The organism is Type-A symbiont of Plautia stali (assembly GCF_059731155.1).
The window spans coordinates 1143755-1201425 of record NZ_AP035891.1 but is presented as its reverse complement, the minus strand read 5'-3'; the positions used below and the strand labels follow the sequence as shown (position 1 = coordinate 1201425).

Annotated in this window: 38 protein-coding genes and 25 pseudogenes (2 of these 63 running past the window's edge); 29 read left to right on the top strand and 34 right to left on the bottom strand. The window is 58.2% G+C overall.

Translation table 11 applies throughout. The annotated features are described in order from the left end of the window. Both AC6I8M_RS06470 and AC6I8M_RS06465 read left to right on the top strand, forming a co-directional pair. A protein-coding gene (locus AC6I8M_RS06470; protein ID WP_010618460.1) for a DUF1283 family protein crosses the window boundary here: on the top strand, nucleotides 1-66 show its 3' end. 270 nt of this gene lie to the left of the window's left edge; only the last 66 of its 336 coding nucleotides appear in the window; its start codon lies beyond the left edge, outside the window; its stop codon occupies nucleotides 64-66. A 52-nt stretch (nucleotides 67-118) separates the two neighbouring features. Beyond that, nucleotides 119-415: a DUF1161 domain-containing protein gene (locus AC6I8M_RS06465; protein ID WP_010618459.1), complete on the top strand. Its 297-nt coding sequence runs from the start codon at nucleotides 119-121 to the stop codon at nucleotides 413-415. 31 nt (nucleotides 416-446) lie between these two features. On the opposite strand, the gene AC6I8M_RS06460 is transcribed toward AC6I8M_RS06465, so the two are convergent. Both AC6I8M_RS06460 and AC6I8M_RS06455 read right to left on the bottom strand, forming a co-directional pair. Continuing rightward, a complete protein-coding gene (locus AC6I8M_RS06460; protein ID WP_010618458.1) occupies nucleotides 447-1895 on the bottom strand; it encodes an MDR family MFS transporter in 1449 nt (482 codons plus the stop codon). 120 nt (nucleotides 1896-2015) lie between these two features. Continuing rightward, nucleotides 2016-2207 (bottom strand): hypothetical protein, encoded by a 192-nt coding sequence (locus AC6I8M_RS06455; protein WP_195910872.1) that lies wholly within the window; start codon nucleotides 2205-2207, stop codon nucleotides 2016-2018. 71 nt (nucleotides 2208-2278) lie between these two features. On the opposite strand from AC6I8M_RS06455, the gene AC6I8M_RS06450 reads away from it, so the two are divergent. Both AC6I8M_RS06450 and osmV read left to right on the top strand, forming a co-directional pair. Continuing rightward, entirely contained in the window at nucleotides 2279-2788 is a 510-nt protein-coding gene (locus AC6I8M_RS06450; RefSeq protein WP_010618457.1) for an ABC transporter permease, read from the top strand. Then, nucleotides 2788-3924: pseudogene (gene osmV / locus AC6I8M_RS06445) on the top strand (osmoprotectant ABC transporter ATP-binding protein OsmV). Before AC6I8M_RS06450 ends, osmV begins: the two are co-directional and overlap by 1 nt. A gap of 51 nt (nucleotides 3925-3975) precedes the next feature. On the opposite strand, the pseudogene AC6I8M_RS06440 reads toward osmV, so the two are convergent. From AC6I8M_RS06440 to AC6I8M_RS06415, 6 genes and pseudogenes are all read right to left on the bottom strand, one after another. Next, a pseudogene (locus AC6I8M_RS06440) lies at nucleotides 3976-4655 on the bottom strand (solute carrier family 23 protein); the annotation flags it as partial. Next, nucleotides 4561-5325, bottom strand: coding sequence for a dethiobiotin synthase (gene bioD / locus AC6I8M_RS06435; RefSeq protein ID WP_010618455.1), 765 nt, complete (start codon nucleotides 5323-5325; stop codon nucleotides 4561-4563). The gene bioD and the pseudogene AC6I8M_RS06440, both read right to left, overlap by 95 nt. A gap of 105 nt (nucleotides 5326-5430) precedes the next feature. Continuing rightward, entirely contained in the window at nucleotides 5431-6648 is a 1218-nt protein-coding gene (gene mlc / locus AC6I8M_RS06430) for a sugar metabolism global transcriptional regulator Mlc (protein WP_010618454.1), read from the bottom strand. 135 nt (nucleotides 6649-6783) lie between these two features. Further along, a pseudogene (locus AC6I8M_RS06425) lies at nucleotides 6784-7239 on the bottom strand (LysR family substrate-binding domain-containing protein); the annotation flags it as partial. A 131-nt stretch (nucleotides 7240-7370) separates the two neighbouring features. Beyond that, a pseudogene (locus tag AC6I8M_RS06420) lies at nucleotides 7371-7532 on the bottom strand (ABC transporter substrate-binding protein); the annotation flags it as partial. Nucleotides 7533-7545: 13 nt separating this feature from the next. Beyond that, nucleotides 7546-8712, bottom strand: a complete 1167-nt coding sequence (locus tag AC6I8M_RS06415) for a methionine aminotransferase (protein ID WP_498013797.1) — start codon at nucleotides 8710-8712, stop codon at nucleotides 7546-7548. Between the two features lie 125 nt (nucleotides 8713-8837). Between AC6I8M_RS06415 and AC6I8M_RS06410 the strand changes: the two genes are divergently transcribed. Continuing rightward, nucleotides 8838-9596 carry a LysR family transcriptional regulator gene (locus AC6I8M_RS06410; protein WP_010618450.1) on the top strand — a complete coding sequence of 253 codons (759 nt, stop codon included), beginning with the start codon at nucleotides 8838-8840 and terminating at the stop codon, nucleotides 9594-9596. On the opposite strand, the gene AC6I8M_RS06405 is transcribed toward AC6I8M_RS06410, so the two are convergent. Together AC6I8M_RS06405 and AC6I8M_RS06400 are read right to left on the bottom strand one after the other, a co-directional pair. After that, nucleotides 9554-11167, bottom strand: a complete 1614-nt coding sequence (locus AC6I8M_RS06405) for a methyl-accepting chemotaxis protein (protein ID WP_010618449.1) — start codon at nucleotides 11165-11167, stop codon at nucleotides 9554-9556. The two genes, AC6I8M_RS06410 and AC6I8M_RS06405, sit on opposite strands and share 43 nt — an antisense overlap. A gap of 210 nt (nucleotides 11168-11377) precedes the next feature. Further along, nucleotides 11378-12884, bottom strand: a pseudogene (locus tag AC6I8M_RS06400) (carboxylesterase/lipase family protein). Nucleotides 12885-13075: 191 nt separating this feature from the next. Here AC6I8M_RS06400 and AC6I8M_RS06395 point away from each other — a divergent pair. Next, the gene (locus AC6I8M_RS06395; protein WP_010618447.1) at nucleotides 13076-13510 is read left to right on the top strand and encodes a DoxX family protein; all 435 of its coding nucleotides are present in this window, start codon (nucleotides 13076-13078) and stop codon (nucleotides 13508-13510) included. 157 nt (nucleotides 13511-13667) lie between these two features. On the opposite strand, the pseudogene hglS reads toward AC6I8M_RS06395, so the two are convergent. Together hglS and AC6I8M_RS06385 are read right to left on the bottom strand one after the other, a co-directional pair. After that, nucleotides 13668-14735 (bottom strand): annotated as a pseudogene (gene hglS, locus AC6I8M_RS06390) (2-oxoadipate dioxygenase/decarboxylase HglS); the annotation flags it as partial. An 88-nt stretch (nucleotides 14736-14823) separates the two neighbouring features. Next, nucleotides 14824-16158: an MFS transporter gene (locus AC6I8M_RS06385; protein WP_010618446.1), complete on the bottom strand. Its 1335-nt coding sequence runs from the start codon at nucleotides 16156-16158 to the stop codon at nucleotides 14824-14826. Between the two features lie 323 nt (nucleotides 16159-16481). Between AC6I8M_RS06385 and AC6I8M_RS06380 the strand changes: the two genes are divergently transcribed. Further along, nucleotides 16482-17402, top strand: a complete 921-nt coding sequence (locus tag AC6I8M_RS06380) for a LysR substrate-binding domain-containing protein (RefSeq protein ID WP_010618445.1) — start codon at nucleotides 16482-16484, stop codon at nucleotides 17400-17402. Here the strand turns inward: AC6I8M_RS06380 and smrA are convergent. Then, nucleotides 17399-17965 carry a DNA endonuclease SmrA gene (gene smrA / locus AC6I8M_RS06375; protein WP_010618444.1) on the bottom strand — a complete coding sequence of 189 codons (567 nt, stop codon included), beginning with the start codon at nucleotides 17963-17965 and terminating at the stop codon, nucleotides 17399-17401. The two genes, AC6I8M_RS06380 and smrA, sit on opposite strands and share 4 nt — an antisense overlap. 298 nt (nucleotides 17966-18263) lie before the next feature. Here smrA and fnr point away from each other — a divergent pair. Both fnr and uspE read left to right on the top strand, forming a co-directional pair. Beyond that, a pseudogene (gene fnr, locus AC6I8M_RS06370) lies at nucleotides 18264-18954 on the top strand (fumarate/nitrate reduction transcriptional regulator Fnr). 119 nt (nucleotides 18955-19073) lie between these two features. Beyond that, nucleotides 19074-20021, top strand: a complete 948-nt coding sequence (uspE, locus tag AC6I8M_RS06365) for a universal stress protein UspE (protein WP_010618443.1) — start codon at nucleotides 19074-19076, stop codon at nucleotides 20019-20021. A gap of 84 nt (nucleotides 20022-20105) precedes the next feature. On the opposite strand, the gene pntB is transcribed toward uspE, so the two are convergent. After that, complete coding sequence (gene pntB / locus AC6I8M_RS06360) at nucleotides 20106-21494, bottom strand: Re/Si-specific NAD(P)(+) transhydrogenase subunit beta (protein ID WP_010618442.1); 1389 nt, start codon at nucleotides 21492-21494, stop codon at nucleotides 20106-20108. Between the two features lie 11 nt (nucleotides 21495-21505). Continuing rightward, nucleotides 21506-23038: a Re/Si-specific NAD(P)(+) transhydrogenase subunit alpha gene (pntA, locus tag AC6I8M_RS06355; protein WP_010618441.1), complete on the bottom strand. Its 1533-nt coding sequence runs from the start codon at nucleotides 23036-23038 to the stop codon at nucleotides 21506-21508. Between the two features lie 537 nt (nucleotides 23039-23575). Between pntA and ydgH the strand changes: the two genes are divergently transcribed. Both ydgH and AC6I8M_RS06345 read left to right on the top strand, forming a co-directional pair. Beyond that, nucleotides 23576-24532, top strand: coding sequence for a DUF1471 family protein YdgH (gene ydgH, locus AC6I8M_RS06350; protein ID WP_010618440.1), 957 nt, complete (start codon nucleotides 23576-23578; stop codon nucleotides 24530-24532). A 219-nt stretch (nucleotides 24533-24751) separates the two neighbouring features. Beyond that, nucleotides 24752-26112: pseudogene (locus tag AC6I8M_RS06345) on the top strand (basic amino acid/polyamine antiporter). On the opposite strand, the gene AC6I8M_RS06340 reads toward AC6I8M_RS06345, so the two are convergent. Beyond that, nucleotides 26113-26526 carry a hypothetical protein gene (locus AC6I8M_RS06340; protein WP_010618439.1) on the bottom strand — a complete coding sequence of 138 codons (414 nt, stop codon included), beginning with the start codon at nucleotides 26524-26526 and terminating at the stop codon, nucleotides 26113-26115. It abuts the pseudogene before it with no gap. A 175-nt stretch (nucleotides 26527-26701) separates the two neighbouring features. On the opposite strand from AC6I8M_RS06340, the pseudogene rstA reads away from it, so the two are divergent. The 6 genes and pseudogenes from rstA (at nucleotide 26702) to AC6I8M_RS06310 (ending at nucleotide 31729) form a co-directional block, all read left to right on the top strand. Beyond that, nucleotides 26702-27424 (top strand): annotated as a pseudogene (gene rstA / locus AC6I8M_RS06335) (two-component system response regulator RstA). After that, nucleotides 27424-28734: pseudogene (gene rstB, locus AC6I8M_RS06330) on the top strand (two-component system sensor histidine kinase RstB). The pseudogenes rstA and rstB overlap by 1 nt, the downstream one beginning before the upstream one ends. A 12-nt stretch (nucleotides 28735-28746) precedes the next feature. Further along, complete coding sequence (locus tag AC6I8M_RS06325; RefSeq protein ID WP_010618437.1) at nucleotides 28747-30234, top strand: carboxypeptidase M32; 1488 nt, start codon at nucleotides 28747-28749, stop codon at nucleotides 30232-30234. Between the two features lie 203 nt (nucleotides 30235-30437). Continuing rightward, a pseudogene (gene asr / locus AC6I8M_RS06320) lies at nucleotides 30438-30632 on the top strand (acid resistance repetitive basic protein Asr); the annotation flags it as partial. 93 nt (nucleotides 30633-30725) lie between these two features. Further along, nucleotides 30726-30806: a small membrane protein YdgU gene (gene ydgU, locus AC6I8M_RS06315; protein WP_498013796.1), complete on the top strand. Its 81-nt coding sequence runs from the start codon at nucleotides 30726-30728 to the stop codon at nucleotides 30804-30806. Between the two features lie 116 nt (nucleotides 30807-30922). Then, nucleotides 30923-31729, top strand: coding sequence for a trypsin-like serine peptidase (locus tag AC6I8M_RS06310; protein WP_010618435.1), 807 nt, complete (start codon nucleotides 30923-30925; stop codon nucleotides 31727-31729). 1 nt (nucleotide 31730) lies between these two features. On the opposite strand, the pseudogene hrpA reads toward AC6I8M_RS06310, so the two are convergent. From hrpA to AC6I8M_RS06295, 3 genes and pseudogenes are all read right to left on the bottom strand, one after another. Next, a pseudogene (hrpA, locus tag AC6I8M_RS06305) lies at nucleotides 31731-33748 on the bottom strand (ATP-dependent RNA helicase HrpA). Nucleotides 33749-33877: 129 nt separating this feature from the next. After that, nucleotides 33878-34366, bottom strand: a complete 489-nt coding sequence (locus AC6I8M_RS06300) for an ATP-dependent RNA helicase HrpA (protein WP_010618434.1) — start codon at nucleotides 34364-34366, stop codon at nucleotides 33878-33880. Nucleotides 34367-34429: 63 nt separating this feature from the next. After that, a complete protein-coding gene (locus AC6I8M_RS06295; RefSeq protein WP_498013711.1) occupies nucleotides 34430-35512 on the bottom strand; it encodes a helicase-related protein in 1083 nt (360 codons plus the stop codon). 254 nt (nucleotides 35513-35766) lie between these two features. On the opposite strand from AC6I8M_RS06295, the pseudogene azoR reads away from it, so the two are divergent. Further along, nucleotides 35767-36367, top strand: a pseudogene (gene azoR, locus AC6I8M_RS06290) (FMN-dependent NADH-azoreductase). A gap of 78 nt (nucleotides 36368-36445) precedes the next feature. Here the strand turns inward: azoR and AC6I8M_RS06285 are convergent. The 3 genes and pseudogenes from AC6I8M_RS06285 to AC6I8M_RS06275 all read right to left on the bottom strand — a co-directional run bounded on the left by AC6I8M_RS06285 (nucleotide 36446) and on the right by AC6I8M_RS06275 (nucleotide 39582). Continuing rightward, on the bottom strand, nucleotides 36446-36766 hold the full coding sequence (locus tag AC6I8M_RS06285) for a YdbL family probable chaperone protein (protein WP_010618432.1): 321 nt from the start codon (nucleotides 36764-36766) through the stop codon (nucleotides 36446-36448). 11 nt (nucleotides 36767-36777) lie between these two features. Then, nucleotides 36778-36966: a YnbE family lipoprotein gene (locus tag AC6I8M_RS06280; protein WP_010618431.1), complete on the bottom strand. Its 189-nt coding sequence runs from the start codon at nucleotides 36964-36966 to the stop codon at nucleotides 36778-36780. Then, a pseudogene (locus AC6I8M_RS06275) lies at nucleotides 36963-39582 on the bottom strand (YdbH family protein). Before AC6I8M_RS06275 ends, AC6I8M_RS06280 begins: the two are co-directional and overlap by 4 nt. Before the next feature lie 165 nt (nucleotides 39583-39747). On the opposite strand from AC6I8M_RS06275, the pseudogene AC6I8M_RS06270 reads away from it, so the two are divergent. After that, nucleotides 39748-40741, top strand: a pseudogene (locus AC6I8M_RS06270) (2-hydroxyacid dehydrogenase). A 15-nt stretch (nucleotides 40742-40756) separates the two neighbouring features. Here the strand turns inward: AC6I8M_RS06270 and AC6I8M_RS06265 are convergent. Further along, entirely contained in the window at nucleotides 40757-41029 is a 273-nt protein-coding gene (locus AC6I8M_RS06265; RefSeq protein ID WP_022547870.1) for a putative hemolysin, read from the bottom strand. 185 nt (nucleotides 41030-41214) lie between these two features. Between AC6I8M_RS06265 and AC6I8M_RS06260 the strand changes: the two are divergent. Further along, nucleotides 41215-41866, top strand: a pseudogene (locus AC6I8M_RS06260) (MgtC/SapB family protein). A gap of 78 nt (nucleotides 41867-41944) precedes the next feature. Here the strand turns inward: AC6I8M_RS06260 and AC6I8M_RS06255 are convergent. Both AC6I8M_RS06255 and iraP read right to left on the bottom strand, forming a co-directional pair. Continuing rightward, on the bottom strand, nucleotides 41945-42145 hold the full coding sequence (locus AC6I8M_RS06255) for a DUF2767 family protein (protein ID WP_010618426.1): 201 nt from the start codon (nucleotides 42143-42145) through the stop codon (nucleotides 41945-41947). Between the two features lie 146 nt (nucleotides 42146-42291). Further along, the gene (gene iraP, locus AC6I8M_RS06250) at nucleotides 42292-42657 is read right to left on the bottom strand and encodes an anti-adapter protein IraP (protein ID WP_010618425.1); all 366 of its coding nucleotides are present in this window, start codon (nucleotides 42655-42657) and stop codon (nucleotides 42292-42294) included. A gap of 325 nt (nucleotides 42658-42982) precedes the next feature. On the opposite strand from iraP, the gene ttcA reads away from it, so the two are divergent. Continuing rightward, nucleotides 42983-43918, top strand: coding sequence for a tRNA 2-thiocytidine(32) synthetase TtcA (ttcA, locus tag AC6I8M_RS06245; RefSeq protein WP_010618424.1), 936 nt, complete (start codon nucleotides 42983-42985; stop codon nucleotides 43916-43918). Nucleotides 43919-43971: 53 nt separating this feature from the next. Here ttcA and ynaL read toward each other — a convergent pair whose 3' ends face one another. The 3 genes and pseudogenes from ynaL to AC6I8M_RS06230 form a co-directional block, all read right to left on the bottom strand. After that, on the bottom strand, nucleotides 43972-44106 hold the full coding sequence (gene ynaL, locus AC6I8M_RS06240; protein ID WP_498013795.1) for a proline-rich small protein YnaL: 135 nt from the start codon (nucleotides 44104-44106) through the stop codon (nucleotides 43972-43974). 313 nt (nucleotides 44107-44419) lie between these two features. After that, a pseudogene (gene zntB, locus AC6I8M_RS06235) lies at nucleotides 44420-45380 on the bottom strand (zinc transporter ZntB). Nucleotides 45381-45508: 128 nt separating this feature from the next. Further along, nucleotides 45509-47020, bottom strand: a pseudogene (locus AC6I8M_RS06230) (peptide ABC transporter substrate-binding protein). Between the two features lie 188 nt (nucleotides 47021-47208). Between AC6I8M_RS06230 and mpaA the strand changes: the two are divergent. Beyond that, on the top strand, nucleotides 47209-47922 hold the full coding sequence (gene mpaA, locus AC6I8M_RS06225; protein ID WP_010618422.1) for a murein tripeptide amidase MpaA: 714 nt from the start codon (nucleotides 47209-47211) through the stop codon (nucleotides 47920-47922). Here the strand turns inward: mpaA and ycjG are convergent. Beyond that, a pseudogene (gene ycjG, locus AC6I8M_RS06220) lies at nucleotides 47891-48839 on the bottom strand (L-Ala-D/L-Glu epimerase). The gene mpaA and the pseudogene ycjG sit on opposite strands and share 32 nt — an antisense overlap. Nucleotides 48840-49026: 187 nt before the next feature. On the opposite strand from ycjG, the pseudogene tpx reads away from it, so the two are divergent. Further along, nucleotides 49027-49434, top strand: a pseudogene (gene tpx / locus AC6I8M_RS06215) (thiol peroxidase); the annotation flags it as partial. On the opposite strand, the pseudogene AC6I8M_RS06210 reads toward tpx, so the two are convergent. Next, nucleotides 49419-49733, bottom strand: a pseudogene (locus AC6I8M_RS06210) (sigma 54-interacting transcriptional regulator); the annotation flags it as partial. The pseudogenes tpx and AC6I8M_RS06210 sit on opposite strands and share 16 nt — an antisense overlap. Before the next feature lie 26 nt (nucleotides 49734-49759). Then, nucleotides 49760-50456, bottom strand: a pseudogene (locus AC6I8M_RS06205) (IS5 family transposase). Between the two features lie 67 nt (nucleotides 50457-50523). Between AC6I8M_RS06205 and AC6I8M_RS06200 the strand changes: the two are divergent. From AC6I8M_RS06200 to AC6I8M_RS06175, 6 genes and pseudogenes are all read left to right on the top strand, one after another. After that, the gene (locus AC6I8M_RS06200) at nucleotides 50524-50697 is read left to right on the top strand and encodes a hypothetical protein (RefSeq protein WP_195910870.1); all 174 of its coding nucleotides are present in this window, start codon (nucleotides 50524-50526) and stop codon (nucleotides 50695-50697) included. Nucleotides 50698-50726: 29 nt separating this feature from the next. After that, a pseudogene (locus AC6I8M_RS06195) lies at nucleotides 50727-50846 on the top strand (site-specific integrase); the annotation flags it as partial. 219 nt (nucleotides 50847-51065) lie between these two features. Next, nucleotides 51066-52367 (top strand): annotated as a pseudogene (gene yjjJ / locus AC6I8M_RS06190) (type II toxin-antitoxin system HipA family toxin YjjJ). Nucleotides 52368-52493: 126 nt separating this feature from the next. Beyond that, a complete protein-coding gene (locus AC6I8M_RS06185; RefSeq protein WP_010618832.1) occupies nucleotides 52494-53015 on the top strand; it encodes a TetR/AcrR family transcriptional regulator in 522 nt (173 codons plus the stop codon). Further along, entirely contained in the window at nucleotides 53012-53386 is a 375-nt protein-coding gene (locus tag AC6I8M_RS06180) for a hypothetical protein (RefSeq protein ID WP_022547880.1), read from the top strand. The genes AC6I8M_RS06185 and AC6I8M_RS06180 overlap by 4 nt, the downstream gene beginning before the upstream one ends. Beyond that, entirely contained in the window at nucleotides 53370-54158 is a 789-nt protein-coding gene (locus AC6I8M_RS06175) for a YbfB/YjiJ family MFS transporter (protein ID WP_498013710.1), read from the top strand. Before AC6I8M_RS06180 ends, AC6I8M_RS06175 begins: the two co-directional genes overlap by 17 nt. Before the next feature lie 124 nt (nucleotides 54159-54282). On the opposite strand, the gene AC6I8M_RS06170 is transcribed toward AC6I8M_RS06175, so the two are convergent. The 3 genes and pseudogenes from AC6I8M_RS06170 to AC6I8M_RS06160 all read right to left on the bottom strand — a co-directional run. Next, nucleotides 54283-55989 (bottom strand): TolC family protein, encoded by a 1707-nt coding sequence (locus AC6I8M_RS06170; protein ID WP_498013709.1) that lies wholly within the window; start codon nucleotides 55987-55989, stop codon nucleotides 54283-54285. Between the two features lie 5 nt (nucleotides 55990-55994). After that, nucleotides 55995-57230, bottom strand: a pseudogene (locus tag AC6I8M_RS06165) (beta-barrel domain-containing protein). Beyond that, nucleotides 57227-57671, bottom strand: the final stretch of a protein-coding gene (locus AC6I8M_RS06160; RefSeq protein ID WP_010618828.1) for a type I secretion system permease/ATPase. Its footprint extends 1742 nt past the window's final position; 445 of the gene's 2187 nt are visible here — the last part of the coding sequence; its start codon lies off the right edge, out of view — the gene reads right to left on this strand; its stop codon occupies nucleotides 57227-57229. The pseudogene AC6I8M_RS06165 and the gene AC6I8M_RS06160 overlap by 4 nt, the downstream one beginning before the upstream one ends.

Here is a 57671-nt window from a genome sequence, read left to right as displayed (position 1 = left end):
GCGTACTGGGAACCGAACACCCTGCGCTGCCTCGATCGCCGCACCGGCCGTCCGCTGGCGCCGTAACGCGCGCCAGCTGCTATAGTTTTCACGGGAATGACGCAACAAGGAGTGAGTGATGAAAAAACGTAATGCAGTTGTGTTGCTAATGGCGCTGGCGTTACCGCTGGCGGTGCAGGCGTCCTGCGAAAGCGTGCGCGCCGACATCAGCAAAAAGATCATCAACAATGGCGTGGCGGAATCTGATTTTACGCTGGATATCGTGCCGAACGATCAGGTTGATCAGGCAGGCGGTCAGCTCGTTGGCCACTGTGAAAACGACACGCAGAAAATCGTTTACAAGAAGAACGGTCGCGATACGGACAGCAGCGTGCCGGACAGCGCGGGCAGCTCGCAGGATGCTCCCGCACAGTAATCCCTTCGGGCGGCTCGTCGGCCGCCCTGCTTTATTCCGCCTCCGGCCGCTGACGCGGCATCAGCCACGCAATCCACAACGTCAGCAACGCAATCAGCAATGCCACCACAAAAACCCAGTGCAGTGAACTGGCAATTTGCCCAGTGCAGAAGTGTAACTGCGCCTGACGGCTCTCTGGTGCCATAATTTTCTGCATCGGATCGCTGGCCTGCGGCAGCCGCAGGGACAGATTGAGATTGAGCATCGCGCCCATTATCGCCGTGCCGATGGCCGATTCCAGCATGCGGCTGAACATGATCGAGGCGGTGCAGATGCCGCGAATTTCATAGTGCGCATGATTTTGTACCGACACCAGAAAGGTGGTGCTGGTCATGCCCATACCGGTGCCAATGACAAACGCCGTCAGCCCGGCCTGCATGATGCTGCTGTCGGCGCGCAGCAGCAGTAACAGTGCGCTGCCGGCAATCAGTAAAAACGCGCCGAGCTGCGCGGTAAAGCGATACGAGGTAATCAGCATCAGGCGCCCGCTGAGCGTACTGGCCAGCGGCCAGCCAATCGACATCATCGCCAGCGCGCTGCCCGCCTGCAGCGGCGTGCCGCCAGTAATGCCCTGAATCCACGTTGGCAGAAACGCGCTGATGCCCATCATGGTGGCCCCGATAATCAGGTTCCCGGCATTACCGGCAATAATCAGGCGGCTGCGCCACAGCGCCAGCGGAAACAGCGGCGCATCGGCGCGCTGCTCGTGGTGTTTCAGGCGCCAGCCGGCCAGCAGCGCCAGCGCCAGGAACGGCACCAGCCAGAAACCCAGCGCTTCCGCCTGTAACAGCGCCACCAGCAGTGCGGTGACGCTGATCATCAACCAGCAACTGCCGGTCAGATTCAGCGTTGCGCCCTGATGCTGTTCGCGCGCCGGCAGAAAACGCGCCAGCAGCAGCATTGAGAGCAGGCCAATCGGCACGTTAACCCAGAAAATTACCGACCAGTTAAAGTGCTGTACCAGCCAGGCGCCGCTCAGCGGACCAATGACGGCCGCGACGCCCCATACGCTGGAGAGCCAGCCCTGCACGCTGGCGCGCTCGCGCGGCGAATAAATGTCTGCCACGATGGTGGTGGTCAGCGGCATGATCGCGCCGGCACCCAGTCCCTGAAAGGCACGAAACACAATCAGCCACGTCATGCTATGGGCAAAACCGCACAGCACCGAGCCCAGCAAAAACAGTGTTACGCCGATGAAAAATAATCGTTTGCGGCCCCAGATGTCAGCCAGTCTGCCATACAACGGGACGCTTACCGCCTGCGTCAGCAGATAAATGGAAAACACCCAGCCAAACTGCGCGAAACCGCCAAGATCGGCAATGATGGTTGGCATTGCCGTGGCCACAATAGTGACCTCAATGGCAGCCATAAACATCGCCAGCATGCAGGCAATCAGTATCCAGTGGCGATGTTCCGTTTGTAATTGTGCGCTTTCAGTCATACGTCTCCCTTTTTCTTACAAGGCTAGTCGAAATTTCGCCGACTCAGTTTCCTCCTGCGTGTGCCGCTTTGTGACAACGTCACCTATCTTGATGAAAATTTTTTATTGTCGAGCGACACCTTATTTCATGGGGGTTTCGCTTAGTTTTACCACTTTTTTATCTGCCTGATTTTGCCGTGAAAACTGGCAATGATCATCAAGCGTTGCTATAGCTCTAAAGGCGGTTTCTGGTTTTTCACTGTGAAAAAGCCGGGAAACAGTCATTTTAACTGCAATTTGACAGCGTGCTGGATTTTCGTCTGTGTTTTGCACCGCATAACGCCGGCACGCTGAAAATAACGTCATAAAATCAATCGATTTTTTCAATCAGGGAGACGCACGCTATGCACAATGCATCGCTCGCCCGTCGTGCCGGGCTGGCACTGCTCGCCATCGTGGTGGTGATAGCCCTGCTGGTGTGGGGATTAGGGCTGGATACGCTGCGCGACCGCAAGGTGGATTTACTTTATCTTGTGCAGCAACACCTGTACTCACTGCTGCCGATTGTGCGTAATACCCATACCGCGCTGGAAAACCTGCCGCCCGGGCTGCGCGAAGCCGGTCGCGGTATCGGCATGACCTTCTGGCAGCGCCTGCGCTGGGTGGAAATTCTGATGGCGCTGCCGGTGATTTTTGGCGGCATCCGCACCGCCGTGGTCATGAACGTCGGCGTGATGGCAATTGCGGCGGTGATCGGTGCCGGCGGCCTGGGCCTGCAACTGCTGGACGGCATCAGCGGCAGCGATGTGCGTATGCTGATAGCCGGCGCACTGATGATCTGTTTACTGGCGATTATTCTTGACTGGCTACTGCACCGTCTGCAGTCGGCGCTGACTCCTAAGGGGATTCGATAATGATAAAACTGGAAAACCTGACGAAAACCTTTACGCAAAAAAACGGCACCACGTTCAATGCCGTCGATAACGTCAGCCTGGAAGTGCCTGCCGGGGAGATGTGTGTGCTGCTGCGCCCGTCCGGCTGCGGCAAAACCACCACGCTGAAGATGATTAACCGTCTGATCCCCGCCAGCAGCGGGCGGATTTTAATTAATGGCGAAGACACCAGCGGCCAGGATACCGTCACGCTGCGCCGTAACATCGGCTATGTGATTCAACAGATTGGTCTGTTCCCGAACATGACCATTGAAGAGAACATCACCGTGGTGCCGCGCATGCTGGGCTGGGACAAAAAGCGCTGTCGGGAACGGGCGACGGAGCTGATGAGCATGGTGGCGCTTGACCCGACGAAGTTTCTGCATCGCTATCCGCGTGAGATGTCGGGCGGCCAGCAGCAGCGCATCGGCGTGATCCGCGCGCTGGCGGCGGATCCACCGGTACTGTTGATGGATGAACCGTTCGGTGCCGTCGACCCGATCAACCGCGAGGTAATTCAAAACGAATTCCTTGATATGCAGCGCCAGCTGAAGAAAACGGTGATGCTGGTGAGCCACAATATTGATGAGGCGCTGAAGCTCGGTGACTGCATCGCGGTGTTTGGCTAGGGCAAAATAGTTCAGTGCGCCAGCCCGGACGAACTGCTGGCGCAGCCGGCCAACGAATTTGTCGGCTCGTTCGTCGGTCAGGACCGCACGCTGAAACGTCTGCTGCTGGTGCAGGCTGGCGACGTCACCGATCAGCAGCCGACCATCACCGTGCAGCGCAGTACCCCGCTGCAGGAGGCGTTCGCGACCATGGACGACAACGACATGCGTTCGGTCACGGTGGTAGACGAAGATGGCAAACCGCTGGGCTTTGTCAAACGTCGTGAAGCGCGCGGCGCCACCGGCCGCTGCGAGGAGATGCTGCACACCTTTAAGGTCACCGGCAAAGCGGAGGAGAACCTGCGCGTGGTGCTGTCGAAGCTGTATGAACACAACACGGTATGGATGCCGATTGTCGATGAGGAAGGTCGCTACAGCGGCGAAATTTCGCAGGATTACATCGCGGATTACCTCAGCTCCGGCCGCACGCGCCGTCGTCTCAACCCGTAACTTCGACCGAACCGCGCCACGGAAGGCGCGATTCTGAAGGTAAATTGTGCGTCAGTTGCTCTCTTCGACCGCGCCGACCGCCGCAACCGTTTTAGCTTCATTCGGCAGCACCACGTTTAGCAGCATGGCGAGAATCCCCCCGGTGGTGACCGCATGACCAAACAGATTGCTGACCAGCGGCGGGAACTGTTTCAGCACGTCCGGAACAGCCTCCACCCCGAGGCCGATGCCAAACGACACCGCCACAATCAGCATCTCACGCCGCCCCAGCGGTGCCTGCGTCATGACGCGAATACCGGCGGCGGAATCTGCTGTAGCAGGTTGCCGACCAGCGGGAAGACGCCCAGCAGCACTAGCATCAGTCCAATCACCATTCCTACGTAGCGACTGGCGACGCCGGTCATCTGAATCACCCCGTTGTTCTGCGCAAATGTAGTATTGGGAAACGCCGAGAACAGCGCCGCCAGCAGGCAGCTGAGGCCATCGGCCAGAATCTCGCCCTGCAGCCTGCGCTGAAACCCGTCGCCTTCCAGCGGCTGGCGTGAAATCAGACAGTTGGCGGTCAGGTCGCCCACCGCCTCAATCACGTAAATCACCGAGACCAGCGCGATCGGCACAAACAGTGTCCAGCTAAAATCAAAGCCAAAATGCAGCAGCGAAGGCAGCACCAGCCAGTGCGTCTCCGCCATCGGCTTCAGCGGCAGAAGCGGGCTTTGCACTCTCACTGTGCAGCGCGTCACCCCCGAGTAGCGTAATATCCAGATAACCGCTCAAATCACGCTGTTCAGCGCGCGGCAGATAAGGCAGTTCACCCAACAACGGCGCGTTCAGTTTATCGCGCAGAACATCAATGATTTCAGCATAGTGCGCCAGACCGGGATTAATGCGATTGGCGACCCAGCCCGCCAGCGTCAGGCCATCGGCGGCTATCGCTTCAGCGGTCAGTAAAGCGTGGCTAATGCAACCCTCTTTAATGCCCACCACCAGCACGACCGGCAGTTGCGCCTGCTGCACCCACTGCGACAGCGGACGTAAGTCGTTCATCAGGTTACGCCAGCCGCCAGTGCCTTCCACCACCACGCGTGCGGCGCGATCCTGTAAGCCAGCCAGCCCGCGACTGAGTAACGGATAATCAATGCGCTGCGCCGGGCTGGTGCTGATTTCATCCTCATCCAGCGTCACGGGATTAACGTCGCTGTAGCTCAGCGTCAGGCCGGATGCCTGCTGCAGCAGTACGGCATCTTTATTACGGAGCCCTTCCGGCGTGTGTTGCGCGCTTTTGGCAACCGGCTTGTAGCCAGCCGCACACAGATTCACTTTGGCAAAGCACTGTAACAGTGCGCGGGAAACCATGGTCTTACCCATCGCGGTGTCGGTACCGGTGACAAAAATCGTTTTCACCTTTCTCCTCCTTCATTAAAGCGATGTGTAACCTGCAAAGGAGGCAGTTTAAGGATTTGTCCTAGGCGAGAGCTTGCGTTAGCGCAAACTTAAGGCGGGCTGGCGTTAGTCCTGCAACAGTTTTATCAGTAAATGGCCGCTATAGAGCGCGTCTTTGATCAGCGCCGCGCCGCCCAGCGTGCCGGGATCGTTGAAGGCAGCGGGCGTCAGCTGGATAGCCTGACTGTACGCCGGCAGGGCCTGCTGGCGAATGGTGCGGCTGACCGCCGGGAACAGCACGTCCGCCGCTTGGTTAAGCGGTGAACCGATAAGAATTTGTTGAGGATTAAAGATGTTGACCATCATCGCCAGCATGCGCCCGATATGATGACCGACGCCGGCAATGACGTCACGCGCCAGCCGGTCGCCCTGCTGCGCAGCTGCACACAGGGAGGCCAGCGTCAGCGGCTGCTGGTGCAGCTGGCTGTCCGGCTGCGACGACAAACGCTGTGCCGCCAGCTGCAGCAGGCTGCCCGTGCTGGCCACCGTTTCCAGACAGCCATGGTTGCCGCAGTAACACTGCTGGCCGTAAGGATCGATCTGCGTATGACCGATCTCCACCAGCGCGCGTCCGCTTTTGTGCAGCAGCTGGCCACCGCTGATCACCCTGGCGCCCACCGTTTCGTCAATGACAATCTGAATCACGTCCTGCGCACCCCGTGAGGCACCAAACAGCGCCTCAGCCAGCGTCCATGCTGAGATATCGTGCTGGACGAATACCGGCAGCCCGGTGCGCTGCGCCAGGGTTTCGCCCAGCGGCATATCCTGTACGTCATAGCCCGGCATACGGTGCACCACGCCGGAGGCGGCGTTGATCAGTCCCGGCAGGGTAATGGCGATAGCGGTGAGACGCTCAAGTTTTTGCTGATGGCGAATAAAAAAGGCGTTGATCAGCTCCTGCAGCGTCTGCAGTAGCTGCGTGTCGGCGCTGGCGGGCAGCGGCAGGCGATCTTCTTGTAGCGCGCGGCTGCTGAGATCGCGCAGCGTCAGGGTGATGAAACCCGGCTGAAGGCGAACGGCCAGATAGTGCCAGGCCAGGGTATCGAGGATCAGCCCTATTGCCGGCCGTCCGCGACTGCCCGACTCCTGAAACTCGGTCTCCTGCACCAGATGCGCATCCAGCATTTCGCGCACAATTTTGGTGATGCTGGCCGGAGCCAGCTGGGCACGTTTCGACAGCTCAATCCGCGAAATCGGACCGTAATGGTCAATCAGACGATACACTGCACCGGCATTGGTCTGTTTTATTTGGTCAATATGGCCAGGCTGACTGTCCAGATTCACGCCCTGCTCCCGGATATTTTCGCGCTTCTAAATAAACAGCAGCGATGGTGATGCAGATTGGCGCGCAGCGTCAAACATTTGATTAGAAATGTGATTTATCGCACACAAAGGACTCAGTTTTCTGTGCCCGTGGGGTCACTCCTCGGCATTGTGCAGCAGCAGCGCCATCATATTGCTCATCTGCGCACTCGGCTGGCGCAACGCTGACCACACCAGCCACACCTCAGAAATGGCATCACTTTCCTGTAGCGGAATCCAGGCAACTTCCGCCAGTCGCGCGCGGGCAAACGAGGCGGGTAGAATCGACACGCCAAGGCCGGTTGCCACTAGGCCGAGAATCGTCATGGCTTCACTCACCTCTTGGGTAATGTAAGGTTTGATTTGGTAGCGATGCAGCAGCGCCAGAATTTCACCGTACAGGGCCGTGCCGCCCTGCGCATCAAAGAAAACAAACGGTTCGCTGGCTAACGCTTGGATGCTAATCGACGTCGTCTGTGCCAGCGGATGCGCGTGGTGCACCACCGCGCACAGCGGTTCACGCAGCAACAGGCGGTGCTGAAGATCTTCCGGCAGCGGCGTATTGCGCATAAGGCTTTGTAGAGAATGCGGGAATCTTTTTAATACTGCACCAGCTCAAACGGCCCGGTGCCAATCGGCTGCATGTCCACTTTTTCTGGCGTACCGGCTTTGAGCATGTGGTCGGCATATTCCGCCGAGTGAATCGAGGCGAGTTCGATGTCAAAACCCTCCAGCTCGCCCTGCGCGTTGCGGCTTTCAAACGGCGGATATTGCGACTCTAGGCCGTAGCGCAGGCTCTCCTGCGCCAGCGCCTGCACGGAGGTGATCATGCCCAGTGCGATAAACAGTACGTTCAGTTTTTTCATTATTTTCCCCTAATTACCCTTTAACCCGGCACAGCGCCTGCACGCCGGCTTCGAGCGTTGCATCGTCTTTAGCAAAAGAAAGGCGGATTAATTTATTGTCAGTGCCATCCATATAAAACGCCGACAGCGGAATGGTGGCCACACCGTGATCGACGATGAGACGTTTTACCATTTCACTGTCGCTTTCGTCACTGAAATGTCCGTAGCTGGCCAACATAAAGAACGAACCGGCGCTCGGTAGCAGCCTGAACGGTGAATCCTGCAGCAGCGTCTGCAGCTGGTCGCGCTTCGCCTGATAAAATGACGACAGCTGCAGATAATTTTGCGGGTTCTGCAGATACTGCGCGAAGCCAACCTGCATCGGCGTATCGGCGGCGTACATCATGAACTGATGCACCTTGACGATCTCCGCCATCAGCGCAGCAGGCGCCAGCGCATAGCCGACGCGCCAGCCGGTGACGTGGAAGGTTTTGCCGAAGGAGGACACCACCACGCTACGCTGTGCCAGTTCCGCGTGCGTGGCCATGCCGCAGTGCGTCTGCCCGTCAAACACGATGTGTTCGTAGACTTCATCAGACAACACCACGATGTCGGTATTACGCGTCAGGGCCGCCAGCTGGTCGAGATCGGCGGCATTCAGCACCTGTCCGCTCGGGTTATGTGGCGTATTGATGATAATCATGCGCGTACGCGGCGTGATCGCGGCACGCAGTTCGTTCCAGTTAATCGCAAAATCCGGCACCTGCAGCTTGAGGCCGATCGGTGTCGCGCCCTGTAACCGCACCACCGGCGCGTAGCTGTCAAAGGCCGGCTCAAAGAAGATCACTTCATCACCCGGATGCACCAGCGCCGAAATCGCCATGTAGATGCCCTGACTGGCACTGCCGGTAATCAATACTTCGCTAGCGGCATCGTACTGCTGGCCATACAGGCGGTGCACTTTCTCCGCCAGCGCTTCACGCAGCGCTGGTAAACCGGTCATCGCGGCGTACTGATTATGGCCGTCGCGCATCGCCTGGCTGACCAGCGCCACCAGCTGCGGGTCACACGGGAAATTGGGCGCGCCCTGGGAGAGATTGACGGCCTGGTGCTGCGCGGACAGCTGGCCGATAACGCTAAAAATGGTGGTGCCGACGTCCGGCTGTTTGGAAGAGAGCTTCACGCTGCTGTTCAGGGCCATCATTGCTCCACAGGTTGCATAACCACGTATCGGAAGTAGATTTCTATTCAACGGCGCGATGCTTGAGTCGACAAGCGAATTGTTGTCATAATAGCCATGATAAAAAATCATAGCTTGAGGCCGTTATGTCCCGCTCTGCTCTGCCACTCAACGCCATTCATGCCTTTCTGGTCACCGCCCGTCATCTCAACCTGACGCGCGCCGCCAGCGAACTGTGCATCACTCAGGGCGCGGTGAGCCGCAAAATTGCGGCGCTGGAGAGCTGGCTGGGGTTTGCCCTGTTTGAACGCCACGCGCGCGGTCTGCATCTCACCGATCAGGGCGCGGCGCTGCTGCCGGAGCTGCAGCAGGGGTTCAATCTGCTGGTAAATGCCACTGAGAAAGCCAGCCGCAGCAACGCCTCGATTCGGCTGAAAGACCCGACCTGCGCCATGCGCTGGCTGGTGCCGCGTCTGGTGGCGCTGGAGCAGCAGCGGCCAGACATTCATGTGGCGCTAACCACCACGCTCGATCACGCGTCGCAGCTGGAAAACTTCGATGCGGCGATTGTGTTCGGCACGCCGCCTGCCGGTGCCATTCCGCTGTTTGCCGAGCGCCTTACTCCGGTGCTGGCCAGCAGCGTACCGGCTCCGCGCCATGTCAGCGAACTGGCAAAATTTACCTTCCTGCATCCGACCGGCGATACGCGCGACTGGCAGCTGTGGCTGTCCGCCCAAGCGGAGCAGCTGCCCATGGCGCGCAATCAGCACTTCGCCACCATGGATTTGGCGATCAGCGCGGCGATTCAGAGATTTGGCGTGACGGTGGCGGATATTACGCTGGTGGCGTGGTTGTGTCAGCCTCAGAATGAAACCCACTCTTCACTGCTGGCAGGTTTACCCTGAGCGCCTGCGGCGGCAGATAACACCGGCCGACGCAGCGCAGGCGCGGCAGCGAATGCCACGGCCTGCGCGCGCGGCGCGCTGGCCGAAGCCGACACCTGCTCCACCAGCGACGCGTTCTGCTGGGTAACGCTGTCCATTTCGGTGACGGCGGTGCCGACCTGCGAAATCCCTTTGCTTTGCTCTTCCGACGCGGCAGCGATGTGCTTCATGATCTCATTCACATCCTGCACCGACTTCAGAATGTCATGCATGGTGCTGCCGGCGCTGCTGACCAACTCCGAGCCCTTTTCTACGCGTGACACTGAATCTTCAATCAGCGTGGCGATCTCTTTTGCGGCGCCGGCGCTGCGTTGCGCTAGGTTGCGCACTTCGCTGGCCACCACGGCAAAGCCGCGCCCCTGCTCACCGGCACACGCCGCTTCGACTGCCGCGTTGAGCACCAGGATGTTGGTCTGGAAGGCGATGCCGTTGATCACGCTGGTGATTTCGGCAATCTTTTTCGAACTGCCGGAAATGCCCTGCATGGTGGTCACCACTTCGCCAACCAGACGGCCGCCCTGTTGCGCGGTGCCGGTGGCGGTCTCCGCCAGCGCGCTGGCCTGACGTGCGTTGTCGGCGTTAAATTTCACCGTGGCGGTCAGTTGTTCCATGCTGGCCGCGGTCTGTTCCAGCGCGGCCGCCTGCTCTTCGGTGCGCGATGAAAGATCGTTATTGCCGGCTGAAATTTCTGCCGCGCCGCGGTAGATGTTCTCCGTGCCGCTGCGGATGGCGCTGACCGCTTCACGCAGGCTGTCCTGCATCGCCCGCAGCAGTGGCACCAGTTTGCCAACGCAGTTACGACCAAATTCTTCCACCGGTTGGCTGAGATCGCCCTGCGCAATCACCGTAAAATGGTTACGGATGCGATCCAGCGGTTTCACCAGCATCGTCACCAGGTAACGGTCAGTGAACAGCAGAATCAATAAGCCGAATACCACCGCCGACACAATAATCACTTTGGTCATGCTGGTAAGCGTGTCCACGGTCACGCGGGTCTCATCCAGCTTGCTGCTGGCGGCCTGATTAAACGCTTCTGCGCTGGCACCAAACGCCCGGCTCAGCGGCGGCGTGACATTGTTGGCCTGCGCGCGCCATGCATCCAGTGAAGCCTGCTGCGCCAGCGCCACCTGTGGCGCGATACCCTCATCCAGCAGTTTCTGCCAGCTGCTGATCACATTGTTCACCGTCTCGCTGTCCATCGGACCCGGCGCCATGGCTTTGAACTGGGTTAACTGTTGTTTCATGTTATCCAGTGCCTGCTGCACCGGCGCGAACGCTTCCGCGGTCGGCGCGTTACCGGCGGTGCGGCCTTCCATTACCCGCGACAGACGCGTAACCACGCGGAAATATTGATCGTTGCCTTTGCTGAGCGCCGTCATCTGGTTTACCAGCTGACGATCAATCTCGTTACCCTCGCCGAGCGCATTCAGCGAGTGGACGCTGAACAGCGCTACGCCACACCATAACAGGCAGAAAAGCCCGAGAATGGTCAGCATAACGGCGCGAATCGTGAAGTTTTTTAACATACCCATACATAATCCCTTGGTGTGAACGCTGGCAGCCCGGATAAAACAGGGCTTAGGGTATTTATCGGCAGCGAACCGGGAAAAGATAAATGTTTTGTAAGCTAATTAATTGCAGGATGGGGTGCCGCGCGGAGCGGCTGAGCGGTCGTAAAATCAGGCAGATAGCGGCCAATTTGTCTTAAAAAAACATTGATTTTTACATGATTAGCAGGCTTATTAAAGTTTAACGTGGCTGCGCATCATCAGGCGAAACAGACGCAGACGGCCGCGCATAAATCGCGCCTTCAGCACCGATTCCGCTTTACCGTCGTGACCAAAAGCGAGAGTCAAATCTTCACCCGACCGCCACACCGGCCAGTCAGGTTCCCCGTCGAGCCGCAGCCGATGGCTGAACTCACTGGCATCACGCGCAAAGGCCACCCACCTGGCATGGCAACGAAATTCCTTATGTCTTCAATACCGTCGCGACGCTGCCGCCGCCGGGTGACTGGCATTACAGCGCCAGCGATATCGCCTTTGCCGGTCGCGTCAGTGCCAGGTGCCGTGCTGGTAGAGATGACGTGCGTTTCCTGACACATAATCAAACCAGTAACGCCACGCAGGCATGCCGATGCTGTGCTGCGACTTTGCCACCAGCAGCGGCATCACGGTAAACGCCATGTCGCGCGCCACCGCGCGTCCCAGCAGGCTGTCATCATGGATATCGTACAGCCACTTCAGCAGGCGATAACTCAGGCGACTTTTGCTGCGCAGCTGTTGCAACACGCTACGGGCATCCACGCCAAAGTAGTCCAGCACGCTGGCTTCGTCGATGTTGCTGCCAATCATCAACGGCACGCGATGCTGTTTACCCGCCATAAAGGTGTCGAGCATGGGTCTGGGTAGCACCGCATCGCCGCTGATGGCCACCGGCCCCAGCGCCAGCGGTCGATCCAGTGGCCAGAAACCGTCGGCCGGCAGTGCGCGCAGCTGCTCCGCACTGGCATCCGCTGCCAGATTAAAATGCGCTGCCACCTGCAGGCCTGTTTGCTGTGCCTGCTTGTGCGGCACGTCCGGCAGGCTGTAGGCACTTTGCACGATGCCCTTATTGAAACAGCCCTTCGGCTAGCGGCGAGCAGCACAGCGACAATACGCTGCACGCGCCGGACGATTCGCCAAATAGCGTAACGTTATGGCGATCGCCGCCAAACGCCGGGATGTTGCGCTGAATCCACTGCAGCGCGGCAATCTGATCGAGCAGCGCAAAATTATTGACCACCTTACCTGGCGGATACTGAGCGTCGAGCGCCGGATGCGCGAAAAAGCCGAAATGGCCAAGGCGGTAATTGAGTGTCACCACTACCACGCCCTGCGCCGCCAGCGCTTTGCCGCGATAGGGATCAAGGCTGCCGGCGCCAATGCTGAAGCCGCCTCCGTGCAGCCATACCATCACCGGTAACGGTGTACCGGGTTCGACATTAGGCGTCCAGACATTCAGATAGAGACAATCTTCGCTGAAGCGGCCCGGATCGCCGCAGCCAGCCGCCACGCAGTAGTCACGATTTTGCCAGCTGGCATCGCGCAGCGTTTGCCACGGTACCACCGGCTGCGGCGGACGCCAGCGCAGTGCGCCAACCGGCGGCGCTGCATAAGGTATTCCTTTAAAGGTAAACAGTTCATCATCCATCAGGCCTCTGAGTTCACCTTCTGCCGTCATGAGCCTCAGACGTCGTTCATTTTTCATTGCGGGTTCCTAGTAAAGCCTGATTCCATTATTTGCAGGCCTCAGTGGAATATCTATGTTCTGCAAGCATTTGAAGATTAAGCCGAATAAGCGACCGATTCATTGAACAACTTCATCAAATTTTTTGGTTAACTGCAGCGGCGCATTCTGTTTTATGGTTGCAAGTTAACCTGGCGTGACGGAGAGACGCGATGTTTGCTGGCATTAATCAGCTGTTCACCCGGATGAGCGATCACCCGGATTTCGGTAAATTGCTGTTACGCTTAACCTTCGGCGGGCTGTTGCTGTTTCATGGCGAGTTTAAGGCGATTCATGGCGTCGGCTGGATCGCCCATCTGCTCAGCGTCAAAGGCATGCCAGGTTTCATCGCTTACGGTGCTTACATCGGGGAAATTGTGGCACCCATTATGGTCATCGTTGGCCTGCTGACGCGCCCGGCGGCCTTTATCATTGCCGTTAACATGGTAGTCGCAACGCTGCTGGTGAAAATGGGCGCACTCTGGCATCGCACCGATGTCGGCGCCTGGTCGCTGGAAACGGAAGCGCTTTACCTGCTGAGCGCGCTGGCCACCCTGTTTCTGGGTGCCGGAAAATATACGCTGGTGCGCGACGCACGCCTGCAATAATCATTAGAAAGAAAAACAGCCGGCCTGTAAAAGTGATCCTGTCACTTTTCAGGCCGCTTTTTTACGCCCTATTCCTGCACGCCGCAGCGCGCCAGACTGCGCTGTTGCGTCTGCTGATACAGCGCCATCTCATTTCCCCGGCGCGCGGCGGCTGATGCTCGCCCTGCGGCGTCAGACGGTAGCGGAACCACGCCAGCTCCTGCTCGCGCAGCGTCTGTTCATCATCGGGAAAATCACGAAACACCGCGCTGAGGTGCTGCTGATGCTGCTGGTTGTCGCTGCCGGTACCGGCCTGCGCCAGCAGCCGGTCGTACAGCGCGCGGCCTTTAGGCGTGAGCGCCGCGCTGCTCGATTTCACCGAAGCGCGCGGTATGGGTGCCAGGCGTACCATCATTAAAATGCACCGCTTCTTCCAGCGCTTTGAAGCTGGTCTGGCGCAGCAGAATCGGCACCGCGCGCGGCGGCGGCCCCTCAATCAGCGTTTTCGGTTCGATGCCGCGCGAAGGCATTAGCGCCTGCACGCGCTCGATGTCCAGCGTGCGTGGCGTCAGGTGATTGATGTGGCAACCGCGGAAGCACACTACGTCGGCAATCAGGCGATGCTGCTGGCTCAGCGCGCGGTAGGTGGCGCTGTTCACCGTGGTGTACGCATGCCAGCGAAAGGTTTCCAGCGCCTCCTGAACAAAGCGGGCGGCATCGGCGGCATTAAGTCCACCCTGCTGCTGATGTTGTGCGATCAGTGCCCGGCAGCCAGGCGTGAAGATGTCGCGCGCCGCCAGGATAGCCGCGGCTTTGTCGCGCAGTGCGGCATCGTCGATCAGATCCAGCCGCAGCAGCGAGGTGAAAACGCGGAAGGGATTGCGCCGCAGCGCGCTGTCGCTGACCGGGCGAAAGGCGGTGGAGTGCACCGGCACGCCCGCCTGTGACAGATCGTAATAGCCCACCGGCTCGATCCCCATCACGGCAAACATCTGCCGCAGCGTGTTGAGCTCTGCGGCAGTGCCGACGCGAATGGCACCGTGACGCTCCACGCCGAGCCGGCTCAGCTCATCGGCGGCAGCAAGACGGTTTTTCAGCGCCGGCTGCGCTTCTAAGGTGCGTTCGTTAACGGCGGTAACCAGCTCTGCGTCAGGGTGCCATACTGCGGCACCTCCTGCTGGTACATGGCCGACATGGCCTGAGAGAATAGCGTGCGGATGGCATCGCGGGTGAGAAAGTTATCCATGGTCATCACCTTGGGCTAAAGGGTTGCTGCTACTGTAGATCAACCCTTTAGCGGCGGGTAACATTTTCGCGGAACTGTGATCGCCTTGTCACTCGGTGGCGCGCGGCTGGTCACCAAAGCGGCATTTCAGTACCAGCATCAGCGTGGTCAGCGCCGCCGGCAACGCCAGTAGCAGAAAGATCTGGCTAAACGACCAGCCGAGGGACAGCAGCTCAGCGCCGACGAAGGCACTGATGATCGCCCCGATGCGGCCGACGCCGTGCATCCAGCTGGAGCCGGTAGCGCGGGCATGGGTGGGATAGTAACTGGCCGAGAGTGCATTCATGCCGGTGTTAGCGCCGTTAAAACAGAAGCCGCTGCAGAAAGCGATGGCGCTCATCAATCCGACCTGCGCCGGGGAAAACCCGAGCGCCACGATGGCGATGCCGCCGCAAAAGTAAATGATGGCCAGCGCCAGATTGGCGTTGATACGGTTCATCAGCCAGCCGGCAAACAGTGAGCCGACGGTGCCACCCGCCTGATACATGGCGGTGACGATGGCCGTTTCCGTGACTGACATGCCCAGCGTGTTGATCAGCGATGGCAGCCAGCTGCCAATCAGATAGACCAGAAACAGCCCCATAAAGTAGCCGCCCCACAGCATCAGGCTGCCAAACAGGTAGCGAGGTGAGACGACGGTTGCCACTGCACCGTGACGCGCGGCCAGCGGTTCACTGCTTTGAAAATGGCTGTCAGGCCGGACGCTACCCGGCAGCATGCGCGCCAGAATAGCGTGAATGCGCGCTGCGGGCGCGCGCTGGCTGATGAGGAAGCGCACCGACTCTGGCAGGCCGCGCAGCAGAAACGGCAGCACCAGCAGCGGCAGTACGCCGCACATCAGCATCACGGAATGCCAGTCATAGCGCGGCAGCAGCCACGAGGCGGCAAAACCGCCGGAGGCCGCGCCAAAGGTAAAGCCGCAGAACACCACGGTGATAATAAACGAGCGGCGCCGCTCGGGCGCGTATTCGGCCACCAGCGTGCCGACGTTGGGCATCGCCGCTCCCAGCCCCAGACCGGTAAGGAAGCGGAACAGCATCATCTGTTCGATGTTTTGCGCCATGGCGGTCGCCAGCGTCCAGAGGCCAAAAAACAGCACGCTGAGCAGGATCATCACGCGCCGGCCGTAGCGATCGGCCAGCGGTCCAGCCACCATGGCACCCAGCGCCAGCCCAATCAGCGCCGCGCTGATCACCATTCCCAACTGGTGATTGGTAACGCCCCAGCTGGCTTTCAGCATCGGCGCGATAAAGCCCATTAGCGCGATATCCATGCCATCCAGCGCCACCAAGACAAAGCACAGCGCAATTAAACGCTTCTGCCTGCTGCTTAACGCGCTCTGGTTGATGAGCTGGTGGACGTCAATGGCTTCAGCGCTGGTCACGGTACCACTCCTGCAGAATTATCACGAATAGGTCATCTGTTTTGGTAAAAAAACGGCGCTTATGATAGCGCATCGTTAACAATAACGGGCAGGATTTTTAAGTGAAATTGAGAATTATTCAACATTTTCCCCACTAAACCATTGATAACGCTGAGTGCAGAAACGCGCCCGGACGTCCGGTTATTTATAAATAATAACCAATACAGCAACTTACCAAATCTTCTCACGCTGACCGTTTTTGTTAATATAATTCTGCAGGTAAGTTAACAGAATCTCTGTCAGCCACTTGCCGCTGACCGGTCTGACTCATTACGCTGGCGTTTATGGACAAAAATCATCTCTTTAATCAGCGCATTCGTCTGCGCCATTTACACACCTTTGTTGCAGTCGCGCAACAGGGCACGCTGGGCCGCGCGGCGGAAACCCTGAATCTCAGTCAGCCGGCGCTGTCTAAAACGCTGAATGAGCTGGAGGAACTGGCGGGCGCCCGCCTGTTTGAGCGCGGTCGCCTCGGTGCCCAGCTGACGACGCTGGGTGAACAGTTCCTGACCCACGCGGTGAAAGTACTGGATGCGCTTAACCACGCCGGACAAAGTTTCAACTCGCCGGTTTCCGGACGCCCGATCGTGATCCGCCTTGGCGCCCTCACCACCGCCGCCATGGGGATGCTGCCGCAGATTCTGGATCGCTTCCATGAACAGCAGCCGAACACCACGGTACAGGTGGCCACACTGCACAATAATGTGCTGCTGGCTGGCCTGCGCGCCGGGGAGTTTGATATTGGTATTGGCCGTATGGCGGACAGCGAAATGATGACCGGCCTGACTTACGAATTGCTGTTTCTCGAATCGCTCAAGCTGGTGGTGCGACCGGAGCACCCGCTCTTAAGTGACAACGTCACACTCTCCCGCGCTATGCAGTGGCCGGTGGTGATTTCGCCTGAAGGCACCGCGCCGCGGCGCATTGCCCAGCACATGCTGGATGAACAATGGTGCTCGCTGCCGGGCAACTGTGTCGAAACCTCTTCCACCTCGCTGGCCCGCCAGCTGGCGCTACGTTATGACTACGTGTGGTTTGTGCCATCCGGCGCGGTGAAGGAAGATTTAAGTCACAATGCGCTGAGCGCGCTGCCAATCGCATCGCCCGGCCCCGGCGAACCGGTGGGCATTATTACCCGCAGCGGCCATTCTCTCTCACTAAGCGCAGAAGTGTTGATGGCCACCATCCGCAAATTTCACAGTTAACGGCTACGTTTGGCGTGGCGTTCGCGATTGTCGAGGCGCGCGCGATCGGTTTTACGCAGCCCGACATAAACTGCGCCGCTGCCACCGTGTTGCGGTTGCGCACTGCAGAAGGTCTGAACGTCGTCAAATTGCCGCAGCCAGCGCGCTACGTAGCTGCGGACAATATTGGCATGTGCTTCATCATCCCGCCCTTTGCCATGAATAATCAGCAGATTGCGCAGGCCCTGTTTACGCGCTTCCAGCATAAAGCTGAACAGCGATTGCCGGCAGGTCTCCACCGGCTGGCGTAACAGATTAAGACTGGCGTCCAGCGTATATTTGCCCAGCCGCAGCTTATCGAGCACGCCCTGCTGAATGCCATCGGCTTTATATTCCAGCGGCGTGTCGCGCGGGATAATCTCAAGGAAGCCGCGCGTCAGGAAGTTTTCCGGTGCGTCGTCACGCGCCTGCTGGCGCGACGCTTTGGTAGACGGCGCGCGCAGCCACTGGGTGTTGGCGCAATCTTTTAACGGGGTTACATCACCCATGGCATCGCGGAAAAGGTCTTCATCATCAAGGTTCATGGTGTTTTCCTCACGCATGGTGGTAAATCGGGCGCAACACGCCACCCGAAAGCAAAATAGTAGCAAAGGTTATCGGGTATCACATCCGTCACTTTCTGCGCGGGATCAGGTTGTGTCCTGATGTAAATATGGAAAGAAAACGTTCCAGATCAAAAACCGGCTGGTGATCTGCAGACATCAAAGCCGCGAATACCCAGCATTTGTGCGGTTTTGATCATTATTACTGCTCGGATGAGTTCACATGACAGAGAAAAATGTTAAAATTGACGACAGTCAATAATCATCGAGCGTACCTATAATGATCACGGAAAAACGCAGCATTCGACGTATTCAGTCTGGCGGTTGTGCCATCCACTATCAGGATTGCAGTATCAGCCAGTTGTGTATTCCCTTCACGCTGAACGAACATGAACTGGATCAGCTGGACAATATTATTGAACGCAAAAAGCCGATTCAGAAAGGCCAAAAGTTACACCATTACCGAACAGGGTGATGAACAGATCACCGGTTTCCATCTGGCGGGCGATCTGGTGGGCTTTGACGCCATCGTCAGCGCACATCATCCGAGCTTCGCTTAGGCACTGGAAACGGCCATGGTGTGTGAAATCCCGTTTGAAACCCTCGACGATCTGTCCGGTAAAATGCCGGCGCTGCGTCAGCAGATGATGCGTCTGATGAGCGGCGAGATCAAAGGCGATCAGGATATGATCCTGCTGTTGTCGAAGAAGAACGTGGAAGAGCGTCTGGCGGCGTTTATCTGGAACCTGTCGCGTCGCTTCGGCCAGCGCGGTTTCTCACAGCGTGAATTCCGCCTGACCATGACGCGCGGCGACATCGGTAACTATCTGGGACTCACCGTCGAAACCATCAGCCGTCTGCTGGGACGTTTCCAGAAAAGCGGCATGCTGGCGGTGAAAGGCAAATATATCACCATCGAAAACCATGCGCTGCTGGCTGAACTGGCCGGCCAGACCGATCAGGCAGCGTAACCGCCTGCCGGGTCGATAAATGTTATTTTATTGATCCGGCAACAACTTTTCCGCTTCTGCCCTGCGCCATCTTAGGCTATCTTTAATCCAACTTCGCTTTGGTTTGAGGATAGTGCCTTATGTCCCAGTATCAGCATATTCTGGTGGCGATTGATGCTCAGCAGGACGACCAGCCGGCGCTGCGGCGTGCGGTGTATCTCAATCAACGTATCGGCGGAAAAATCAAAGCCTTCCTGCCTATCTACGACTTCTCCTATGAAATGACCACCCTGCTGTCGCCCGACGAGCGTGTCAACATGCGCAAAGGGGTGATCAGCCAGCGTACCGAATGGATCCGCGAACAGGCGCAGGCCTATCTGGAAGCCAGCGTGGGTATCGAGATCAAAGTGGTATGGCATAACCGGCCGTACGAAGCCATCATTCAGGAAGTGCTGGCGCATCAGCATGATTTGGTCCTGAAGATGGCGCACCAGCATGATCGTCTGGAAGCGGTGATTTTCACCCCCACCGACTGGCACCTGCTGCGTAAGTGCCCGTGCCCGGTATGGATGGTAAAAGACCAGCCGTGGCCGGAAGGCGGCAAAGCGGTCGTGGCGGTAAACCTCGCCAGCGAGGAACCGCATCATGATGAGCTTAATCAAAAACTGATCCGCGAGACCACGCGGCTGGCCGAAATGGTGAATCACACCGAGGTGCATCTGGTGGGCGCCTATCCTGTCACGCCGATTAACATTGCCATCGAACTGCCGGATTTTGATCCCAGCGTCTATAACGATGCCATTCGCGGCCAGCATCTGGTGGCGATGAAAGCGCTGCGCCAGAAATTCTCCATCGGCGAGGAGTTTACCCACGTGGCGAAGGGCCTGCCGGAAGAAGTCATCCCGGATATCGCTTCGCATCTCGACGCCGGGATTGTGGTGCTGGGCACCATTGGTCGTACCGGTCTGTCAGCCGCGTTTCTCGGCAATACCGCTGAACAGGTGATCGATCACCTGCGCTGTGATTTGCTGGCGATTAAGCCGGATGATTTCAAATCGCCGATTGACCTCGACGATGAGGAAGATTAAGAGGATTAAATAACGCAGGGCGGCCATCCTGCGCCGCCTTGGTTTGAGCTTATCAGGGCGGTGACATCACCGCCCTTTTCTTTTCTACAGCGCGCGCAGAATGCCTTCGACGCTGGCTTTGGCATCGCCAAACAGCATCTGAGTGTTCTCTTTAAAGAACAGCGGGTTCTGCACCCCGGCATAGCCAGTGTTCATTGAGCGTTTGAACACGATGACGTTTTGCGCTTTCCACACTTCCAGCACCGGCATACCGGCAATCGGGCTGCGCGGATCGTCCTGGGCCGCCGGGTTGACGGTGTCATTCGCACCGATAACCAGCACGGTGTCGGTATCGCTGAAATCATCGTTGATCTCATCCATCTCCAGCACCACATCGTACGGCACTTTGGCTTCCGCCAGCAGCACGTTCATGTGCCCCGGCAAACGACCGGCGACCGGGTGGATACCGAAACGCACCTTAATACCGCGCGCGCGCAGCTTCTCGGTGATCTCTGCCACCGGATACTGCGCCTGGGCGACCGCCATACCGTAGCCCGGCGTGATGATCACTGAAGTCGAGTTTTTCAGCAGTTCTGCCGTCTCTTCCGCGCTGATTTCACGGTGTTCACCCGCTTCTTCGCCCGCGTCCGCACCGCTCACGTCAGTGCCGAACCCACCGGCAATCACGCTGATAAAGGAACGGTTCATCGCTTTACACATAATGTACGACAGGATGGCACCGGAAGAGCCCACCAGCGCACCGGTGACGATCAGCAGGTCGTTGCTCAGCATAAAGCCGGCCGCCGCCGCCGCCCAGCCCGAATAGGAGTTGAGCATGGAAACCACCACCGGCATATCTGCACCGCCAATCGACGCCACCAGATGCCAGCCGAACACCAGCGCAATCAACGTCATCAGCAGCAGCGCAACACCCTGCGCAGCGGTGCTGTCGGTACGCACAAACCACAGCATCAGCAGGAATGAGACCACCAGCGCCGCCAGATTCATTTTATGGCGATGCGGCAGCATCAGCGCTTTTGAGGAGATCTTGCCGCGCAGTTTGCCAAATGCCACCACCGAACCGGTGAAGGTCACCGCACCGATAAAGATGCCGAGGAACACTTCGGTCAGATGGATATTTTCCATCACCGCCGACAGTGCTGGCGCGTGGTCAAGGTAGCTGTTAAACCCGACCAGCACCGCCGCCAGACCGACAAAGCTGTGCAAAATCGCCACCAGCTCCGGCATTTCGGTCATTTCGACTTTCTTCGCCAGACGCACGCCAATCGCACCGCCGATCACCATCGCCAGCAGAATCCACGCCACGTGGCCGCTGTGCGGACCAAAAATGGTGGCGAGCAGCGCCAGCGCCATGCCGCTAATACCAAAAATATTTCCCTGCTTTGAGGTCTCATGCTTCGAGAGCCCGGCCAGGCTGAAAATAAACAGAATTGCGGCAACAATGTATGCTGCAGTAACTAATCCGCCAGACATGTTGTTACCCCTTAATTCTTGCGAAACATTTTCAGCATGCGCTGGGTGACGGTGAAACCACCGAAGATATTGATGCTGGCAATCAGGACAGCGATAAACGCCAAGAAGGTGACCCAGCCGCCATGGCCCATCTGCAGCACCGCGCCCACCACAATAATGCCGGAGATGGCGTTGGTGACGGACATTAACGGCGTATGCAGCGCGTGACTGACGTTCCACACCACGTAATACCCGACGACGCAGGCAAGCGCGAACACGGTAAAGTGCGACAGGAATTCCGCTGGCGCGACGTTGGCCAGGCAGCCGAACAGCACTACCGCCAGCGCCAGTAGCAGATATTTGCGCCACGGCGCAGCTGGCTTCTCTGCCGCTTTCACCTGCGGCTGTGCGGCAGGTTTTGCGGCCTGTGGCGCAGCAGAGACCTGAATCGGTGGCGCAGGCCAGGTCACTTCTCCGTCACGAATCACCGTCACGCCGCGCACCACGACATCGTCAAAATCAACCACGATCTCGCCGTTTTTCTCTTTGCACAGCAGCTTCAGCAGGTTCACCAAGTTGGTGCCGTACAGCTGCGAGGACTGCGTTGGCAGCCGGCTCGGCAGGTCGGTGTAGCCGATGATTTTGACGCCGTTGTCGCTCAGTGTGACGCGATCGGCGACGGTCAGATCGCAGTTACCGCCGGTGGCTGCCGCGAGATCAACAATCACGCTGCCCGGCTTCATGCTGGCCACCATCTCTGCGGTGACCAGCTTCGGTGCCGGTTTGCCCGGGATCAGCGCGGTGGTGACGATAATGTCCACTTCCTGCGCCTGCGCCGCGAACAGCGCCATCTCCGCCTTGATAAAGGCCTCGGACATCACTTTGGCGTAACCGTCGCCGCTGCCCGCTTCCTCTTCAAAGTCGAGTTCAAGGAACTCGGCGCTCATACTCTGCACCTGCTCCTTCACTTCCGGACGGGTGTCGAAGGCGCGCACGATGGCGCCGAGGCTGCCCGCCGCGCCAATCGCCGCCAGACCGGCCACGCCAGCCCCGATGACCATCACTTTTGCCGGTGGCACTTTACCGGCGGCGGTGATTTGCCCGGTGAAGAAGCGGCCAAACTCATGGGCTGCTTCGACAATGGCACGGTAACCGGCGATGTTCGCCATGGAGCTGAGCGCATCCAGCGACTGAGCGCGCGAAATACGCGGTACGGAATCCATCGCCATCACGGTGATGTTGCGTGCGGCTAATTTCTCCAGCAGCGCCGGGTTCTGCGCTGGCCAGATAAAGCTCACCAGCGTGCTGCCCGCGCGTGTCAGTGCAATCTCGCTGTCGTCTGGCGCGTTCACCTTCAGCACGATGTCGGACTGCCAGACATCCTGCGAATTACTGATGCTGGCACCGGCGGCGATAAAACTGTCATCATCAAAGCTGGCGCGTAAACCGGCGCCCTGCTCAACGGTGACGCTGAATCCCAGCTTGATGAGCTGCTCAACGGTCTTTGGCGTCGCTGCGACGCGGGACTCATTGGCTAACCGCTCTTTGGGTATCCCAATTAACATACTGTTTCCTTTCCATGATTAAAGGATGAGGTTCTGTAAGGGGCACATGCTTAAAAGCCGAAACGCTGTTTCAGCTTTTTATGAGCGAAATGCACTATGTAACAAAGTCTTTATAACCTACTGAAAATGCCCAGGACGATCTAGCGCCATAACGCACACTTATGACATTCACACAGATATTCAGGTGCCAGCGATGAATACCGCGGGATGCGACCAGGTTTGCGGCAATATGGAAAATAATCTGCTGTGCCTAATCGTGTCATGGCGAATTAACTGTTTTTAAAAACATATATTTAACAATGCGTTAACTATTATGGTACTAAGCGATACCGGTTAAAGCGGTAAGCTGGCCAAAAAAAGCCATAACAGCGAAAGATGACAGGCAGATGAATAAAATGCTGCGATTGTCAATGTTATGCGCATAAATTGGCTGAGACAGGCCGATTATTACATGCAATAATCAGCGGCTAATCTGTTATACATCAAGAGTCCAGCACGTTTTCGTACTCAATTTGCGTAAGGCGAAGGATCATTGTTATGAAGCTGAAGAACACCATTCTGGCGTCGACCCTGTTATCACTGCTGGCAGCCAATGCGTTTGCTGCCAAAGAGTTAACGCCAGAACAAGCGGCCGCGTTAAAACCATTCGAACGAATCAATATTAGCGGCCGTTTTAATGCAATTGGCGATGCAACAGACGCCGTGTCTAAAGCCGCCGACGCCAAAGGCGCGGACTCTTTCTATGTGCAAGGCATCAACGACAGCAACGGTAACGGTGGCAACTGGCGCGTTACCGCCGATCTGTACAAAACCAATGCACCGAAAGTGGAACAAAGCACGCAATACCGGATGTTCAACGGCGTGAAAGAGCTGCCTAAGGCTGAAGCGTATCGCCTTGAGCCGTTTGACACCGTCTCCGTCAGCGGCTTCTTCTCCAACCAGCCGGACGTGAACGAAGCCATCGCCAAAGCGGCGAAAAACAAAGGCGCGGCCTCCTTCTTTATTGTGCGTCAGGTGGATGCCAACAACGGTGGCAACCAGTACGTGACCGCCTACGTGTATAAAGCCGATGCCAAAGCGCGCGTGGTGCACGATACGTCTGACTCCATTCCGGCTGATTCAGAAGCCAGTAAAGCAGCCCTGGCTGCGGGCGGCGCAGCGGCGAAGAAAGTGGCGATCCCAGGCGTTGCTTCCTCGGATACGCCGAGCACCAGCGTGGGTCGTTTCTTTGAAACCCAAAGCTCAACCGGTCAGCGTTATACTGTGACGCAACCGGATGGTCACAGCGTGCAGGAAGTCAATGCTATCACGGCCGCACAGATGCAGCCGTTTGACACCATCTCCTTCTCCGATCACTTCGGCACGCCAACCGAGATCTCAGAAGCCGTGGGCAAACGTGCCATCGCCAAAGGCGCGAAGTATTATCACATTACGCGCCAGTGGCAGAACCAGAGCGGCGGCAACCTGACCGTCACCGCTGACCTGTTTAAATAATCCCCGCGCAGGGCGGCGCCCGTCGCCCTGCCGTTTGCATAATTCGTAGGCAGATCTGCATAGTCTTGCATTGCCTTCGCCGTACGCTCTCCCTAAAATCTGCCGCCTGTTTTCAGGGTATTCCATTTTAAACGGGACTGATTGCCACGTTACACTCTGGCTGAACAACTACTACCCAGCACACTCTGCTGCTCAGGAATGGCGTTTTGGATAAAAATTTTGGATAAAAAATTAGGTCTTAGCGCGCTCACTGCGCTGGTGCTCAGCTCGATGCTCGGCGCGGGCGTCTTTAGCCTGCCACAAAATATGGCGGCGGTTGCCGGTCCGGCGGCGCTGCTGATCGGCTGGCTGATCACCGGCGTCGGTATCCTCTTTCTGTCGCTGGCTATGTTGCTGCTGACGCGTCTGCGCCCGGTACTGGATGGGGCGGCATCTTCACCTACGCACGCGCCGGCTTCGGTGAGCTGACCGGCTTCTGCTCGGCATGGGGTTACTGGCTGTGCGCGGTGATTGCCAACGTCTCGTATCTGGTGATTGTGTTTTCAGCGCTGAGCTTCTTTACCGATACGCCGGATCGCATAGTGTTTGGCGATGGCAACACCTGGCAGGCGATGCTTGGCGCTTCCGTGCTGTTGTGGCTGGTGCACTGGCTGGTGCTGCGCGGCGTACAGACGGCGGCCAGCATCAACCTGCTGGCGAAGCTGGGCAAACTGGTGCCGCTGTTGCTGTTCGTGGTGCTGGCACTGCTGGCATTTAATTACGATCGCTTCCGTTTTGACTTTGACGGCGCGGCGCTCGGCCAGCCGCTGTGGCAGCAGGTTAAACAGACCATGCTGATTACCCTGTGGGTATTTATTGGCGTGGAAGGCGGGGTAGTAGTCTCTGCCCGCGCGCGCCACAAGAAAGATGTCGGGCGCGCCGCGCTGCTGGTGACGCTGCTGTCGCTTGGCGTGGTGCCGCGTGCGGAACTGGCGCAGATGCGCAATCCGTCGATGGCCGGTCTGATGGAACGCCTGCTGGGTCACTGGGGCGATGCGGTGATTGCGGTTGGCCTGATTATCTCGGTATGCGGGGCCTATCTCAGCTGGACCATTATGGCCGCAGAAGTCCCGTTCCTCGCCGCGCATCAGGGCGCGTTTCCGCGCAGCATTGCCCGGCAGAACCGCCATAACGCGCCGGCGGCGTCGCTGTGGCTGACTAACGGCAGCGTGCAGGTGTGCCTGATTCTGATCGCGGTTACCGGCGCGGATTACAATACGCTGCTGACCATCGCCTCAGAAATGATCCTCGTGCCCTACCTGCTGGTCGGTCTGTATCTGGTCAAAGTGGTACGCGGTCAGCACAAACCGCTGGCCCTGTTGACCGGTCTCGGTGCCAGCGCCTATGGACTGTGGCTGCTGTACGCCTTAGGGCCGCTGCATCTGCTGTTGTCGGTGGTGCTTTACGCGTCGGGTCTGCTGCTGTTCCTGTACGCACGACGCGGTGGCCGCGGCGATCAACCGCTGTTTGCGCTGGAGCGCATCGCCATCGTGCTGTTAATTGCCGCCTCACTGCCCGCGCTGTGGCAGCTGACGCGCTAATCAGTGCGGTTGTAAAGGAATGGAAACGCACAGCAGATCGTTCTGCTGTGTCAGATTGAGCGGCTTGCGGTATTCCAGATGGATGGCGTCAAGCTGCTCAGCGGACAGCGGATAAGGCAGCAGAATATCGAAGCGGCTAATGTGCTGCTGTTCGGCCAGGGTAATCAGTCGGGCAATGTTAATTTCGTCGCTGACCTGGGTTGAAATGATTTGTAATGCTAATTCTTTCAGATGGTCGTCGCTGGCCTGTAAACTGTGCCCGGACTTGCGCGTCACCATGCCAAAAATTGGCATCACGCCGTAAATAGCATCGACAAAGCTCCAGCGTTTTTTGCAGGAAGCGGAAAGGAAGTCACTGTAGTTGAAGCAGATGCGGTCACTGTATCCGGCTGAAGCCAGCTCTTTATCAGACACCCTCGCACTCCCCCTGTTTTCAGTACGATTCCGAACCTTGCGCCACAACGCGCCGGTAATAATGGCACATTTCACGGTGTACATACCAGTAAGACAAGGATAATTCGTGCGGTAGCGTAGAGCTCAGGACCAGGAAAAGCTATGCTGCTGACATTCTCAGCCATGACAGAGCATTATGAACAAAATTGTCTATGTGGAAGATGAGCCGGAAGTCGGCGAACTGATTGCGGCTTACCTTGGCCGCCACGATATTGAGGTGCTGGTTGAGACGCGTGGCGATCGCGCGGAAGCGACCATTCTCACCGCCGATCCGGATCTGGTGTTACTGGATATCATGCTGCCGGGCAAAGATGGCATGACGCTGTGCCGCGATTTGCGTGCGCACTGGCAGGGACCGATTGTGCTGCTGACCTCGCTCGACAGCGACATGAACCACATTCTGGCGCTGGAGATGGGCGCCAATGACTATATTCTGAAAACCACGCCGCCGGCGGTGCTGCTGGCGCGCCTGCGGCTGCATCTGCGCCAGGCGCACGTGGCCAAACAGGAAGCCGCACCCGCCGTGCAGAGCTCGCAAAAGGTGCTGCGTTTTGGTTCGCTCACCATTGATGCGCTCAACCGCTAGGTGATCCTGTTCGACGAACCCATTACCCTTTCGACCGCCGATTTTGATCTGCTGTGGGAGCTGGCGAGCCACGCCGGAGAAATTCTCGACCGTGACGCGCTGCTGAAAACCCTGCGCGGCGTGAGCTACGACCGCATGGATCGCAGCATCGACGTAGCCATTTCACGCCTGCGCAAGAAACTGTACGACAGCGCCACCGAGCCGTTCCGCATCAAAACCATCCGTAACAAAGGCTATTTGTTCGCGCCGCAGGCCTGGGATACCCGCTCCTGATGAGAAAGCTCTTCATTCAGTTCTATCTGCTGCTGTTCGTCTGCTTTCTGGTGATGACGCTGCTGGTTGGTCTGGTGTACAAATTCACCGCCGAGCGCGCCGGACGCCAGTCGATGAACGACCTGATGGCCAGCTCGCTGTTTCTGATGCGCAGCGAACTGCGTGACATCCCGCCGCGCGACTGGAACAAAACCATCCGCAACCTCGATCTCGATTTATCCTTCGAGCTGCACATCGAACCGATGAGCAAATATCAGCTGGACGAAGCCAATATGAAGCGGCTGCGCGCCGGTGAGATCGTCGCCCTCGACGATCAGTACACCTTCCTGCAGCACATCCCGCGCAGCCACTATGTGCTGTCGGTCGGACCGATTCTTTACCTGTTTTATCTGCACCAGATGCGCATCCTTGATATCGCCCTGCTGGCGTTTATTGGCATGTCGCTGGCGCTGCCGGTGTTCATCTGGCTGCGGCCGCACTTGCAGGAGATGCAGCGGCTGGAGAAAGCGGCACAGCGCTTTGGTCGCGGCGAGCTTGACGTGCGCACACATTTTGAAAATACCGCCAGCCTGCACAGCCTTGGCGTGGCGTTCAACCAGATGGCGGACAACATCAATACGCTGGTGGCGAGTAAAAAACAGTTGATTGACGGTATCGCGCACGAGCTGCGCACGCCGCTGGTCCGGCTGCGTTATCGGCTGGAGATGAGTGAAAACCTCAGCGCGGCAGAGTCAGCGGCGCTGAACCGTGACGTCGGCCAGCTGGAGAGCCTGATTGAGGAGCTGCTGACCTATGCACGCCTCGACCGGCCGCGCGTTGACCTCAATCTGCAATCTTTCGATCTGGCCCAGTGGCTGCGCGTGCACATCGCTGACGTGCAGCCCATGAATCCGCAGACACACATTACGCTGGATATTCCGCAGCTGGAAAACATTGGCGCGGCAGATACGCGCCTGATGGAGCGGGTGCTGGATAACCTCGTTAATAACGCCCTGCGCTATGCGCAGCAGCGGCTGCGCGTCAGCCTGTGGTTTGACGGCGCCATCGGCAATCTGCAGGTTGAAGATGATGGTCCGGGCATTCCGCCGGATGAACGCCAGCGGGTGTTCGAGCCTTTCGTACGGCTCGATCCCAGCCGCGACCGCGCCACCGGCGGCTGCGGCCTCGGCCTGGCGATTGTGCACTCTATCGCGCAGGCGCTGCAGGGCTAGGTCTCGATTGAGAGCAGTCCGCTGGGCGGAGCCTGCGTGCGCTTCTGCTGGCCGGTTGATCTCCCCCTGCGCGACGTGACGCCGCGCTTACCTTCATAAGGAGCTTGTTACATGACTGCAGCTTATCAGGAACTTAGCCGCACCTTTCAGCGCCTGGCGCGTTTTGGCCATCTGGGCGCGATTGCCGGCGTGGATATGCAAACCACCATGCCGCCGGGCGGCAGCCAGGCGCGTGGAGAAGCGATGGCGGAGCTGAGCGTATTTATGCACGAGCTGCTGACCGACAAGCGCCTCGGCGGGCTGTTTGACGCCGCCGGGCAGGAGTCGCTGAACGATGTGGAGCAGGCCAATCTGGGCGAAATGCAGCGCGCGTGGCGCCAGGCAACGCTGCTGCCGGCCTCGCTGGTGGAAGCCAAATCGCTAGCCGGCTCGCGCTGTGAACACGCGTGGCGCAGTCAGCGTCCGGCCAATGACTTGCAGGGCTTCAGCGCTAACCTGAAAGAAGTGGTGAAGCTGAGCCGCGAAGAAGCACAGCTGCGCGCCGATGCGCTCGGCGTATCACGCTACGATGCGCTGCTGGATGTGTTTGAGCCAGGCATGACCAGCGCGCAGCTCGACAATACCTTTGGCGATCTGAAAAGCTGGCTGCCGGATCTGTTGCAAAAAGCGATAGCCCGGCAGCAGGCAACGCCGATTGCACAGCCGGTCGGCCCCTTCGCCATCGAATCACAAAAGCAGCTCGGCCTGAGCGTGATGGCGACGTTAGGGTTTGATTTTAATCACGGTCGGCTGGACGTGAGCGCGCACCCGTTCTGCGGCGGCGTACCGGAAGATGTGCGTATCACCACGCGCTACAACGAAAACGATTTTCTCAGCGCGCTGATGGGCGTGATCCACGAAACCGGCCATGCGCGCTATGAACAGAATCTGCCACAGCAGTGGCGCGGACAGCCGGTGGCACTGGCGCGCTCGACCGCGATGCATGAATCGCAAAGCCTGTTTATGGAGATGCAACTGGGGCGCAGTCACGCCTTCCTGCAGCATATTCATCCCCAGGTGGTGGCGCTGATGGGCGACCAGCCGGCGCTGGAGCGTAACAACTTTATTCGGCTGACCCAGCGTGTGAAGCCGGGCTTCATTCGCGTCGATGCCGACGAGCTGAGCTATCCGGCCCATGTGATTTTACGTTACGAAATCGAGCGGGCGCTGATTGAAGGCGACATTGAAGTCGAGGATATTCCGGCGCTGTGGGATGAAAAAATGCAGCAGTCGCTGGGTATCGATACGCGCGGCAACTACCGCGACGGCTGTATGCAGGATATTCACTGGACCGACGGCGCCTTCGGCTACTTCCCGACCTACACGCTGGGCGCGATGTACGCCGCTCAGCTGTTCCAGGCGGTAAAACGCGCCATTCCGCAGGTGAACGAATTGATTCAGCAGAGTGAACTGCAACCGGTGTTTGACTGGCTGCAGCAGAACATCTGGCAGCACGGCAGCCGCTTCCCGACGCAGCAGCTGCTGATCAATGCCACCGGCGAAGCGCTCAATCCACACTATTTCCGTCAGCATCTGGAACAGCGTTATCTCTCTGCCTGAACCGTGCGGCGGCCTACCCGGCCGCCGTTTTTTCCGCGGATAGTGGTCCGCAACTATCCCCGCCCTGCCCGGCTTTCCTGCTTTGTACAATCCGTTACACGCCGATACCATTCCCTCACTGAAGGCGCGAATTGTTTTACATATAGTGCATTCACCGGCCCCGCAGTGGGCTACACATGAAAAAATAGTTCGAGGGTTTTGCAATGAAAAAATTATTTGCGCTGGTGATCGCCGCTGCTATGGGTCTGTCTTCTGTAGCCATCGCTGCTGAGACAACAACTGCTGCTCCTGCTGCTGCTGCAACTACCGCTGCACCGGCTAAGCACAAAGCTGTTCACCACAAAAAAGCCGCTGCTCAGAAAGCGCAGGCGGCTAAAAAGCACCACAAAGCGAAAAAAGCTGCTAAATAAGGTTGCCTTGCGCGCTAACACCGCATTAATGATTGAAAACACCCGGTTCTGCCGGGTGTTTATTTACTGGAGTAGCGAAAAATGGCGCGTCGCTATCGCTTCGAAATTATCCTGATTGTCATGATTCTGTGCGGCATTATTGCGGCCAGCTTTTTTATCTAGTCGTTGTAGCGTGCTGATTACTCCAATATTTCTCCCTTTTTTACCGCTCACTGACTATAGTTATCGCTCAAGCGTGATGACCATAACCTCTATTTATTCTCGCCATTGAGAGAACTATGCGCCTGGCTATCCTGTTATTTGTAGGTCTTTTTAGCATTAACCTCACAGCACATGCCGATGATGAAGACGGCCCCAGCCCGGAAGAGATTAAGACCCTGTTCTTCGGCAAAGATCATCGTAAAGCCATTACCGACGTCAGTGCGGCGCCGTGGGATGCCATTGGTCAGTTAGAGACAGAAAGCGGCAATCTGTGCAGTGCCACGTTGATTTCGGCCCATCTGGCGCTGACGGCCGGCCACTGCTTACTGACGCCCCCAGGCAAATTTGACAAGCCGGTCGCGCTGCGCTTTATGGTGGGTGCCAAAGGCTGGCGCTACGAAATTCATGATATCGACGCGCGCGTGGAGCCTTCGCTGGCGCGGCGTCTGCAGGCGGATGGTGAAGGCTGGATCGTGCCGCCAGACGCGGCACCTTACGATTACGGCTTGATGATTCTGCACAATCCGCCGTCCGGTATCGTGCCCATTCCGCTGTTTGACGGTTCGCGCAGCGATTTAACCGCCGCGCTGAAAACCACCGACCGCAAAGTGACACAGGCCGGTTATCCCGCAGACCATCTGGATACGCTTTACTCACACAGCGATTGCCTGATCACCGGCTGGGCGCAGCGTGCCGTGCTGTCGCACCAGTGCGACACCCTGCCGGGCGACAGCGGTTCACCGCTGCTGCTGAAGCGCGACGGCGAGTGGCAGCTGATTGCGGTACAGAGCTCGGCGCCGGCACCGGCCGATCGCTATCGCGCCGATAACCGCGCCATCGCCGTCACATCCTTTAAAGACAAGCTGGAAGCGCTGGCGCAATAAGTCAGCCCAGCTGCTCCATCGCCTGCAGGATACGTTTGTCGGAGATTGGATACGGCGTGCCCAGCTGCTGCGCAAAATAACTGATGCGCAGCTCTTCCAGCATCCAGCGGATCGCCTGTACCTCTTCATCGTCCTGACACTGCGGCGGCAGCTTGTTACGCCAGCTTTGCCACGCCTGCTCCACCGCCTGCACTTTCAGCATCCGCGCTTGATCGCTGTGCGGATCGACCGGCAGCTTCTCAAGCCGACGCTCAATACCGTGCAGATAGCGCAGTGTGTCGCCCAGCCGCTGATAGCCGTTGCCGGTGACAAAACCGCGATACACCAGGCCGCTCAGCTGCGACTTGTTGATGTTGAACACGCTGGCAGAGAATCTGCTCGACCTGGCTGGCGATGGTCACCACCGTGTCGTTGAGTTCGGCGCGTACTTTATCGCGCAGCTGCTCGAAGTTTTCCTGATGCCACGCCGGCCCACCGGCGTCCGCCATCAACTTATCCACGCCGCAGGCGATACAGTCATCAATCAGCTCCAGCACTTTGCCGTAGGGATTGAAATAGAGTCCGAGCTTGGCTTTGTTCGGCAGCTTCTCGTGCAGATACTTGATTGGCGAAGGAATGTTCAGCAGCAATAACCGCCGCTGGCCGCGCCACATCATCTTCTGCTGCTCGTGTTCACTGTCAAACAGGCGAATCGCGACGCTGTCTTTTTCATCCACTAGCGCCGGCCAGGCTTTGACCTGATAATTGCCGCGCTTCTGCTCGTAGCTTTGCGGCAAATCGCCGAAGCTCCACAGATGCAGCCCGCGCTGTTCCAGCCCGTCATCCGCCACGTTGGACAGCGTCTCCTGCACCTTGCCTTTTAGCACCTGCTTCAGCGGATGCAGGTCTTTGCCTTCCTGCAGCTTACGGTTGTGCTCATCCACCACGCGGAACGTCATTTTCAGGTGATCGGGCACCTGATCCCACTGCCAGGCGTCGCGCTCAATGGTGACGCCAGACATGCGGCGGAACTCACGCTTCAGCGCATCCAGCAGCGGCTGCTCCAGCGCCGTCACGCGGCCAAGGAAGGCTTCGGCGTAGTTAGGTGCCGGCACAAAGTTGCGTCGCACCGGCTTGGGCAGCGACTTAATTAGCGCGATGATCAGCTCGCGGCGCACGCCGGGGATCTGCCACTTGAAGCCGGCTTCGTCGACCTGGTTGAGCAGCGGCAGCGGGATGTGCACCGTCACACAATCCGCATCGGCTCCCGGTTCGAACTGGTAGCTGAGCTTCAGTTTCAGGTTGCCCTGATACCAGAAATTCGGGTAATCCAACTGGCTGACCTTCTCTGCGCCGTCTTTGATCAGCATCTGCTTATCAAAGCTCAGCAGGTCCGGATTGTCCTTGCTGGCCTGTTTCCACCAGCTGTCAAAGTGCCGCGCTGATACCACCTCACTGCCAATGCGGCGATCGTAAAACGCAAACAGCTTCTCATCATCGACTAAAATGTCGCGCCGCCGCGATTTGTGCTCCAGATCCTCGATTTCACTGCGCAGTTTCAGGTTGTTGCGGAAGAAGGCGTGACGCGTCTGCCAGTCGCCCTCCATCAGCGCATGACGAATAAACAGCTCCCGGCTGAGCTGCGGATCGATGCGGCGTATTGACCTTACGCGCCTGCACAATCGGCAACCCGTACAGCGTGACTTTCTCGGTGGCCATGACTGCGCCCTGCGCTTTCTCCCAGTGCGGTTCACTGTAGCTGCGCTTCAGCAGATGCTGGGCCAGCGGTTCGATCCACTCCGGGTCGATTCGCGCCGCAACGCGGCCCCACAGGCGGCTGGTCTCCACCAGTTCCGCCACCACGGTCCATTTGGGTGGCTTCTTAAACAGGCCGGAACCGGGGAAAATAGCGAAACGCGCATTGCGGGCGCCGGTAAACTCCTGCTTTTCCGCATCTTTCTGACCGATGTGCGACAGCAAACCGGTGAGCAGCGCGCAGTGCACTTCGCGGTACGGTGCTGGCTCGCTGTTTAGCGGCATGCCCAGTTCCCGCACCACCTGACGCAGCTGGGTGTAGATGTCCTGCCATTCGCGCACGCGCAGGTAATTGAGGTAATCGCTTTTACACTGGTGGCGGAACTGATTGCCGGACAGCGCTTTCTGCTGTTCCTACAGGTAGTTCCACAGATTGACAAAAGCGAGAAAGTCTGACTCTTTGTCGGCAAAACGCCGGTGTTTCTCGTCAGATGCCTGCTGTTTCTCCACCGGACGCTCGCGCGCATCCTGAATCGACAGCGCAGCGGCGATAATCATCACTTCGCGCACGCAGCCAAATTTTTGCGCCTCCAGCACCATGCGCGCCAGCCGCGGATCGACCGGCAGCTGCGCCAGGCTGCGCCCGGACGGCGTCCGTTTGTACGATCCTTCCTCGCTCAGGGGAATCGCCCCGAGCTCCTCCAGCAGGCGCACGCCGTCCTGAATATTGCGCTTATCCGGCGCTTCGACAAACGGGAATGCGGCGATGTCGCCCAGTTCAAGCGCCGTCATCTGCAAAATCACTGACGCTAGGTTAGTACGCAGAATTTCCGGGTCGGTAAACGCCGGGCGGCTGAGGAAATCAGCCTCCGAATAGAGGCGGATACAGATCCCTTCCGACACGCGGCCGCAGCGCCCTTTGCGCTGGTTAGCCGACGCCTGCGAGATCGGCTCGATCGGCAGACGCTACACTTTGGTGCGGTAGCTGTAACGGCTGATGCGCGCGGTGCCCGGATCGATGACATATTTAATGCCCGGCACGGTGAGCGAGGTCTCGGCGACGTTGGTCGCCAGCACAATGCGGCGGCCGCTGTGCCCCTGGAATACCCGGTTCTGTTCGGCGTTGGACAGGCGCGCATAGAGCGGCAGAATCTCGGTGTGCGGTAAATCGCGCTTCATCAGTGCATCGGCGGTATCGCGAATTTCGCGCTCACCGCTCATGAAGATCAGGATATCGCCGCGCCCTTCACTGCTCAGCTCGTCAACCGCATCGAAAATCGCCTGCAGCTGATCGCGCTCGGAGTCTTTGGCATCTTCCACCACCGGACGATAGCGTACATCGACCGGATAAGTGCGGCCCGAAACCTCGATCACCGGGGCATTATTGAAGTGGCGCGAGAAGCGCTGCGGATCGATGGTCGCTGAGGTGATGATCACTTTCAGATCGGGACGACGCGGCAGGAGTTCGCGCAGGTAACCCAGCAGGAAATCGATGTTCAGACTGCGTTCGTGCACTTCATCGATGATGATGGTGTCATACTGCAGCAGCAGACGATCCTGCTGAATTTCCGCCAGCAGAATACCGTCGGTCATCAGTTTGACCTGGGTGGTTTCGCTGACCTGATCGTTAAACCGCACCTTGTAACCGACGGTGCCGCCGGGCGTGGTTTCCAGCTCTTCGGCAATGCGGTTCGCCACGGTGCGTGCCGCCAGACGACGCGACTGTGTATGTCCAATCAGCCCTTTCACACCGCGCCCGAGCGCCAGACAGATCTTTGGCAGCTGGGTGGTTTTACCTGAGCCTGTCTCACCGGCGACAATCACCACCTGATGCTCGCGAATCGCGTCGGCGATGTCCTGCTGCTTCTGGCTGACCGGCAGATTGTCCGGAAACGTAATGCGCTGCGTCGCGGCGGCGCGCTGCGCAGCGGGATTTTTCACCTTTGCCGCACCGTGCAGACGACGCTGCAGCGCTTTGCGGTCGCGCAGCATCAGGTTATTGAGCCGCGACCAGAGTGGGGCCAGAGATGACGTAACGGATGATGACATAGTGATGAATTACCTGTTGTTGCAGTGAGCCGGCACTCGCGGCTCGGCGCCGGGCAGAATTTTCCGGCGGATTCAATCGATTAATGCCCGCCATCTTAGCACAGATTGGATCATCTCACCTGACCGGACGTACCACCTTATTCAATAATTTCGAACATAGGCCTCGAAATATTGCGCTTTTACCTGCCGGACGAACTCCGTAGAGTGTAACGCATTGAGCGGTAAGCCAACCGCGTAACGTACAGGAAAATACCATGAGCAAAGTTTTAGTTCTGAAATCAAGCATCCTTGCCGGTTACTCACAGTCTAACCAGCTGGCAGACTTCTACGCTGATGAAGCCCGCGCCAAAGGCGACGAAGTAACGGTACGCGATCTGGCTGCCCAGCCGATTCCGGTACTGGACGGTGAACTGGTTGGCGCCCTGCGTCCTTCAGACGCGCCGCTGTCGCCACGTCAGCAGGACGCGCTGGCCCTTGTCCGATGAACTGATTGCTGAACTGCAGGCGCACGATACCGTGGTTATCGCCGCCCCGATGTACAACTTCAACATTCCTACTCAGCTGAAAAACTATTTTGACCTGATTGCCCGTGCCGGCGTCACCTTCCGCTACACCGAAGCAGGCCCGGAAGGTCTGGTGAAAGGCAAGCGTGCGGTGATCCTCTCCAGCCGTGGCGGCATTCACAAAGACACCCCGACTGATCTACTGACCCCGTACGTGAAACTGTTCCTCGGCTTCATCGGCATCACCGACGTTGACTTCGTGTTCGCCGAAGGCATTGCGTACGGTCCGGAAGTGGCGACCAAAGCCGCCAGCGATGCCAAAGACGCCATCAAGCAAATTGTTGCTGCGTAATCATCATTAAAAAAATGCTATCTGTCTTGCCGGGCCTGAGTGCCCGGCTTTTTTATGCCTGCGCTGCCGCGGAAGCGGCTATTTCTGCACCCACTGACCGTTTATCCCGCGCACATATTCGCCGCTGCCGGCACGGTTAACCAGCTTCTCGCCGGCGATGCGCGCCACCTCGGCGGTGGTGAGATTGTTCTGCTGCGCCACGCGCTGATACTGCTGGCTGCGGCCCTCATTGATGCGCTTAACCAGCGCCAGCGTCTCGTCATCCTGCTGACGAGCGGCAATGTAACCGCTCAGCGTTTCGCCCACGCGCCCCTGCTGGCGCGCCTGATCCAGCGTCAGCGCCCAGGCCGACGGCACCAGCAACAGCGCCAGCAACAGCGCTATCCCCTTGCGTTTCATCGTGCCTCTCCTCAAAACAGTCCGCTCTGATTCTTCAGCAGCGCTTCGACGTCTTTATCCACCTTGATGTGGATTTCATGTTCGATTTTTACGTTCATGTTGATGGTGATTGGCTCTTTAGGTGCGGCGACTTCGATGCGCGGCACACAGCCCAGCAGCGGCAGTCCCGCTGTCAGCACCAGTAATGCCCTCAGGCTCATGGTTTCGGGTCCTTGTTGGATGGCAGGGTGGCGTTTTGCTCCACCCAGGATTGCAAATTATCGCCAAAGCGCAGGCTGCGCCACAGCTGGAACAGGTTTTCCTGATGACGGTAATTAAGATTGACGGACTGGCGGCGGTTACTGAACTGACTGGTGCCTTTCACCTCGCTTTGCAGAATGAGGTTACCGAAGTTATCCAGATCCAGCGTCGCCCACGAACGGGCAATCTCCATGTAGCGCAGCCAGTCCATCGCCGCCCCGGCGGCCACGTTATTGCTGACAATCGCATCCGCCATGTCTTTGTCCATGCGGAACGTCAGCGGGCCGCTGTTGGCGATCCAGCCCTTTTCAATCAGCCAGTGCGGATTGTTCACCCACAGCGGTAATTCGCCATTCACTTTACCGGACGTGGCAAACTGCTTCGGCTTGAGCGCGGTCACCAGCCGGCTGAGATCAATGTCACGCAGCGAAATCCGCGCCGGCTGATGCTGTGGTAAACGCAATGCTGGCATGCTGACGTACCCGCCGAGCAGATCGAGATTGACGTTGCTGAGCGTCAGCGGCTGGCGCTCCTGCCACGGATAGTGGCCCTGCAGATCCGCGGTAATGTTCTGCAGCGCAAACTGGTTCTTCACTTCGGCGATGCGCAGCGACACCGGCCCGCGGCGACCCAGCTGCCACTGATGATCTTTCAGGCGGAACGGCAGAGTAAAATCGATGCCATTGATTTCGCTGTCCGGCATCCATACGCTGCCCTGTTTCACCGCCCAGAACCCCCCCGCCTCAAACCCCTGGCCGCTGGCGGCGGAAAAGGCCATCTGCGCGCGCAGCTCGCCAGACTGAATACGCATCTTCAGATCGCTGCTCAGCAGCGGCTGAAATACGCTGAGCGACTGCGCCGGCCACCAGGCTTCGCCGCGCAGCCGCTCGCCGTCCCAGCGGCCATGCACGCGCAGCGGTCCGATGTCTTCAGCGGTCAGCTGCCCGCGCCACAGAAAATGCCCTGGATCGCGCCCTTTGGCATCGAAACGCAGTTCGGACGGAGGCAGCCAGCCACCGTAGCTGAAGCGGGTCTGGCCGGAACGCAGCGCAAACCCGCCGTTAAACGCCGGCTGTGCCACATCGCGCTGCCAGCGCACCGGCGCGGTCAGCGTCAGGCGCGGCTTATCCACCTGCACCATGCCGTACGCCAGCTGGTCAAACCCAGTGTTCAGCGTATCGAAGCTGATCAGGGTGTCGTGCCAGCTGCCGGTGCCCTTCACGTCCCATCTGGCGCTGAGCGGCGCCATCACGCCCTCGCCCCAGTAACGCCAGTTCCAGCGTCCGCTGTCTGGCCAGAAGTCGCTGGCGCGCCCGTCGAGATGCAGCCTGAAGCGGCCGAAACTGGGGGGCGTGCGCGTTGAGAATCGCCTGTAACCGGCCGTTGATGCCGCGCGAGGCCACGCTGACGCCGGCCAGCGGCCAGCGCGCTTCATCCACTTCCAGCGTCGAGAGTAAGCGTCCGCGCAGGCGCAGCAGTGCGCCCGGCTGCAGGCTGAGCTGCGGATCGCTCAGCATGCCATGTAATTGTCCGGGAATGGTGCCGTACAGCTGCAGGTCGGCAAACTTGCTTTCGCCGGTTAACTGGAACGGCAGTGCGCTGTCAGTCAGGCTCAGCTTGCCCGGCCCAACGCTCAGTACCAGGTTGCCTTTCCCGCCGCGTCCGGCGGTCAGTAAATTGAAGCGGCCGCGGATCTGCGTCTGTTCCAGCCCCTGCTGCCAGTCATCCAGCATCAGCGCCACGCCGCCCGACAGCGGCTGCGGCCCGAACGGCCAGCGCCAGTGACCGGCAGTAATGCGGATTTGCTGTGCATCGACCTGCCACGGCAGCTGCAACAACGGCTGTGGTTCCTGTTGCTGGCGCACCACCAGTTCGCCCTGCTGCTGCTGCCAGTTGAGCGTCAGCGCCAGCGGCTGCCGCCACTGCGTCAGGTTAAGCGCACCGCTGAGCTCACCCGCCACCGGCAGGCCATCGGCAAAAGTCGGCAGCGTCAGATTGCCATGCAGTTCGACCGGTTCCGGCAGTAAGGGATGGCTGAGCTGCAGCTGATCAATGTGCAGTTGCTGCCCCTGCAGGCGTGCGGCAACGCGCAGGTTGTCGCCCTGATAGCGCAACTGCTGGCGGTCTTTGTCTAAGGTCAGATCGAAGCGGCCCGTATATTGCTGCCACGGCAAAATGCTGAGCTGTTGCAGATGGATATCCGCGCCGGGCAGCATCTGCTGCCAGTCGGCGAGGCTGCGCGGCGCATCGCGCGTGGCACCGTGCGGCAGCGCCTGCAGACAATCGCTGTTAAGCGCCACCTCGCAAGCATCGAGCTGCCAGCGCTGTTGCGTCCGGCCAAGCCCCACGTCGGCGACCTGCGCCAGCAGGCAGTCACCGGCCAGATAGCGCACATCAGGAAACATCAGCCGGCCCTGCTGCCAGTGCGGCGCGCCGTGTAGCTCGACGCGGGTATTTTCCGGCAGCCAGATACCTGCCAGCCGCGGCAGCCAGTGCGTCAGCGTCAGCAGCAATCCCAGCAGCAGCAGTATCAGCGCCAGTAGCGCAGCAAGTAGTCGACGGAGGCCCCGCGTCATGGCTGTTAACGTTCCTGTTCTTTACCCAATCCTGACAGAGATGATGGCATGTTACGCCCGGCAAATGAAGGCGTTACCGCTTTAGTCTGGCTGAAGAACAGCAAAATGACGCGGAAAACGTTATCCTGATGTGATACCGACGTAACATTTTTCAGGAGCGAAACAATGAAAGTTGCGGTTTACAGCACCAAGCATTACGACCAGAAATACCTCGAGCACGTTAACGAAGGCTACGGATTTGAGCTGCAGTTTTTTGACTTCCTGCTGAGCGAAACCACAGCGAAAAACGCCGCTGGCTGTGATGCGGTCTGTATCTTCGTTAACGATGACGGGAGCAAAGCGGTGCTGGAGGGAGCTGGCGGCGTTGGGCGTGAAATATATCGCGCTACGCTGTGCCGGTTTCAATAACGTCGACCTCGACGCCGCAGCCGCGCGGGGACTGCAGGTGGTACGCGTGCCCGCCTATTCGCCGGAAGCGGTGGCGGAACACGCGGTAGGTCTGATGATGACGCTCAACCGTCGCATTCACCGCGCTTACCAGCGCACGCGCGATGCCAACTTCTCGCTGGACGGCCTGACCGGTTTCAACATGCATAACAAAACCGCTGGCGTGGTCGGTACCGGCAAGATTGGTGTGGCGACGATGCGCATCCTCAAAGGTTTTGGCATGCGTCTGCTGGCGTACGATCCTTATCCAAGTGACGCTGCGCTGGCGCTGGGGGCGGAATATGTTGATCTGAAAACGCTGCTGGCGGAGTCCGATGTCATCACCCTGCACTGTCCGCTGACGCCGGAAAACCACCATCTGCTCAACGCGCAGGCGTTCAGCCAGATGAAAAATGGGGTGATGATTATCAATACCAGCCGCGGTGGGCTGATTGATTCACAGGCGGCGATTGAAGCACTGAAACAGCAGAAAATCGGCTCGCTCGGCATGGACGTGTATGAGAACGAACGCGACCTGTTTTTTGAAGACAAGTCGAATGACGTGATTCAGGACGACGTGTTCCGTCACCTGTCGGCCTGCCACAACGTGCTGTTTACCGGCCATCAGGCCTTTCTCACCGCCGAAGCGCTGACGGCGATTTCAGAAACTACGCTCAGCAATTTACAGCAGCTGGCGCGTGGGGAAACCTGTTCAAATCAGGTTAAGGCGTAACGTTCTGCGCCTGCGTTAACGGGCGCAGGCACCGCCAATCAGCGCCTGTTCGTCGCAGCGACGACCGTTAGCCAGCTGACACATCCCGATGCGTGAACCGTCTAACTGACGCGAGAACGCCAGAGTGCCGCCCGCGCTGTTGCAGTTGGCTTCTGCCATGGACGACATCACGACGTGCGGCTGCACGTGCGCGGCGGTGGCCTGTTGCGGCGGTTCATTGCCGCTGTTGCTACTGCAGGCAGAGAGTAACAGCGCTGCGCCGGCCAGCAGTAAAGTTGCGGCTTTCATCGGTCGGGCTCCGGGAATGTGAGCGGAAAAGTCGCACCAGCATATGTCAGCAGCGGTGCGCGATCGATAGGCGACACAGCTTTTTACAAAATTTAATATAGTCGTTGGCAAGCAGAATTATCCTGATTGCAGCGTTTTCCCTCTTTTCTCTGCCTGTCCATACTAAATATCACTAAGGAGGAAGGATGTTAGCCGACATGCTCATCCGCATCGCGTTAGCCGGAATACTGGGCGGACTGATTGGCCTGGAGCGCCAGATGCGCGCTAAAGAAGCGGGCCTGCGCACCCACATTCTGGTCGGCATTGGCAGCGCCATGTTCATGCTGGTGCCAAAATATGGCTTTGCCGACATGTTCAGCAACGATCATGTGGCGCTGGATCCCAGCCGTATTGCGGCGCAGGTGGTCAGCGGCATGGGCTTCCTTGGCGCTGGCACCATCATCATTCAAAAGCAGATTGTGAAAGGCCTGACGACCGCCGCCGGCCTGTGGGTGACCGCCGCGATTGGCCTGGTGATCGGTAGCGGCATGTACGAAATCGGTATTTACGGCACGGTGCTGGCGCTGGTGGTGCTGGAAACGTTCCGCCGTATCAGCCACTGGTTGATTGGCCGCCATCACACCCTTATCGTCCATCTCAAAGCCAAAAGCGTACCGCTGGTGTTGCTGGTACTGCAGCGCGAAAATTTGCGGCCATATCGCTGTAGTAAATCGTAACGAAGAGAGCGGCCTGTGCGAGCTGAGCGTTGAGGTGACATTGTCACGCAGATTTCCCATGCACAGCATTTATGACAAAATGATGGAAATTAAAGGCGTGCAGTCGCTGGAAATGGTTTGACTGCGCTGGCGCTTGCGGGGTTACCGCTGTGGTGGATTCAAGATAAAAAAGCCCGGCGCTGAACGCCGGGCGGCTGGGTTAGCAGGGTTTGAGTTGTCCAATTGCCATTTCAACGGCGCGATTGGGCGCGCCGGTTAATTCCCGATAGCGCAGTTGCAGATTACGCAACTCGCTGGCCAGCACCTCTTTCTCAGTGGCGGCACCGCGCTGCGCCAGTTCCAGATAGCATTGCCCCACCAGCCGGCACGCCTCCTCAAACACCATATCGTACGTTTGCATTGTTCCTCTCCTCACCTTTAAAAACTAAAAAAAGCGCTGAATCCATCCTGTCAGCGCAGTGAGAAGAAATCTTTACCCAGATCAATAAATATGCAGTTATCGCTGGCAAAATGTGCGCAATGGTAGCCGACTGCGGCGCTGCGCGATTATGACGGATCCTTTTTATCGTCATCGCTGGCGCTGCTCACACCGGTAATACCTTCCAGCGCCTGCTGGTTGATGACATCATCGGCGCTATCAACCGCACGCGAAATCGTCAACAGATCCTGAAACTCGCTCAGCAGAATAGCGGCGTCCGACTTAAGCATATCGTCGGCCTCGGCTGACTCAATCACCATGTTGATGGCTTTGTTGGCGCTTTCAATAACTTCTGTGACGCCGCCTTTCTTACTGACGGCCAGTACCAGCGCACCGATCAGCAGCGACTGGGCCTCAACGCGCGCGGTCAACTGCTTGGTGGTGGCATCAATTTGTGAAATCTTCGCCAGCATGCTTAACACAACATTTTTCATCGCTTATTCCCCCCTGGGGAAGCTGGCAGTGTACCGCTTGCAAAATCCGCAACAAACTAAAAATTGTGAATAGCGCAACAGGTCTCTGACCGCGATCGCGCGGCGCACAGAGCGCATCATCGGCAAACCCATAAATCGTACTGGAATTTGGCGCTGTAATCCGTACCATACGCCACTGACTTTTCTTGCTGACTGCGGTCAGCCGGCACCCATAAAGGCCAGCGCAGCGCCCCGCAGCATGCGTGGACACGGTTAATGCAGGCCTGGCCAGGGCCGCATCAACGCGACATCCGCAGCTGACCAGCGATCACCGAGACCGAAATTCATGTCTGAACATCAAGAAGTTAATAAAAAAGAGCAGTACAACCTGAACAAACTGCAGAAGCGCCTGCGCCGCAACGTCGGTGAAGCCATTGCGGATTTCAACATGATTGAGGAAGGCGATCGCATCATGGTGTGCCTGTCCGGCGGTAAAGACAGCTACACCATGCTGGAAATTCTGCGTAACCTGCAGCAGAGCGCGCCGGTCAACTTTTCACTGGTGGCGGTGAATCTTGACCAGAAACAGCTGGGATTCCCGGCACACGTGCTGCCTGCTTACCTCGACACGCTGGGCGTGGAGTACCAGATCGTCAACGAAGACACTTACTCCATCGTTAAAGAGAAAATCCCGGAAGGCAAAACCACCTGCTCGCTCTGTTCGCGCCTGCGTCGCGGTACTCTTTACCGTACCGCCACTGAACTGGGCTGTACTAAGATTGCCTTGGGTCACCACCGCGATGACATCCTGCAGACGCTGTTCCTCAACATGTTCTACGGCGGCAAGATGAAAGGCATGCCGCCAAAACTGATGAGCAATGACGGTAAACATATCGTGATTCGCCCGCTAGCCTATTGCCGCGAAAAAGATATCGTGCGGTTTGCTGAAGCGCGCCAGTACCCTATCATTCCGTGCAACTTGTGTGGTTCACAGCCGAACCTGCAGCGCCAGGTGGTTGCTGACATGCTGCGTGACTGGGACAAGCGCTATCCGGGCCGCATTGAAACCATGTTTAGCGCCATGCAGAACATCGTGCCATCGCATATGGCTGATATTAATCTCTTTGATTTTAAAGGCATTAAGCACGGTGATGCCGTAGTCGACGGCGGAGACATTGGTTTCGATCGCGAATCGCTGCCAGCGCAGCCAGTGGGCTGGCAGGCTGACGGGGACGATCAGCAGGACCTGAGCGCTCGCCTCGACGTGCTGGAAATTAAATAACGCGGTGACTTTGCAGCATAAAGGCGCGTCGCTCCGGCAACGCGCCTTTTTTATTAGCGGTGCGGCGGAGGATCGCTAATCGGCGGAAATTCAGGATCGTGCGGCGGCTCGGGAATGGGCTGCGGTTGCGGCACGGGTTCGGGAATTGGTGGCGGATCGGTCGGGATAGGTTCGCTGGCGTGAATCATGCGCATGCCGTTCTCCTGTTCGCTGAATGTCTGTTAAGCATAGGAAAGGATGCGGCAGCAAGCCAAACGGCAAAAAAAAGCCGGCGGATAAGCCGGCGTCGTACGAATCAAATGTGCTATGCAGTAATTCAAAAAAAGGAAGTAAGACAATATGGAGCGCAACGCCCATCGCTTGACGTTGCATTCACCTGCGGGAGAGAGTTTGCCCCGGTTGTGCTATGCGCTTATTGATGTCGATCAGGTTTTTTCCGCTTTTCTCCCCTGCACCGCCACAATTACCCGTTCATGACCTGCAGATAACCCCCTGATAACATCACAGCCAGTTGCGGCGTTTCAGCCACAGCGCAACACCCAGCACCATCACCAGTAACAACCCGCAGAACATGGTAAAGCCGTGCGGCCAGCTGCCACCGGGAATGCCACCGAGATTGACGCCAAACAGTCCGGTGAGAAAAGTTGCAGGCAGAAAAATCATTGCCATCAGCGACATGGTGTAAGTACGGCGGTTCATGGATTCCACCAGCAGCGATGCCACTTCATCTGCCAGAATGCCAGTGCGCGCTACACCCGCATTGAGGTCATCCAGCCCGCGCCCCAGCCGGTCCGCGCCATCCTGCATGCGGCGGCGATCGTCATCGCTCATCCACGGCAGTTTCTCGCTTGCCAGTCGCGCATAGACATCACGCTGCGGCGCCATATAGCGGCGCATGACGATCAGCTGTTTGCGCAGCAGCGCCAGCTCACCGCGCGCCGGGACCTGCTGGTCCATCAGCGCATCTTCCAGCGCGATAATTTTATCGTGCATCTCTTCAATGAATTCGCTGGCGTGATCGGTCAGCGCATCGCAGACGCCCACCGGGCCGTTGCCGTTTTGCAGATCGGTCAGCACTTCATCGATGGCATACACTTTGCGACGGCGGGTAGAAACAATCAGCTTGTCATTGATAAATACGCGCAGCCACCAGCTGGTCCGGGCGCGAATCGGCGTTATGATTCACGCTGCGCAGCACGATCATAAAACCGTCACCGAGGCGCGTCACGCGCGGCCGCATGCTGTCACCGGCCAGCGCATCCCGCACCGCATCGGGGATCAGCGGCGTGTGCTGCAACCAGTCGGCGCTTTGCCGCTGAGTGTAATTCAGGTGCAGCCAGCAGTGACGCTCGCAGTTGATGACATCTTTATCTTCAATGGTGATAACGCCACCCTTGCCGTCGAACTGGCAGGCGACAATCGCATCCGACACCTGCAGCGCTTTTCCTTCAATGACGTTCACGTACTCGCCTCACTAGCAAAAACAATACGATACAGTCTAGCGCGGCGCGGGACAGTTGCAATTACCAAGGTGTGAGTAAAAATGACAGCGCAACCGGGCCGTTCACCGCCATCCGTGGCGGTTCAGCGTCAGTGCTTCTCAATCCACAATTCCCGGCTGTAGGCGACGTCTTCCGGATTGGTGATGGGATAGCCCTTAACCCACGGCTTGATCAGCCGCCCGTTGGTGTACTGGTAGATCGGCGCAATCGGCGCCTGGTCAGCGATGATCTGCTCGGCTTTGTTGTAATCGGCATTGCGCGCCGCCACGCTGGTTTCATTGCTGGCTTTACTGAGCACCGCATCATATTCCGCGTTACTGAAGCGGGAAATATTGCCGCTGTGGCTGGCAGTCAGCAGGCTGAGGAAGGTCGACGGCTCATTGTAATCGCCCACCCAGGAAGCGCGAATCACATCGAAATTACCGCTATTGCGGCTGTCGATATAGGTTTTCCACTCTTGGTTCTGCAATGTCACGTCAACGCCGAGATTCTTTTTCCACATCGAGGCCACCGCAATCGCAATCTTCTGGTGACTTTCAGAGGTGTTATACAGCAGCGTCAGGTGCAGCGGTTTAGCCGGGCCGTATCCGGCGGCGGTCAGCAGGGCTTTGGCCTGCGCATTCAGTTCCTGCTGGCTGTGCTGCTGCAGATAGCTCTGCTGCGGCGTGAAGCCGGCGGTGACGTCCGGTGTGAAGTGCCATGCCGGTTTCTCGCCGGTGCCCAGCACCTTGATCCGGCGTATACACCTGCCCCGGCAGCTCTTTTTTCAGCAGGCCGTACATATTTTTCGGGAAGGATTCCGTGATATCGATATCCCCGGCGCGGTAACGCTTGGTGGCGCTGGATTCTTTATTGATGGGAATAAAGGTCACTTTCGTCAGCATCGAATGCGCGTTATCCCAGTAGTGCGGGTACGCACCAGCACAATCTTTTCGTTAACCACGCGCTCCTGCAGCTGATAAGCGCCGTTACCCACCAGTTTACCCGGCGCAGTCCAGCCATCGCCGTTTTGCGCGATGACTTTTTGCGGTACCGGGAACATGGCCACGTTAGCCACCATGCCGGGGAACCACGGCAGCGGACGTGACAATGTCACCTTCAGGTGCGTCTCATCGGTCGCCACTACGCCCAGTTTGTCCGGGCTCATCTGCCCTTTGGTGATGGCTTCAGCATTCTCAATGCCGCTCAGCGCGGCAAACCAGGCGAAAGGCGAGCTGTTTTTGGGATCCACCAGACGTTGCCAGCTATAAACAAAATCCTGCGCGGTCACCGGTTCACCGCTGGACCAGCGCGCATCTTTGCGCAGCGTAAACAGCCAAGTTTTGTTGTCATTGCTGCTCCAGCTCTGCGCAACGCCCGGCACGATTTTCCCCTGCGCGTCCTGATTGGTCAGCCCTTCAAACAGATCGCGCAGCACCTGAATCTCCGGCAGCCCTACCGTTTTGAGCGGATCAAGCGAGGCCGGTTCATCTTTAATGTGGCGGACGATTTCTTGGCTGCTGGCCAGTTGCGCCCCGGCTGGCACACTGGCGGCATAGGCGGATGAGAGAGCGCTGCTGATGATGAGCGCGGCCAGCGTGGTGCAGAAAGTTAGTTTCATCACGACTCCTTGACCCGAAAAAAGGGCGACGGCCAAACCAATGCGTCGCCAGCAACTTTTCGCACTTTATCGCAAATCGCTGATTGATAAATAGCTATTTCCCCGTCTGCTGTTTACCGTTATGTTGAGGCTGGATTGCAGCTCACAATTTTTGCGGCTGAACGCGATGCATGACAGAGAGGAAGGTTATGTCGACACACCCCCCGCGCCCGCTGCGCGGTAAGCTGGACGCCGTCTGGCAACAGTATGGACATTCGGTGCTGGGTGCGCCGCTGCTGTGGTTTCCGGCACCGGCGGCCGACGAGGACAGCGGACTGATTATCGCCGGCACCCACGGCGATGAAAACGCGGCGGTGGCCACGCTCTCTGCCGCCATGCGCACGCTGCCGGACACGCTGCGGCGTCATCATGTGATTCTGGCGGTCAATCCGGACGGCTGCCAGCTCGGGCTGCGCGCCAATGTCAACGGTGTCGATCTCAACCGCAACTTTCCTACCGCCAACTGGCAAGCGGGCGATACCGTCTATCGCTGGAACAGCGTGGCCGACGCGCGCGATGTGCTGCTCTCAACCGGAAACGCACCGGCGTCAGAGCCGGAAACCGCCGCACTGTGCCAGCTGATTCATCGTATCCGGCCGCGCTGGGTCGTCTCCTGGCACGAACCGCTGGCCTGTATTGACGATCCGCACCATAGCCCGCTGGCCAGCTGGCTGGCGGAACAAACCGGTCTGCCGGTGGTGAGCAGCGTCGGCTACGCTACGCCGGGCTCGTTTGGCAGCTGGTGCGCCGATCTCAGTCTGCCCTTCATCACCGCCGAAATGCCGGCCATCTCGGTGGACGAAGCCACCGAGGTGTATCTCGATGCGATGATCAACCTGCTGCGCTGGCAGCCGTCGTCTTAAACACGCCGTGCGAGAAATGCAGCGACGGTTCCACATTGGCCGCCAGCCACGTCGGACCGTCGAGGTCGGCAAACGTGGCCTGCGGCGTTAACGGTAGCGCGGCGCGAATGGCGCGCGAGGTACACAACATACAGCCCAGCATGATGGCAAATCCCTGCGCGCGCGGCCGTGGCCAGCGCCAGCGCTTCGGTCAGCCCACCGGTTTTATCCAGTTTGATATTCACCATGTCATAGCGCCCGTGCAGGGCTGCCAGCCTGTCGCACGTGTGGCAGCTCTCATCAGCACAGATCGGTAGCGGATGGATAAAATGGGCCAGCGCCGCATCCTGCGCGGCAGGCAGCGGCTGCTCCAGCATCGCCACCTGCAAATCCGCCAGCAGCTGGCAGCGCGCCGCCAGCCCTTCTGCCTGCCAGGACTCATTGGCATCGACGTTCAGCGTGGCGTCCGGCACCGCACTGCGGATCGCCACAAGCCGTTCGCTGATCAGATGGTTATCCAGCTTAATTTTCAGCAGGCGCGCACCGTGCTGCCACAGCGCCAGCGCGCTACTGGCCATCGCTTCTGGCGTATCGATGTTGACGGTATGCGCCGTGACGATCTCCTGTGCCAGCGCCGCCGAACAGAGTGCAGCAAGGGTAATGTGCTGCTGCTGGCGCTCCAGATCCCACAGCGCACAATCAATCGCGTTCCGCGCGGCGCCGGCCGGCAACGCCTGTTGCAGCGCCGCACGCGTCATGCCGTTTTGTAACGCACCGAGCTGTGAAGCAATCTGCTGCAGCACCGAAGCCTCACTTTCGCCATAGCGCGCATAGGGCGCGGCCTCGCCAATACCTTTGAGGCCATCCTGCTCAATCTCCACCACCACCACGTGCGCCTCGGTTCGGCTGCCGCGCGAAATAACAAACGGCGAGTGCAGCGGCTAGGCTTCCGGATAACTTTTCACTGTTCTCATACTGACTCCTCAAATCCATGACGTCATAACGTACTGGTGCAGCTCCACGTTGAATTAGGCTCGTAAACCCTTAAAATTTATGTCATAAACAAACGCTATACCTGTTCTGGTGGAGTTAACGCCAGATTTTTCATCGTTAAAAGGAAATGGTATGTCGCAGAATGTTCACTTTCAGGGCAATCCGGTGCCGGTTGCCGGCCACTTCCCGCAGGCTGGCGAGCAGGCAAAACCGTTCAACCTGGTAGCGAAAGATCTCAATGATGTGTCCCTTTCTCAGTATGCAGGCAAACGCAAAGTTCTGAACATTTTCCCAAGCATTGATACCGGCGTGTGCGCCGCGTAGGTGCGCAAATTCAACGAGCGTTCTGGCGAAGCTGACAACACCGTGGTGCTGTGCATCTCTGCCGATCTGCCGTTTGCGCAATCGCGCTTCTGCGGTGCTGAGAACGTCAACAACGTAGTGACGCTGTCTACGCTGCGCGGTGCAGAATTTATTGAAAATTACGGCGTCGCGATTGCCGATGGCCCGCTGAAAGGCCTGACCGCACGCGCCAGCATATCTTTACCGGTGCCGGTGTCGCCGACAATCAGCATCGGCGCATCGTGCATCGCCAGCTTGCGCGCCTGGTCGATCACCTGACGCATTTTCGGCGTCACCGCCACGATGTGATCGAATTCGGAATCATCGGTGACGCTGAGGTTCTGCAACTGCCGCCCCATGCGCGCGGTGGATTTCAGGGTGATCATCGCGCCTACCGGCTGGTCGTTCTGCTCATCTTCCTGCGCCAGATAGATCGGGCGCGCTTCCATGAGAAAATCACGCCCCTAGATCACCACATGCTGCGCCTGCGCGTCAAGTGAAGTGGTCAACTAGGCTGTGTCCCTTAATTACATAACCTTTTGTAAAACAGCCGGATGCATCCCAGTTTCACCATCGCCAGATAATTCCTCGCCGTTTTGTCGTAACGTGTGGCAATGCGGCGGTATTCTTTTGTCCGGAGTGGGCTTTGTCAGCCAGCACTGCATGGCCACGACGCTTCATGCTGCCGTTCCGGCGCTGAACACCAATACCGTCCAGAAGACGTTGTGCAAACTGGCTTTCGTGAGCCTGACCGGGACTCAGTACGATATTTAACGGCAGACCGCTTCCGTCTGTCGCCAGATGGATTTTGGTGCCAAAACCACCGCGAGAGCGACCCAGCCCATTATCTCCGGCGGTATCGGAATGTTTTTTTGCGCCCCGGCGGCGCACCTGAGTGCCCGGATATTGCTGCCATCCAGCGCAGTTGCGGACCAGTCAGCGAGACCATGAGCATCAAGAGAAGAAAGTAACCTGTTGAAAATAATGTTAATCACTCCCGATTTAGACCATCGATTAAAACGGTTATAAACGGTCTTCCATGGGCCATATCGCTCAGGCAAATAGCGCCATGGTGCGCCTGAACACAGCACCCAGAACATGCCGTTGATGATCATACGATGTTCAGCCCATGGACGTCCGGCCCGTGGTGTTGCTGGTTCAGCAGGTAATAAGGGCTGGATGATAGTCCATGCTTCATCGGGAAGGTCGTAGCGAGCCATAGTTCAGTGTGTTGTGGAAACAGGTAGTTACTATATCTCAGGTGATTAAGGGACACAGCCTAGGGTTATGGATGATGAAGGCACGCTATATGAAACTATAGATGACTGGCAGTACGATCCAAAAAGCAAAGTATACCCGATCTCAAACAGCAATACAGTTGACAGAAAAGTGGCAGAAGAGCACAACGCCATTCAACGTTTTCTATCCCGACTTGGTATAAAAACACATAAAAACGAGTAGTTAATTGTTTGAATATTTTCGAAATGAGGCTTTTTAAATATGTAATTCAGCCTTTTAGAAAGGCCATACAACGCTCCAGTATCGAAACACCTGCTGGGCAGCTTACGCATGCTCTGCGCCATTCCTTTGCTTCCCATCTCTATGCAAACAACCACACTCAGAATCTACCTCGTTAAGCCTGCATACAGCCTCAACGCCCCAAAGAACCACAGAACCACAGAACCACAGAACCACAGAACCACAGAACCACAGAACCACACATTTTGTACACTTGGCACATCATATCCCAGTGACTACCATCTGCTTGCCTGCTAAAATATTCATTCAAAAATCTATTCACTTATCCATTCAAAAAGCGATTCAACACTATGTTCACGCATCCGGAAACTCTACGTCAGCTTCTCTATAGCAGGCCGATGGCAGGTAGGCAACTTATTGAAAAATGGGTATAAGCCAGCCTACGCTTTCCCGTGCGATTAGAGAACTGGGTGATGACATCGTCAAAATCGGGGCTGGTCCATCTATTCAATATGCCCTGCGAGATACGTTTCGCGGATTCCGCTCGGCCCCGATTTACCGCGTTACCGATGAGGGGCAAATCAAACCTCTTGGCGAGCTGATTCCTGTTCGTCCGGAAGGGTTTGTGATGGTGCAGGCGGACCAGAAAAGCTTTCACAGTGACGGGCTGCCGTGGTGGCTGTTTGACATGCGACCGCAGGGCTATCTCGGCAGAGCGTATGCCTCGACTAATGCCAGCGGGCTCGGTCTGCCGGCGAATCCCGAACAATGGGCGGACGCAGATGTCGTCAGAGCGCTGCTGGCGCAAGGTCATGATGCGATCGACAACCTGCTGATCGGCGAACAGGCGCGCAGCCGTTTTCTGGAAATGCCCGAACCGACACCCGTGGAGCGCGCGACGGCATATCCCGAGCTGGCGCGTGCCGCGGGTGCTGGAGAGGTGCCGGCTCATCAGCGGGTGGTGAGCAGCCAAAATTCTGCACCTATACCGAACGCGGTCATGTACTGGTGAAATTTACGGCAGCAGATGACAACCCAGTCAGCGAACGCTGGCACGATCTGCTAATGGCTGAACATTTGGCCCTGAAAGTGCTGGGTGTTAAGACCGAAGTGTTTGATATTGCAGGGCAGCGCTTCCTCGAAATTCCCCGCTTCGATCGGGTGGTAAAATGGGCCGTATCGGCGTGTTTTCGCTGCGGGCGCTTGATGCGGAGTTCGTCAGCAAGGCCAGTGCGAGCTGGCCAGTCCTCGTCAACCAGCTTGTGGCGGAAAAGTGTGTCCATTCTGAGGCCTCCAGCAGCACGGCCCGGCTTTGGGCATTTGGCATGCTGATCGGCAATACCGACATGCACGCCGGTAACCTGTCGTTCATCAGTCGCCATGGCTTTCCTTATCACCTCGCGCCGGCTTATGACATTTTGCCGATGGGCTTCGCGCCCAGAGCGGGCGGCGCCATCGTGAATACGATGCGGCCAGCGACACTGCCGGAAGTGGTCAGCAGCGATACATGGCGGGAAGCACTGGCTTTGGCGGAGGCATTTTTGTCTCTGACGAACAGTTGCGATGGCTTCTCAGATCATTTTGCGCCGTGCCTCGCAGCGTTACAACAGCATCTGGATGAGGCCCGTTCGCGCATCGCCCGACTGGGCTAAGCGCTTTTCCTCATTGATAATTTATTCAAAGCAGCATCATCGAAACAGGCGGTGATTAACCGCCTCGCACCCGTTTTTCGCTCCCGCAACTTTGCAAAAGTAAAACGATCGGTTTACTTTTAAGGTATGCGTAAAAAACAACACATCCTGAACGCTGCCGAGCGGCTGTTCTACAACAACGTTTTTCATGCCACCTGCACCGATTACATTTGCCGTGAGGCGAAGGTCTCCACGCGTACGCTCTATCAGCACTTTCCGTCGCGCGAGCTGTTAACCGCCGCGGTGATGACCGCGCGCCGGCAGCGCTTCGCCGATTTATTGTCAGAGCCAGACGATCCGGCTGCTATCAGCCAGCTGTTTTCGGTGCAGGAACAGTGGATGCGGGCAGAAGGATCGCTCGGCTGCTTTTTTGCCAAAGCGTACGGCGAGTATGCGGAACTGGCGGTGCAGGCGCTGGATTATCGCTACTGGCAGCGCGGCTACATCCGTGCCTGCCTGGCGCACTCGCACAGAAATTCGCCGTCAGCGCTGGCCGATGCCATCTTGATACTGTTTGAAGGGGCGATTACGGCCGGATTGATTGACGGTCCGCAGGCCGCAGTCAATGCGCGTCTGGCGGCTGAGCAGCTGATGGCGAATACGCCATGAAAGCCTCACTCCGCCTGACGCTAAGCGGCTTCATGCTGATCGCCGTGACCTACGGACTGGCGCGTTTTGCGTGGGGAATGATGATGCCGCAGGTGGCGCAACAGATCAGCTTCAGCCCGCGCGCATCGGGCATGCTGGCCGCCTGCAGCTATCTGGCTTACTGCCTGGCCACGCCCGGCGCCACGCTACTGCTGGCGCGCTGGGGCGTGCGCAGTACCGCCATGCTGGCAGCGCTGACAGCCATGCTAGGCTTACTGCTGATGGCCGCTGCCGGCAACGCATGGCTGATTGCCTGGTGGGCTATTTATCGCTGGTCTCGGTGCCGGACTGGCTTCACCGGTGCTCGCCAGTGCCGTGAGCCGGCAAATTGACGCGTCGCGGCAAACCGCCGCTAACACGCTCATCAACGCCGGCACCGGCGCGGGCATAATTGTATCAGTGCCCATTTTCATGCTGATGCCCGGCGGCTGGCGCGCGGCCTGCTGCTGTTTTGCCGCGCTGGCGTTGATCAGCCTACTGCTGGCACGCTATTGCCTGCTGGCCGGTCGTGCAGATCTACAGGGATCGCCGGTTGGCTGGCGCGATCGGCTGTACAACAGTGCGCTGCAGCGGGTGATCATCATCGCTTTTCTTAGCGGTGTCGCCAGCGCGGCGTGGTGGTGTTTTGGACCGGATATGTTGCGCCAGCACAGCCACCTGAACGAGGGCCACGCCAGTATGCTGTGGCTGGTTAGCGGCGCGGCCGGCATTCTCGGCGCGCTGACCGGCCCGCTGGCACGCTGTATCGGTATGCGTCAGGTGTACTGGCTGGCGCAGCTGGCGATGGCCGTACCGCTGCTGTTGCTGGCAGCGCTAACCCACTTTAGCTACTGGCTGGTACCGGCGGCGGCACTGTGCGGCGCGGGATACGTCACGCTGTCGGGTATTCTGCTGGTTGCGGGCGCCGCTGCCACGCCACAAAACGCGGCCTCCGGCGTGGCGGCGGCGTTTCTGACGCTGGCGATTGGGCAAATTGCCGGGGCGATACTCTTTGCGCAGATCTACAGCAGCAGCGCCGCCACAGCACTGCTGCTGTTCGCTGCCATCCCGGTTGCGCTGCTGTTTCTGGTACCGGCTAACCCGCCGCAGCGGGCTGACGCTTAACGTCCGGTGGTGAGCCAGCGGCTGAGGATGCCGGCACTGGAGTAGCCGCGAATGATCGCAGCGTAGCTGTCAAAGCGATTGCTCACTTCGCTCACCTGGTTGTTATACAGATCGCTCTCGGCGCTCAGGACATCCAGCAGAGAGCGACGTCCGAGGTGATACCACTGATCGAAAAAGTCTTTACGGATGCGATCAGACTCTTATACAGCGCGGCGCGATCGGCCATGGAGTGCGCATCCTGGCTGGCGGCGCGCACGCGATTTTCCAGGTCGCGCCGCTGCTCCTGCACCTGCTGACGACTGGCTTCAGCGCGTTTAATCGCCGCAATCTCCTGCGCGTTGGTTGAACCGCCGCGGAACAGACCCCAGCTAACGTTGATTCCGGTTTGCCACGCCTGCTGACGACCCAGTTGATCCTCACGCGTGCTTTTGCTTACCGTCCAGTTGAGTTCTGGCAGGTCGGAAGCTTTGATCGCCTCCGCTTCTTTAAACGCCGCTCGCGTTTCCGCGCTGGCGCGCAGGATCAGCGGATGATAATCCAGGCTGGCCAGCTGGCGGTTGAGATTGCCAAAATTCATCGCCCAGCGATCGCTGGCAGGCAGCGTCACGCGAATGTTGCCCATCAGGCGGTTCAGCGTTATTTCGACATCCCGCGCGCGTGACTCGGCATTCTCCAGATAACTCTGCGCCTGTAGCAGTCGCCCTTTGGCCTGCGTCAATTCGCTGCGACGACCGGTATCTGACTGCACAATGCCGCTCAGCATGGTGGTTAGTTCCGTCATGCGCGCCACGTACTGCTGGCTGATGGCAATGATCCGCTGCTGCTTGTTCCACTCAATCAGCGCGTTACTGACCTGCATCGCCAGCTCTTCACGCTGCGCCTGCGCCGCCTGCTGCGCCGAGGTCACGCGCTCTTCGCGGCTTTCAATGGTGCGGCTGGTCTGGCCAAAATCAATCAGGTTGGTCGCCATCGACACGCCGAGCGCCGGCACGTTGCTCTGACCGTCATAGCTTTTTACCCCGCCACCAAACTCTTTGGTGGCCGAGCTGGCGCTGACATCCAGCTGCGGACAGCGCTGCCCTTTCGCCTCATCCACACTGGCGGCGGCGGCATCGGTCTGCGCAACGGACGATTTTAGCGCCGGGCTGATGCGCCAGGTAATGCGTGCGGCCGAGAGGAATTTTTGCCGCAGCTCGGATTCAGACACGGTTTCATCCACCGCGCCGCTCAGGCTGACCGGTGAACGCGCCACGGCGGCATCGGCGGCAGTAATTCTGGTTTCCGCTACCGGCGGGCTGACATAACTGAACTCGCTCTGCGCTTTTACTTCTGCTTCATTCACCGGCACCGGCGCAGGCTGCTGCGGGTTAAAAGTGCGTACCGATTTCAGCAGCGGATTCGTCTGCCTGGGTTCCGGCTGACGCTGCTCCTCCGTCAGAAAACCGCCGCCCTGCACCGGCTGCACTGGCGGTGGTGCAATTGGCGCTGCCGTTGCTGGTACATGTGAAGGTGCCGCCGCCGGCTGAGCGCGTGGCGCGGCGACCGGTGGCGCAACCGGCGCGGCCTGAGGTTGCGTAAACATCGCTTGCGGTGCCGGCGCGGTTGCAAAGCGCTGGGCTGGCGCAACGGGCACGCGCTGTACCGGCGCGCTGCGTACCGGTGCCGCAGCGGGGGCGGCCGGGCGATGTCCGCTCATCTCGGCAAACATCATCAGTTCACTGGTCGAATCGGCCATTACGCTGATGGCCGGCACCATCATGACCGTAATGCAACCGGCAAGCAAAGAGAGGCGCCGCGCCGCTGCGCGACGGTGCATATTATTATTTTTCATGGTTATTAACGCTCGCGGAAGGCTTCTTTCGCCTTAAGTACCGGCTTCAGCAGGTAATCAAGGATGGTTTTCTCGCCGGTGCGAATCTCCACCGTGGCCACCATGCCGGGAATGATCGGCAGATCTTTGTTGCCTGCGTGCAGCATGCTTTTATCGGTGAGGATCAACACGCGGTAATAGGTGTCATCCGGTCGGCCGGAAGCGGCTTTCTGATCGTATTTCAGCGTATCCGGACTGATGTATTCCACGTGGCCATCCAGTCCACCGTAGATGGCGAAGTCGTAGGCGGTGATTTTCACTTTGGCCGGCAGCCCCGGGCGCAGGAAGGCGACATCAGAAGGACGGATTTTGCCCTCCACCAGCAGCTGCTCTTCCAGCAGCACGATTTCCAGGATGTGCTCACCGGGCTGAATGACACCGCCGATGGTGTTAACGCGCACGTTTTTCACCGTGCCGCGCACCGGTGCGGTAATGGTGGTGCGCTCGACCACGTCCGCGCGGCCAATCAGATTTTCGCTTACCTAGCTAAGCTCCAGTCGCGCCAGTTCGGTGTTGGCGTCAGACTGGTAACGGTTACGCCGCTCGACAATCTGCGCCTGGATGTCGTTCGCCTGGCGCTGCATGCGCAGCAGTTCAACCTCAGACAGCAATCCTTTCGCCGCCAGCGGCTCCGCCAGACGAATTTCACGCATCGACAGGGCATAGCTGCGCTGCAGTGAGTTAATGCTGTCGTTCAGCGCGCGCTTGCGTGATTCATAGGCTTTGGTCTCCTGCGCAACCACGGCGGGATCGCTCTTCACCTGCTCGTCAAACGTCAGCGGCTGTGCGTAGGCTTCGGCACGCAGACGCGCAATGCTGCCCTTCAGGCCAATCACCTTGCTCAGCGCCTCGCGATAGCTTGATTGCGCACGCGTCGGATCGATTTTCAGCAGGACGTCGCCCCGGTTGACCACCGTGCCTTCACGCACGTTCATTTCGGCGAGAATGCCGCCTTCCAGACTCTGAATCACCTGCTCGAGGCTGCGGGAAATGACTTTTCCGTCGCCTTTGGTGATCTCCTCCACCCGCGCATAGTTTGCCTAGGTGAGACCGATGCCAATCACCGCGATGATGATCCACATCACCAGTTTCGATCCCGGCGTGGTTTGCGACAGCAGGGACGCCTGCACGTCATTCATGAATTCGGCATCCGCAGCGGAGAGATTTTTGCTGCGGCTGCGCCATGACATTAACTTGATCATACTGCGGCCTCCTCTGCCGCGGCGACGGCGGGCTCTGACGTTGCCGAAGCATCGTTAGCCGGCGCGGGCGCCGCCTGTTCTACCGCCTGACGCGGCGGCTGGCGGGTTTTACCTTTACCTTCCAGCGCGGCCAGCACCTGCTCTTTCGGGCCATCCGCGACAATTTTTCCTTCCTCAACCACGATGATGCGGTCAACCAGCGCCAGAATTGACGGACGATGCGTCACGACGATCAGAGTGTGGCCTTCGCTGGCGCGACGCAGATGGGCGAGGAACTGGCTTTCGGTCATGCTGTCCATGGCGCTGGTCGGTTCATCCATCAGCAGCACTTTGGGCCGCGTCAGCAGGGTTCGCGCCAGCGACACTAACTGACGCTGACCGCCCGACAGCCCTTCACCGCCCTCACCGACCGACAGGTTAATGCCGCTCGGATGGCGCGCC

Bases quoted from the DNA above. Each gene is read 5' to 3' on its own strand.
- ynaL (WP_498013795.1), bottom strand. From the start codon at position 44,106: ATGATTCACGCCAGCGAACCTATCCCGACCGATCCGCCACCAATTCCC.
- AC6I8M_RS06395 (WP_010618447.1), top strand. From the start codon at position 13,076: ATGTTTGCTGGCATTAATCAGCTGTTCACCCGGATGAGCGATCACCCG.
- AC6I8M_RS06200 (WP_195910870.1), top strand. From the start codon at position 50,524: ATGGATGATGAAGGCACGCTATATGAAACTATAGATGACTGGCAGTAC.
- AC6I8M_RS06285 (WP_010618432.1), bottom strand. From the start codon at position 36,766: ATGAAACGCAAGGGGATAGCGCTGTTGCTGGCGCTGTTGCTGGTGCCG.
- AC6I8M_RS06460 (WP_010618458.1), bottom strand. From the start codon at position 1,895: ATGACTGAAAGCGCACAATTACAAACGGAACATCGCCACTGGATACTG.
- AC6I8M_RS06255 (WP_010618426.1), bottom strand. From the start codon at position 42,145: ATGCAAACGTACGATATGGTGTTTGAGGAGGCGTGCCGGCTGGTGGGG.
- mpaA (WP_010618422.1), top strand. From the start codon at position 47,209: ATGTCGACACACCCCCCGCGCCCGCTGCGCGGTAAGCTGGACGCCGTC.
- AC6I8M_RS06185 (WP_010618832.1), top strand. From the start codon at position 52,494: ATGCGTAAAAAACAACACATCCTGAACGCTGCCGAGCGGCTGTTCTAC.
- AC6I8M_RS06405 (WP_010618449.1), bottom strand. From the start codon at position 11,167: ATGGGTATGTTAAAAAACTTCACGATTCGCGCCGTTATGCTGACCATT.
- AC6I8M_RS06325 (WP_010618437.1), top strand. From the start codon at position 28,747: ATGACTGCAGCTTATCAGGAACTTAGCCGCACCTTTCAGCGCCTGGCG.
- AC6I8M_RS06410 (WP_010618450.1), top strand. From the start codon at position 8,838: ATGTCCCGCTCTGCTCTGCCACTCAACGCCATTCATGCCTTTCTGGTC.
- pntA (WP_010618441.1), bottom strand. From the start codon at position 23,038: ATGTTAATTGGGATACCCAAAGAGCGGTTAGCCAATGAGTCCCGCGTC.
- smrA (WP_010618444.1), bottom strand. From the start codon at position 17,965: ATGAACCTTGATGATGAAGACCTTTTCCGCGATGCCATGGGTGATGTA.
- AC6I8M_RS06465 (WP_010618459.1), top strand. From the start codon at position 119: ATGAAAAAACGTAATGCAGTTGTGTTGCTAATGGCGCTGGCGTTACCG.
- ttcA (WP_010618424.1), top strand. From the start codon at position 42,983: ATGTCTGAACATCAAGAAGTTAATAAAAAAGAGCAGTACAACCTGAAC.
- AC6I8M_RS06295 (WP_498013711.1), bottom strand. From the start codon at position 35,512: ATGTCATCATCCGTTACGTCATCTCTGGCCCCACTCTGGTCGCGGCTC.
- iraP (WP_010618425.1), bottom strand. From the start codon at position 42,657: ATGAAAAATGTTGTGTTAAGCATGCTGGCGAAGATTTCACAAATTGAT.
- AC6I8M_RS06380 (WP_010618445.1), top strand. From the start codon at position 16,482: ATGGACAAAAATCATCTCTTTAATCAGCGCATTCGTCTGCGCCATTTA.
- AC6I8M_RS06280 (WP_010618431.1), bottom strand. From the start codon at position 36,966: ATGAGCCTGAGGGCATTACTGGTGCTGACAGCGGGACTGCCGCTGCTG.
- uspE (WP_010618443.1), top strand. From the start codon at position 19,074: ATGTCCCAGTATCAGCATATTCTGGTGGCGATTGATGCTCAGCAGGAC.
- AC6I8M_RS06170 (WP_498013709.1), bottom strand. From the start codon at position 55,989: ATGAAAAATAATAATATGCACCGTCGCGCAGCGGCGCGGCGCCTCTCT.
- AC6I8M_RS06265 (WP_022547870.1), bottom strand. From the start codon at position 41,029: ATGAAAGCCGCAACTTTACTGCTGGCCGGCGCAGCGCTGTTACTCTCT.
- pntB (WP_010618442.1), bottom strand. From the start codon at position 21,494: ATGTCTGGCGGATTAGTTACTGCAGCATACATTGTTGCCGCAATTCTG.
- AC6I8M_RS06415 (WP_498013797.1), bottom strand. From the start codon at position 8,712: ATGGCCCTGAACAGCAGCGTGAAGCTCTCTTCCAAACAGCCGGACGTC.
- ydgH (WP_010618440.1), top strand. From the start codon at position 23,576: ATGAAGCTGAAGAACACCATTCTGGCGTCGACCCTGTTATCACTGCTG.
- ydgU (WP_498013796.1), top strand. From the start codon at position 30,726: ATGGCGCGTCGCTATCGCTTCGAAATTATCCTGATTGTCATGATTCTG.
- AC6I8M_RS06450 (WP_010618457.1), top strand. From the start codon at position 2,279: ATGCACAATGCATCGCTCGCCCGTCGTGCCGGGCTGGCACTGCTCGCC.
- AC6I8M_RS06310 (WP_010618435.1), top strand. From the start codon at position 30,923: ATGCGCCTGGCTATCCTGTTATTTGTAGGTCTTTTTAGCATTAACCTC.
- AC6I8M_RS06180 (WP_022547880.1), top strand. From the start codon at position 53,012: ATGAAAGCCTCACTCCGCCTGACGCTAAGCGGCTTCATGCTGATCGCC.